Genomic DNA, 57,671 nt, shown 5'->3' on the forward strand with positions numbered 1-57,671 from the left:
TTCAGTACTTCTACGTCAATGGTCGCAGTATCCGCGATAAGCTGGTCACCCATGCGGTGCGTCAGGCCTATCGGGATGTGATGTACCAGGGACGCCACCCGGCGTTTGTCCTCTATCTGGAGGCGAATCCCGCAGAGATTGATGTCAATGTGCACCCCACCAAGCACGAGGTGCGTTTTCGCGACAGTCGGACAGTACACGATTTCCTGTTTCGCAGCCTGCACCGTGCGATCGCGGATATCCGGCCCGGTGATACCCCGGCTGCACAGGTTGCCATCACTGAGCAAACGCCCAGTGAGCCCCATTGGCGCACACCGGTTGAACAATCGGCAATGGGCTTTTCGGCACAGCAAACGTTCGGGACCAGCGAGGTGGCAGAGCCCATGACCGCCTACGCTCCCGGGACTGAGTGGCAGGACAAGCAGCTACATCCTGAATCCGAATCGGACGGCTCCTCCCCCCCTTTGGGTTACGCTATCGCCCAACTGAAGGGAATTTATATTCTGGCCGAGAATGCAGAGGGGCTGGTACTGGTCGATATGCATGCGGCCCATGAGCGAATTACCTATGAGCGCATGAAGCAGGCCTTTGACGCTCAGGCGCTTGTCTCCCAGCCCTTGTTGGTGCCGATTACCCTGGCGGTAAGCCAGTCAGAGGCGGACGGGGCAGATGAGCACTCGGCGCTGTTTGAAAATCTGGGTTTTTTACTGCAGAGAGCCGGTCCGGAAAGCCTGATTGTGCGGCGGGTGCCCGCCATGCTCCGCGATGCCGATGTCGAGCCGCTAGTGAGAGACGTGCTGTCTGATCTCCTGAAGCACGGTAGCAGTGATCGTATTCGGCAGCATCTGGATGAGATCATGTCGACGATGGCCTGCCATTCCTCGGTACGGGCCAACCGCAAACTGAGTATTACCGAAATGAATGCCCTGTTGCGCGATATGGAGGCCACAGAGCGCAGTGGTCAGTGTAACCATGGCCGACCCACCTGGACGCAGATGTCACTGGATGCGCTGGATCGACTTTTTTTAAGGGGGCGCTAGCCTATGATCCGGACAATCGGAAATATTCTGTGGTTTGTGCTCGGCGGTCTGGTGATGGGGCTTGCCTGGTGGTTGATCGGCCTGCTCGCCTTTATCACGATTATCGGGATTCCCTGGGGTAGATCCTGTCTGGTGATTGGCCAATTTACGATGTGGCCCTTTGGCCGTGAGGCGATCAGTCGCAGCGAACTCCGCCAGCGGGAAGATATTGGCACAGGTTTGCTGGGCCTGCTCGGCAATGTGATCTGGTTTCTGCTGGCGGGATTCTGGTTGGCGGTTGCCCATATCATGGTAGCGTTGGCGCTTTTTCTCACCATCATCGGTATTCCATTCGGGATTCAGCACCTGAAACTGGCCGGCATTGCCCTGGCTCCGGTCGGAAAAACGATTGTTTTCAGTGACGTCGCCAATGCGGCAAGATTGAGATAGTTCGAACGGTCCCCGGGATCTTTTTTACACCCGGTAATATGCCTTAGAGAGGCTACATGGATCACTTACATTTCAGTCACCCCGCCAGTAGGCGAGTGTTGCCTGGCTGTATTCGTTATCGTTGCCCGCCTTAAGCGAAACAGCCCGAATAGGTTTAGAGGGGATTGAGTTGTTCCCCCAATATCATCAGTTGCCGCTTGAGGCGAGCCTCACTGTGTTCACCCAAATGGTTAATTCGGTATACAGCGCTCCCTTCGGCCAGCGGCGAGAGATCGATATCATCCAGAGCTGCCTGTTCAAGATGGGCGTGTTCAGCCAGCAGAATTTCGCCCGTCGCGGCTTTATCCAGCAGGCTCCGCATCCCGGCAAGGCGCTTGCCGAGTTCGCGCTCGCTCAGCAGAATTGAGGGCGAGGTCTGTTGCCGGCCCGGAGAAACTGCGGCGCTCAGCTCAACCGCGATGCCCTGTTTGTCCAGCAATTGCGAACTGAGGCGGAGCAGTGCAGCAGCACAATGAATCGCCCGGGGCAGCTGGTCGTTTTCACCCTCGGCAAACTCCAGATAAATATGGTAGTCGCTTCCCGGCAAACGTGTTGCCCCGTAGAGGCGTTCTGCACCTTCGACCAGCTGATCCAGCTTCACCATGAGTGTTTTAAAATGTTCCTGGTTTAGCAGTGCTTCCAGGCGGGGGAGGTTGCGACAGGCGATCGCAACGGTTGTCACGGATTGTTCGAATAGCGGGTCGGATGCGGTACCGGGTTTGCGCAGAAGGGGGTCTATTCGGCATTCAAGCTGCGTCAGTTCATCCCCTTCGCGGGTTTCGCTGCCCGGTAGTTGTTCAATTAATATCGTTAATCTGGTTGAGAGGCTGCTGCCAAACCGGAAAGCGACAAAAACCAGGATGGCGGCCAGCAAAGCCCATAGCAACAGTAGTATTCGCGTGGCAGTGGTTGTCTGTGCTGCATAGTAATCGGGCTGCAGAATGACCGACACAAATCCGATTGTGCTGTTATCAACGCTGACGGGCGTGCGATAGCGGCTGATGTCCATCGAGCGTCGGACATTATCGCCGGCTCTGGCAATTAGCTGGTTTTCAATGTCGTAAACGGCGGCCTGTCTGACGCCGGTAATGGCAAGCATGTCGTCCAGTTCCACTTGCAGGCTCAGACTGTCCCGATGGATCAGGGGCTCCCGGATCACTTTTGCGAGTTGTCCGGCCAGTATATTGCCGAGGTGGCTTTTCTGTTGTGATGTCAGCGCGCTCATCTGCTGGCTATGGGTAAGTCCCAGTGCAAGACCGGTGAGCACTGAAAAAATGAGCGCAGCGAGGGGCAGAAATTTGGCAAAAGATCGTTTGGTGTGGCCCATGCTGGTGACATATCCCTGTGATTGGCTATTGCTCATTCTATCTCATTCGCTGCTCTCCTATAATACTCACGCCGATTAAGGTTGTGATGATCCCCACCAAAAATGGAAGCCACTGTGAGAGAAATTTTATTGATCAATGTTGCCGGAGAGGACAAGCCGGGTATTACCAGCGCTGTCTCCCGGGTACTCGACGAACACGGCGCGGACATTCTGGATATTGGTCAGGCGGTGATCCACGATAATCTCAATCTTGGCATTCTGGTCATGATTCCGGACGGCCAGCAGTCGGCTTTGGTGCAGAAGGAAGTTCTCTTCAGCCTTCATGCCATGGATATGCGGGTGCGCTTTCAGCCTATCTCCGAATCGAGTTACCAGCACTGGGTGGACCAGCAGGGCAAGCCACGCCATATTGTCACTCTGCTTGCCCGTCGGGTTGCCGCCCATCACATTGCGAGAGTGACAGCGGTGACCGTAGAGCAGGGTCTGAACATTGATAAAATCACCCGCCTGTCCGGGCGGGTGCCGCTGGAGCGTATTGAGGCCAATACCAAGGCCTGTGTGGAGTTTTCACTGCGGGGTGTTCCGGTGGATCTGACGGCGTTGCGTGCCTCCCTGCTGGAGTTATCTGCTGAGCTGGATATCGACGTCGCCTATCAGGAAGACAACATTTATCGCCGCAACCGCCGGTTGGTCGTCTTTGACATGGACTCGACGCTCATTGAGGCAGAGGTTATTGATGAGCTGGCCAAGGAGGCGGGAGTCGGCGATCAGGTGGCGGCCATAACCGATGCTGCGATGCGCGGTGAACTGGACTTCAAGGCGAGCTTCGCTGAGCGCATGTGGTTACTGCGGGGGCTGGATGAGTCAGTGCTGGCGGCGGTGGCTGCACGATTGAAGCTAACGGAAGGCGCTGAAAACCTGATGTCTACGCTACGTCTGTTAGGCTATAGAACGGCTATTTTGTCCGGGGGCTTCGATTATTTTGCACGGCATATTCAGGAGCAGCTTGGTATCGATTACATTTATGCCAATCATCTTGAGGTTGTGGATGGCCAGGTGACTGGCCGGGTGTGTGGTGAAGTGGTTGATGGTCAGCGCAAGGCACAACTGTTACGCGAAATTGCTGCCCGTGAAAATATCAGTCTGGAGCAGGTGATTGCCGTTGGCGATGGTGCCAATGATTTGCCGATGCTCAGTATCGCCGGGCTGGGGATCGCCTTTCGGGCGAAACCCCTGGTAAAAGCCACCGCCAAGCAGTCAATCTCGAAGCTGGGTCTGGATGGCATACTTTACCTGATGGGGCTGAGTGACCGGGATACGCTGCTCTGGCAACACGAGCAATTGCCCTTGGGCTAATTAACTGTCATCGTTGCTGAAATCGTAGTTCATACGTTGAGACGGCGGCTGCAGGAAGTGGCCTTGAATATAGTGAACCCCGCAGGTCCACAGTGTGGGTATCATGTCTGCCCGCTCGACAAAGGGGACAATAATTTGTTCATTTTCGATTTTCAGCGAACTGATCAGGCTCTTGAGCTCGGTCAGGCTTTCATCGTTCTGGTAAGCCTTTTCAATGATGACGCTATCAAACTTGATGTAATTGACTGACAGGTTTTGCAATAATTTCATTGGCTCAATGGCCAGTCCGAAGTGCGATAACGCCACATCGCCATTGATTTTGCTCAGTTCTTCAATCAGTTCTACAGAGCGGTGGTACTGGCGGGCGACGTCGATTTCACGCAACTGGAAGATAACGTTTTTGGGGTATAGCCCGGATGCTTTCAGCGCCACTTTCAGCCAGGGGATAAAGCTCTCGTCAGTCAGGGTATGGCTGCAAATGTTGATGAAAAGACGCGTGGTTGGTGCGCTCTTCAGTTTTTCTGAAAGTGCTTTGAATGATTCCAGAATTACCCAGTGGTCAATATCTCTGGCCGCATCGGTTTTAAAGACCTTGGCAATAAAGTTGTCCGGCAGGGCTTTTTCGTCGGCTTCCGGCTTGGTGTGGATAAAGACCTCGTAAAATTGTTCCTGTTTGCCCTGTAGCGGGATGACGGGTTGGTAGAGCAGCTCGAAGAGCTTGTCTTCCAGCATGGCTCTGGCGGTTTCCTCGACATCTTCCTCACAGTATTCGGGGCCGATTTCCGATTGATAAAGGTTGGCACCGTTGGCGAAGTCTCCATTGTTTTTTTGGTGCAGTTCGGTGAGTGCCGAGAGGGCTTTCTCGATACAGCCCTCTGCCGTGGCAACGGTTTCGCTGATAACGGATGCCCCGATACCCAGGGTCAAGGTAAAGGTCTGCTCATCCAGCTGAAAAATATGCTTGCCTACGGTTTCGCACAGTTGGTTGGCAAACATCAGTGCTGCATCGGTTCCTGTATTGGGCATAATCATCACCAGCGTATCTTCCTTGAAACGCATAAGGCTGACATTCTGGCTTGCTGTATCCCTGATCTTGTCCACCAGTTGTGAGACCAGCTCTTCGGTTTTTTGTATGCCGATTTCGGCCAGAATACTACTGTAGCGATCCAGCGTGATATAGAGCAGGACTGAAGAGCTATGCTTTTGCGCGGCGAGACGAATGGCGTTGTTGATCAGCTCGATGACCTTGTCGCGCTGAATATTCATTGCCCCGGAGGGCTCGGCGCCTTCATCGTCGTTAGCACTTCCTTGGCCATCCAGAAACTGTCTGCTGATGACCAGCTCCAAAGCCGGTTCGCCCTGATAATCCACTTTGGCTATTCTGGCCTCGATCGGAATCGGTATTTCGTCGTTGGTGATGCCGGTAAAGCGCAGGGTTTCCATCGGGATCTCTTCGTCCTTGTCGATGGGTCGGAGATACTCCTTCAGGCGTGCATGATCCTCTGGTGCAATCGTGTCAATCACCGGGAGGCAAAGCATACTGTCACTTTCCAGATGGCCAAACAGCTGGGCAAAACTGTCATTGGTGAATAGATAAGTGCCTTCCTGAATAATCGCGATGGCATCAACCGAGGAGCCCAGCAGTCTTTCGCAACGGTTTTCTGCATCGGCATAGCGACGCCTGAATTGGCGTAGCAGGCGTCGTTGTTCAAGGTTGAACAGTGTTCTTGCGACCACCAGCAGTAACTGCTGGTCTTCATCCATTGGCAATACATCGGCCGCGCCGAGGCGCAACCCCTCGACAATTTCTGCAGCGTTGTACTGCTCCGAAATCAGAATAACGGGGGTGTCCAGGTCAAAACGTCTGATGAGGGAAAAGATGGATTTAATGGGTGTGTTTTCGCCCTGATATTGACCAATAATCATATCCCAGGGCTTTTCCTGCAGCAGTTTTGATAGCACCTCTTCCTGATTGACATGCTTTGATTCAGCGCGGTAGTTGGCGTTGCGCAGCAAGCTGACGATACGGTTAGCCTCTTCAAAGCTGTCGTGGACCAGTAGAAGTTTCAGGGCGCTGTCTGGGATCATTTAGGCTGGGCTCCCGAATGGTGCAAAGTGTGTTTTTATTGAACTGCTGCATTATAGGGTAATGGAGGCCGAGGAACACACAACCAATCCCGGTCCGCCGTTTTTGTGTTGGGGCTAAAATGCGAGCCGTGCCACATTATGGGCAAAAAAGGGGAGTAAAGCGAAATAGTGACCAGTGCGACATCATGACTGCGGTACCTTATGTTAATGGTACCTTGCTCGGTGCATCGGGGATTTCCCTGACCAGTTTTGGCACAAGGTAGCCGGGAAGTCTGGCCAGCAAGTGACGGTGCAACTTGTGAGCCGTTTCATCAGAGACCTCAAAATGGGCTGCTCCGCTGATCTTGTCCAGCTGATGCAGGTAATAGGGCAGGGTGCCGAACTCAAACAGGCGCTCGGATAACTGTGTCAGCGTGTCGGGGTCATCATTAATTCCGGCCAACAGCACGGACTGATTCAGTACCGTGATACCGGCGGCTTTCAGTGCCAGCAAACTTGCCCCAACTGAATCATCCAGCTCATTGGGGTGGTTGCTGTGAATCACCATCGAAGTTCGTAGGCGCGTCCCCGTCAGCCATTGCAGACAGCTGTCGGTGATCCGGTCAGGAATGACCACCGGCAGGCGGGTGTGGATTCTCAATCGTTTGACATGACTGATGCCGGCGACCTGCTCGGTGAGCCATCGCAATTGGTTATCACTGGTCACAAGTGGGTCGCCGCCACTATAGATGACTTCGCTGATGGACTCGTCTCTGGCAATGTAGTCCAGCGCATTTTGCCATTCCGACCGCGCCGGCCTGTTTTCCTGGTAGGGAAAGTGGCGGCGGAAACAATAGCGGCAGTTGATTGCACAGTTTGGGCTGACGACCAGCAAAAGTCGGCCATGGTATTTGTGAATCAACCCCGGTACTGGGTTGGCCTGCTGTTCTGCCAGAGGGTCCTTGCTGTAACCGGGTACAGCCAGCAACTCCTCGCCAACCGGCAGAATTTGTCGAAGCAGGGGGTCATTTGGATCGCCTTTTCTGATTCGATTCAAATAGGCCTGGGGTGCCCGCACCTGAAAATCGCTGTGGGCGGCCAGCGCCTCTCGGAGGTGTGTCCCATCCAGTTCCAGAAAGTCAAAAAGCTCTTTGGGGTGGCGAATACTGGCTGTCAATTGTTCTTGCCAGCCAGGGCTATCCAAACTCGTCGCAGAACCGGGTATCATAGCGCTCTCTTTTTTCCGGGAAGTTTTACTGAGTGTTGAGGCAATAATGGCTACCTATTCTACCAACGAAATTCGCGCCGGTCTGAAAGTCATGCTGGATGGCGACCCCTGTTCCATTGTGGAGAACGAATTTGTCAAGCCGGGCAAGGGCCAGGCATTTAACCGGGTTCGTTTGCGGAACCTGAAAACGGGTCGGGTCTGGGAGCGGACTTTTCGCTCCAGTGATTCGCTGGAGGCCGCTGATGTGTCGGACCGCGACATGCAGTATCTCTACAATGATGGCGAGCACTATCATTTCATGGAGCCAGATACCTTTGAACAGTATCAGGCAGATGGCAAAACCCTCGGCGATGCCGTGCAGTGGCTGAGGGAGCAGGATACCGTGATGGTTACCCTGTTCAATGGTCAGCCCTTGGCAGTGACGCCGCCCAATCATGTGGAGCTGGAAATTGTCGAGACAGATCCTGGCCTCAAGGGGGATACTGCCCAGGGTGGTACCAAGCCTGCCAAGCTGGTAACCGGTGCTGTGGTCAAAGTGCCTTTATTCCTCAATATTGGCGATGTTGTGCGGGTGGATACCCGCACCGGGGAGTATCTCAGTAGAGCCTGATTGCCCGGTTTTCGGCGCGTCAGTGAATAGTAAAGGGGTGGCGTTGGCCACCCCTTCTGCTGTTGACGTTGTCGGCTTTGGCAAACATCGATAGACAGGGCGTACAGATGCTGAGGAGGTGGAATGGCTGACTGGCAACCGACGGCGACACTTGAAACGCTTCGCCGCCGTGCTGAGCTGATGGCGGCCATACGCCACTTCTTTGCACTTCGCAGTGTTTGGGAAGTGGATGTGCCGGTGTTGGCGAAAACCGGTGTCACAGATCTCAATATCGATTCGATTCCGGCAGAGCTGAATGGTCGACGCCACTACCTGCAAAGCTCCCCCGAATATCAAATGAAGCGCCTGCTCGCCGCCGACAGTGGCGGTATTTATTATTTGGGGAAGGCCTTCCGGGATGGCGAGTCTGGTCGGCGTCACAGCCCCGAGTTCACGCTCCTCGAGTGGTACCGGCCCGGTTGGGATGAGCACGACCTGATGGACGAGGTGTCCTCATTATTGAGTGAGCTGGGAGTAGTGACCGACCCCGTCAAGGTGTCCTACCGTGAGATTTTTCAGCAGAACATCGGGCTGGACCCTCATGCGGCACCCCTGGAGGCGCTGCAGCGGGAGGCAACAGCACTTTCGGGAAGCGACTTTACAGCGGTCAGTCGAAACAGCTGCCTCGACCTTCTGTTCAGTCTTGGCGTCGAGCCGACACTGCCCGATGGGCTGGTGTTTGTTTATGACTATCCCCTGTGTCAGGCCGCTTTGGCTTGTGGTGGCAAGGACGCCTCCGGTGTTCCCGTGGCGCGACGCTTTGAAGCTTTTCTGAACAGGATGGAGCTGGCCAACGGTTACTATGAGCTGACAGATGCTGTAGAGCAGCGCTCCCGTTTTGAGTCAGATCTGGCTTTGCGGGCAGCGGCCGGAAAGTCAGCCATGCCGATTGACCATCAACTTCTGGCTGCCATGAAAGCGGGTTTGCCTGCATGTGCAGGAGTTGCGCTCGGTGTCGATCGCCTGTTGATGCAGCTGCTCTCGCTGGCGGATATTCGTCAGGTCCTCCCATTTGGTATGCGGTGTGATGTAAATGATTGAAGCGCTACCGCCAGCGATTTTTCTGATGGGGCCAACGGCCACAGGTAAAACGGATCTGGCCATCGCCTTGCGAGAGCACCTGCCGGTGGAGTTAATCAGTGTGGACTCCGCGCTGGTCTACCGGGGTATGGATATTGGCTCTGCCAAACCTCCAGCAGATCAATTGGCGGCGGTGCCGCACTGCTTGATCGACATTAGAGATCCGTCTGAAGCGTATTCGGCGGCTGAGTTTGCACGGGATGCCCGTCAGGCTATGACAGAGATCAGTGCTGCGGGGCGAATTCCCTTGCTGGTGGGTGGCACCATGCTGTATTTCAAGGCGCTGCTCGACGGGTTGGGCAATATGCCGCCCGCAGCCCCCGCCATTCGTGCCGAGATTGAAGATGAGGCCGCTCGGCGAGGCTGGCCTTTTATGCACGAGTTGTTGGCAGCCGTAGATCCTGAAACAGCAAAACTGCTGCACCCCAATCATTCTCGCCGCATTCAGCGGGCACTTGAAGTTTATCGCACTACCGGTAAAACCCTCTCACAATTCAAGCGCGAGCAGGCCAGCACAGGCAGTGAGATTGATCCCATTACCCGGCAGTACCAGTTGATTCAGATTGGGCTCTTCCCCCATTGTCGGGCGCTGCTTCACCAGCGTATTGCCCAACGACTTGAGAAAATGCTGGCGCAGGGCTTTGAAGAGGAAGTCAGAGCGCTCTACCAGCGTGGTGACTTGCATCCCGATCTACCGTCAATGCGCGCCGTGGGTTACCGACAGATGTGGCAATACCTGTCGGGAGAGATCGATTATCCAACCATGGTAAAAATGGCCCAGGCGGCCACTCGTCAATTAGCCAAACGACAACTGACCTGGTTGCGCAGCTGGCCGGCATTGGAGCAGGTTTTTATTGATTCAGAAGCTGGGCAACCAGAAAAGATGCCGTATTTGCTTTCGGAGTGCTTGAAAATCCTTGAAACGAGACCCATATACAAAAAGCAAGGCCGATAGTATGATGAATCTGCTTTAGTATGGACGCTGGTTTCGCCGAGTGTATTTTGTTTTAAGTCTTTGTTTTTCGGCGTTTTTTTATTCCTTTGTTGAGGAGAATAACAATGTCAAAAGGGCATAATCTACAAGACCCTTTTTTGAATGTATTGCGCAAAGAGCGTATTCCTGTCTCTATCTTTTTGGTCAATGGCATCAAACTGCAGGGTCAGGTTGAATCATTTGATCAATTTGTCGTGTTGTTGAAAAATACAGTCAGCCAAATGGTCTACAAACACGCGATTTCCACGATTGTTCCCTCACGGCCGGTGCGCCTGCCGATGGCCGCAGATGACTCGATGGATACCCCTGAGTGAGTGGAGTGCTGATTGTTTTTTGATCGCCCTGAATCCGGTGAAACCGCTATTCTGGTGCATTTGATTCTTGGCACTGAAAATGAGCCTGAAGATCCCAGAGAGTTCGAAGAACTGGTGCTCTCCGCTGGTGGTGATCCAGTTGCCCTAGTGGCGGGGCAGCGCAATGCCCCCCATCCCAAGTACTTTGTGGGCACGGGGAAGCTGGATGAGTTGGCGGCGCTTGTCAATGAAACCTGCGCGGAGTTGGTTATTTTTAACCACAATCTTTCCCCCAGCCAGGAGCGCAATCTCGAGGCTGCACTGAAATGCAGAGTACTTGATCGCACCGGTCTGATTCTCGACATTTTTGCCCAGCGGGCGCGCACCCACGAAGGTAAGTTGCAGGTAGAGCTTGCGCAGTTGCAGCATATGTCTACCCGGCTGGTTCGCGGTTGGACTCACCTGGAGCGACAGAAAGGTGGTATTGGACTGAGGGGGCCGGGTGAAACCCAGCTGGAAACAGACCGTCGTTTGTTGCGCAATAGAATTACCTCCATTCTCGGTCGTCTGGACAAGGTTCGTCGACAGCGAGATCAGGGTCGCCGTTCGCGGTTGAGAGCAGAGATGCCGACCATATCGCTGGTGGGCTATACCAATGCGGGAAAGTCCACACTATTCAATCGGCTGGCGAATGCGGAAGTCTATGCTGCCAATCAGCTTTTTGCCACGCTTGATCCCACCATGCGCCGTCTTGATATCAATGGCTTTGGTCCGGTTGTGCTTGCGGACACAGTGGGTTTTATCAGTCATCTACCCCACAAACTGGTCGAAGCTTTTCGGGCGACCCTGGAAGAAGCAGCGAGTGCATCTTTGCTGTTGCACGTGGTCGATGCGTACAGCGATGAACGGTCGACCAACATCGCGCGAGTGAATGAAGTGCTGGACGAGATAGACGCTCTGGAACTGCCGACTTTAATGGTCTACAACAAAATTGATTTGTTGGAAAACTCCGCGCCGCGCCTGGAGCTTGATGAGACGGGCAAGCCGGTAGCCGTCTGGCTTTCGGCTCAAACCGGTCGGGGTTTTGATCTTTTGTCTCAAGCGATAGCAGCATTGCTGAGCAACGATATTGTCCACGAAACCTACCGGTTGACGCCCACTATGGGCCGTTTGCGTGCCATGTTGTACGAGCGCAAAGCGGTACTTGCAGAGTCCCAGTCGGAAAATGGCAGCATGCTGGTGGAAATCTGCATGCCAAGGCCCGATTTTTACCGCCTGCTACAGTCTGAGCAGCTGACGCCCGACGATTTGCAATGGCAGCCCTGTCAAAGTCCTTCCCCCGCCAGACCCCACTGACCGTATGTGATTTGTCGTGCCGGGCATTTTGTGCCCTTTTGCATCACAGCTAACGACTTGTTTTCGCCATATTGCTTGCCTTAAGCATGGTATTTAAATGGTGGCTTGATACAATCGTCGGTCGCGAATAACCCTTGAGTCTACGGAGAAACATATGGCCTGGAATGAGCCTGGCGGTGGTAAAGATCCCTGGGGCACCAATAACTCAGGCGACGGCCCACCCGATCTCGATGAGGCGCTCAATAAGCTGCGTGCCCGCTTCAGCAAGTTGTTCGGTGGCTCGGGCGATGGCGGCAATAACGGTTCCAGTGGTGGCCTGGTCGCAGTTGTCCTCGCCGTCCTGGTGATTGGCTGGGGACTGTTTGGTTTCTATCAGGTGGATGAGAAAGAAAAGGCCGTCGTGCTGCGACTGGGCAAATACCTGGACACAGTCGGATCCGGGCTGCACTGGAATCCGCCTCTGATTGACCGCGTCACTAAAGTGCGGGTCACGGAAGAGCGGCAGTACACGTCGGTAGGGCAAATGCTCACGCTGGATGAAAATATCGTCGAGCTGCCATTGGTTGTCCAGTATAACGTCAACGATGTCAAAGCCTTTGTGCTCAACGTCAAGGATCCCGAAGTCAGTTTGCGCCATGCATCGGACAGTGCTTTGCGCCATGTGGTTGGTAGCACCCGGCTGAATGATGTGGTCTCCAGTGGTCGTGAGAAAGTCGGTGATGATGTCAAAATCAGGTTGCAGCAGTACCTCGACAGTTATGATGCTGGCATTTTGGTGCGGAAAATCAATATTCAGGAGGCCAAGCCGCCTGCTGAAGTAAAGGCTGCCTACGATGATGTGATCAAGGCCCGTGAGGATCAGGAGCGGCTGGTTAATGAAGCGCAATCCTATGCCAACGGTATTATCCCTGAAGCCAGGGGCAAGGCGCAGCGAATGATCGAAGAGGCGTTGGCCTATCGTGAGCAAGTGGTGGCAGAGTCACAGGGTGAAACGCGGCGTTTTGAGGCCCTGTTGAAAGAATATCAAAAAGCGCCGGAAGTGACCCGGCAGCGGCTCTACCTGGATTCGGTTCAACAGGTCATGACGCGCAGTTCCAAAGTTCTGGTCGACGTGGAAGGCGGCAATAATATGCTGTATCTGCCGCTCGATAAAATTGTGGAGAAAGGGGCTGCCGCCAGTCAGCCAGCCACCTTGAGGAGCAGTGATTTGAACAGCATTGCCGATGAAGTCATGAATCGTATCAGGCAGGAAAACTCCTCTGCTCCCCGAAGGGAGGTGCGCTAATGACTAATCGTTCAACAGGTTTGCTGGTGCTTCTGGCAGCCGTGCTGCTATTGATGAGCAGTTCTCTTTATGTGGTTTCCGAGACTGAAAGGGCGGTTAAATTGAGATTTGGCCGCTTGATTGATGTCGATATCAAACCGGGCCTCCATGTGAAAATTCCCTTTGCCGAGAAAATCCGCAAGTTTGACGCGCGGGTGTTGACTCTCGATGCCGAGCCATCCAGCTTTTTTACCTCTGAGAGGAAACGCCTGATTGTGGATGCTTACACAAAATGGCGGATTGTTGATGTGGATACTTACTATAAATCCACCGGTGGCGATGAAGCCGTGGCGCATAACCGGCTGTCCAGCCGGGTAAACGACGGACTGCGCAACCAGTTTGGTGAGCGGACACTCCACGAGGTGGTGTCTGGAGAGCGCGATACTTTGATGGAAAATATCAAAATTGGCCTGAATACCACCGTGCGCCTGTCATTGGGTGTAGAAATAATTGATGTCAGAGTCAAGCGGGTTGATTTGCCTTCTGAAGTGAGAGGACAGGTGTTCAGTCGTATGAAGGCCGAGCGGGAAAAAGAGGCCCGCGAGCTTCGTTCGAGGGGTATTGAAGCGGCGGAAAAAATCCGCGCCGATGCTGACCGGCAGCGCACTATTCTGATGGCCAACGCCTACCGCGAAGCCGAGGAGTCGAGAGGTGAGGGTGATGCCGAGGCCACTGCGACTTATGCCTCGGCGTTTAGCAAGGACCCCGAGTTCTATGCGTTTCAGCGCAGTTTAAAGGCCTATACGGAGTCTTTTAACAGCAAGGGCGATGTGTTGTTGGTTGATCCGGATAGCGATTTCTTCCGCTACCTGAACAGTCAGCAGGGGAAATAATCTGCACTGGGGGTCGCTTGATGACCCCCAATGCAGTGTTGTTCGTTGTCAGATGGGTAAAAAGTGCAGCAGTGCGCCAGATGGAGTGATAAAATGCCACGACCGGGATCGCCCGGTTTTTTTGTGACTGGCAGGGCGATGGTATGTGGATAGATTTAGCCAAGGCGTTTTGTCTGATGTTGGTGCTGGAGGGTGTCATGCCTTTTCTGACACCGGGGCGATGGCGCAATATGGCGGCACTGCTGGCACAGGTTGATGACCGCAGCATGAGAATGATGGGCTTGTTCAGTATGTTGATTGGAGCCGGAACTTTGTATTTTATTAACGGGTAGTCATGATGACTGTTGCTGATCGCTGGTTGTTGCCTGATGGCATTGAAGAGATACTTCCCAATCAGGCGCTACAGATTGAGCGGTTGCGCCGTCAGGTGCTGGATTTGTATCACTGCTGGGGTTACGACCTGGTCATCCCGCCGTTGGTGGAGTTCACGGAATCGTTGCTCAGTGGAACCGGTTCTGACCTCGATCTGATGACGTTTAAGGTGACGGATCAGATCAGTGGTCGAATGATGGGTATTCGTGCCGATATGACACCCCAAACCAGTCGTATGGATGCTCACAGCCTTCGGCGCAATGGCCCCAGTCGCCTTTGTTATGCCGGAACAGTTCTCTATACCCGACCGAAACAGGCTCTTGAGAGTCGTTCTCCCATCCAGATTGGTGTGGAGCTTTATGGTGAGCCAGGCCTTGAGGCAGATATCGAGGTGATCAGTTTGATGGTGGAGACTTTGCGTCTCGCCGGGCTCGGCACGCCACAGCTCGATCTCGGTCATGTGGGCATCTATGCCAGCCTGCTTGAAGCGGCTGAACTGTCAGCTGATCGCGAAGCCGAGTTATTTGATCTGCTTCAGCGCAAAGCGGTTCCCGAGCTCGATGTCTGGCTCGGGAAGTACCTGGAAAATACGAATATTGCGTTGATGATTCGTGCGCTGGTCGGGCTTGCCGGCGATGCCTCCGTATTGGATCGCGCCCGTGAGTTATTTGCTGAGGCCCCGGCCGAAGTGGAGTTGGCACTGGATGAACTGCAGGCGGTTGTCAGCGCGCTCGGTGAAAGCTTCCCCGATCTGGAGCTCTATCTCGATTTGAGTGAGTTGCGCGGCTACCACTATCACACGGGTATCGTGTTTGCCGCCTATGATCAGGGGCTTGGTCAGGCCATTGGCAATGGCGGGCGCTACGACCATGTCGGCAAAGGCTTCGGTCGTTCCCGGCCGGCCACCGGCTTTAATATGAGTTTACAGTCGTTGGCCAGGGTCGCGTTGTCCGAGGCTGTGGCTGGTGGTATTTTTGCCCCTGTTAGTGACGAACCCGGTTGGCGAAAAGCCGTAGCAGCGTTACGCTCCAATGGTGAGCGGGTGGTCTGTGGCTTTCCGGGCCAGGAGCCGGATTATCAGGAATTACATTGTGATCGCCAGCTGGTTCGGTTGGATGGCATCTATAAAATAACTGCAGTTTGACCACCACTATCAGGGTTAGAGATACACATGGGAAAGAATGTCGTGGTGCTGGGCACCCAGTGGGGCGATGAAGGCAAAGGCAAGATCGTCGATCTGTTGACTGATCAAGCGGTTGTGGTAGCCCGTTTTCAGGGTGGCCACAATGCTGGCCATACCCTGGTCATCGAAGGTGAAAAAACGGTCCTTCACCTGATACCTTCAGGCATCCTCAGGAATAATGTGACCTGTCTGATTGGCAATGGCGTGGTGTTGTCTCCCGAGGCATTGTTGCACGAAATCTGTGAGCTGGAAGATAAAGGCGTACCTGTCCGGGACCGTCTTCGGTTGTCCCCTGCCTGCCCATTAATCTTGCCCATCCACATGGCGCTGGATCAGGCACGTGAACGCGCCAGAGGCGATGCCAAAATAGGTACCACCGGTCGTGGTATCGGCCCGGCCTATGAAGATAAAGTGGCGCGGAGGGGTATTCGTCTTGGCGAATTATTCAATCGTGAGCTGTTTGCGACCAAGTTAAAAAGCCTGATGGAATACCACAACTTCATGCTCACGGACTACTATCATGAACAGCCCGTCAGCTATGAAGAAACCCTGCGGCAATCGATAACCTGGATGGATGAGCTGGCGCCCATGCTGGCGGATGTTACCGGGTTGCTGCACGATGCTCGCGAAGCGGGTGACAATATCCTGTTCGAGGGGGCTCAGGGTTCGCTGCTGGACATTGATCACGGTACCTATCCCTATGTCACATCCTCGAATACCACCGCCGGTGGCACGGCCACAGGCAGTGGTTTTGGTCCGCTGTATCTCGATTATGTGCTGGGAATCACAAAGGCCTATACCACTCGGGTAGGATCGGGTCCATTCCCCACCGAGCTGTTTGATACAGTGGGCAAACACCTGGGTGAGAAAGGCCATGAGTTCGGTGCGACAACCGGTCGTGAGCGGCGCTGCGGCTGGTTCGACGCGGTGGCTTTGAAACAGGCCATTCGTATCAATTCTGTCTCCGGTATCTGTTTGACCAAACTCGATGTGCTTGATGGGGTTGAAACCATAAAAGTATGTGTCGCCTATCGGGATGCCGATGGCAATGAGGTGATCGCTCCGAGCCATGCGGATGATTACGAAAAGCTGGTTCCCGTTTATGAAGAGATGCCCGGCTGGCATGAATCGACCATTGGCGCAAAATCACTGGATGAGCTACCCGCCAATGCCCGCGCCTATATCGCTCGTATTGAAACGATTCTCCATACACCCGTGGATATTATTTCTACGGGTCCGGACCGGGTAGAAACAATTGTCCTGCGCCATCCGTTTGGTTGTTAATTGCTGGGTATTCCTCAATTTTTCACTGGGTGGTGAAGCGGCGAGCAGCATTTTTGTGTCGACAAAAGGTTTCCGGTTACCCGATTCTCTATTAAGCTAAAAACAGTAGTGGATAAAAGGCTTCTGTTTATGCTGAGCTCGGTTGAACTCAAAGATTACATGCTTCGCAATCCGGTTAAAGTCAATCAGCGGGATGATTTGTTCGTCGCCATTGATTTGATTGTCAGCAATAAAATTTCCGGGTTGTGTGTGGTGGATGACGACAATAACCTGGTGGGTGTGCTGTCCGAAACGGACTGTTTAAAGGCCAGCTTGAGTGCCAGATACAATCAGGAAGGCAGTGTTGGTCCAGTGCGTGATGTGATGACGCGCGATGTATTTACAGTCACGTCACAGGCCGACATTGTCGACGTGGCCCAACAGATGATGAAGCGGGGTTTTCGTCGTTGCCCGGTTGTCGACAAGGGTAAGTTGGTCGGCCAGATTACCTGCAGGCAGTTGCTCAACGGCGTTGGCAAATTCCCCGACAATCACACTTGACTACGGTTGTCCAAGCCTTGCCTGGTTGCCAAGTCATCAAGTATGACGTTCACCCCCGAGGAAAAACATGTTTCGGTTAAAGCCCGTTCTTTTGATTCTGTTTTCATTTTTCGCAAGTGGCGCTGTTGCGGCGGGAGAGGATCGCCCCGAACACTTCAAGGGCTTGCCTGCTGATACACTGGTGCAGGCGGTGGCCAATTTTTCCGAGTACAACAGCAAGCTGGAAGGCCTTATTCAGCAGGAGCATCTGTCGCCACAGGATATGCATGAGGTGCATATGCTCACCTACACGCTGGAAAATGCGTTGGCCAAAATCCATGCCGAGCTCGCTGCCTTAGCCGAACCCCTGGAAGCGGTGCACCTCGCTTCAGAGCGTGCTGAACCCGAAACCGTTAAAACTCAAGGTCAGAGTTATCTGGATAGTGCACGCCAGATCGTCAAGTGACTCGCATCCTCTCATTTCGCTATTTGGATTACAGGGAGCGCCATGTATAAGCTGGTTTTCTATGTACCCGCCGAGCATCTGGAGCCAGTGAAGCAGGCTGTTTTTGCCACTGGAGCGGGAAAAATTGGCGAGTATGACAGTTGCTGCTGGCAGGTGTTGGGTGTCGGCCAGTTCCGTCCACTTGCCGGCAGCACTCCCTATCTGGGCAGGGTGGGCAGCCTAGCTGAGGTGGAAGAGTATCGCGTTGAATTGGTTTGTGATGATGCCAAAATAAAGCACGCGATCTGTGCGCTGATCAGTGCCCACCCCTACGAAGAGCCGGCCTACGACGTATGGCGGTTGGCGGAGTTCGACCTCTAGTCTGCAGCGTTGTTGAGGGAGCGAAGCCTCGATGTGATGACGCCGGTGTGTATGGTCGGCAGGCCCTGTTTTAAATCTGAAAAATGATGCTTCAACGCAGTGGTAATCACAGGGAAAGCCAGTTCCTCCCAGGGAATATCTGCCTCGCTGAACAACCTGACGTCCAGCGACTCGTCCCCGGCGCCGTAACTCCCGTTGTGCAGCACGCCCCGATAAAGGATATAGACCTGGTTGATATGGGGGATATCGTAGATACCACTCAGTATTGGCTCGTTCAGTTTTGCCAGCGCTTCTTCCCAGCATTCCCGCAGTGCACCCTGAAGTACCGTTTCCCCATTTTCAAGAAATCCGGCTGGCAGGGTCCACAAGCCGTAGCGGGGCTCAATGGCTCGTCTGCACAGCAACACCCTGTCACCAACAACCGGAATGCAGCCCGATATCACTCGGGGATTCTGATAGTGAATGGTGTCGCAATGTCCACAGACATGGCGCTTTCGGTTATCTCCGGTGGGAACCTTGAGGTTGACCGGTTTGCCACACTGACCGCAAAAATTCATAGACACTTTTACTTTGCATTGGAAAATAACTGTTTCGGTAACAGGTACCGACAATAGTAGGATAACAGGGTTATGTTAAAACGAATTACCGAACGTTTACATGCTATGCCGGTTGACCGAATCAGACCCTTCGGAGTAGAAGGGCTTGAAGCGGCGATTCTGATTGCCCTGACCCGCGAGCCGGAAAATCCAAAAATTATTTTTACCAAACGGGCAGAACACCTGAACTCCCACCGGGGAGAAGTGGCGTTTCCCGGTGGCAAGTGGGAGCCGGGGGATGAGGATCTGCTGGTTACCGCTTTGCGGGAGACGCGGGAGGAAATTGATTTGCCCCCGGACCAAATACAGGTGATCGCCGGGTTGCCGGTCAATCGAACACGCCAGTTGATGCGGGTAAAGCCCTATGTGGGCCTTATCGAAGCCGGCCTGCCGCTAATCGCCAATCCCGAGGAGCTGGATGCGGTTTTTGAAGTGCCGGTGTCTTACTTTCTCGATCCAGCAAACCTGACAGTCGATTATTTTGTCGGTCCGGACTATGCGCTCAACATGCCCTGTTTTATCTATGATGATTACCGTATCTGGGGCTTTTCGCTGATGGTCCTGACAGATTTTCTCAATGTTACTGTCGATGCCGGGATTCGTCTGGTGTATCCGGACTGTGCTGATCTGAGACCGGCACCCCGATAGCTTGCAATTTCACGCCTGTCGGCTCGATAATTGCCGGACTAGAGAGGCAAACATTTTAGGCACGCCCAATGATAGCGACGATTTCTTCCCCCTGTGTTTCTATCTGCAGCCTGGATCACGAAGACGTGTGTATCGGCTGTCACCGCACAGCCAGTGAGATTCGTGACTGGTTGTTGATGGACGATGATGAGCGACTGGAGGTAATTACAAAAGCTGCTGAGCGGGGTTGTAAAAATAATCCGTTTGCTTAATCGGGAATATTTCGTCGATTGAGTCTAATCTTCGTCATCGTCGTCTGACTCGCCGTTCCCCGGAAGAAACGTCATGCGCTGTTTAACCCGCACCTTTACCACCATTTTTTCGCTCAGTTCCAGCGTTTCAAATCGATAGCGACCAATGGTAAAACTCACGTTGCCGTCGGGGATGCTTTCCAGGTGTTCCAGAATCAGCCCGTTAATGGTCTTTGGGCCATCCGTCGGCAGATCCCATGAATTTGCTTTGTTGATATCCCGTATGGTGGCTGACCCGTCAATGTCAAACATGCTCTTGTCCAGGGCGACGATATCTTCCTGTTCGTCCTCTGCCCTGTTTGTGGTGAAATCGCCGACAATCTCCTCCAGTATATCCTCCATGGTGACCAGTCCTTCAATTTCGCCGTATTCATCCACCACCAAACCGATTCGGCGTTTGGCCTGTTGAAAGTTCACCAATTGTTTGTTGAGTGGTGTGTTTTCAGGGACAAAGTAGGGTTCCCGGGTAAATCGTTTGATGGCCTCTTTGGTCAGGCTATCGCTGCCTGAACGCAGCAGCCTGGCGATGGTTTTCACATGAATAATGCCCAGCACATTATTCATGTTGCCCACATAGACAGGCAGGCGGGTGTAGCCGGAATTAATGATTGTGGTTAATAGTTGATCAACCTCCAGCTCAAGATCCAGGCCTATAATTTCATTGCGTGGCACCATAATGTCATTCACGGAGACCGTTTCCAGATCCAGAATGTTGATCAGCATATCCTGATGGTCGGGGATGTTTTCACTGGAGATGTCCACGACGGTGCGAATTTCCTCTTTGCTGAGGCTCACATCAAGAGACTTGGTGGTATTCACGCCCAGCAATCTGAGTAGGCCGTTGGAGAGGTGGTTCACCAGCCAGACCAGCGGGTAAAAGACAAATAACAGCGGCCTGAGGATGTGGCTGGCGGTAAAGGCGATTCCTTCCGGGTGCAGTGCCGCCATTGTTTTTGGCGTGACTTCGGAAAAAATCAATATTGCCAGTGTGAGTAATAGCGTGGCGATGGCGATACCGGCATCGCCATAGAGGCGCAGAGCAATAACCGTGGCGATCGCTGACGCGAGGATATTCACCATGTTGTTGCCGATCAGGATAATACCGATCAGGCGATCCGGGCGTTTCAGCAGCTTATAGGCCTTGCGGGCACCGAGATGTCGTTTCCTCAGATGTTTCAACCTGTAGCGGTTCAGCGACATCATGGCCGTTTCAGAGCCGGAGAAGAAAGCGGATAAGAGAAGAAGACCAGCTAGTACGCTAAATAGTAGCCAGAGGGGGGTATCGTCCAACGGGGGAAAAACCTCGTATTCACCTGAGGCTGGGTATGTTGAAGAAGTTTGCTGCGCTTGGCAACCACATCTTGGCGCCACTTTCCGTGAGTGGCCGAGCCTGGCTGATGGTCTGATTCAGGCAGGCCATCAGCTCAGAGAGGGTCTGCCTTTCAGCGCAGAATTACCTCAAGGACAAACTTGCTGCCCCAATAGCCCAGCACCATGGCGCTGAAGCCCACCAGGGTCCAGCGGATGGCTGTATTGCCGCGCCACCCCTTGATGTGTCGTCCCCACAGTAGAATGCCATAAAACAGCCAGGCGAAAAGCGAGAAAACCGTTTTGTGAATCAAGTGCTGGGCAAAGAAATCCTCAAAAAACAGAAACCCGGTAACCAGTGACAGGGTCAATAAACCAAAGCCGGCCCACAGCACCTCAAACAGCAATGCTTCCATGGTTTGCAAAGGAGGGACTATCTGTAGCCAGCTACCGAGGTGTCTGTGGCGCAGCCGCCAGTTTTGCAAGGCGATAAAGATCGCCTGAAACGCAGCGATGGTCAGCAGGCTGTAGGCCACAATGGAAAAGAAAATATGTGCCCCGATGGGTACAGACACGGTCTCCCTCAGGGCGCCGCTGCTACCGATCAGGAGGGTCAATGCCAGGATCAATGCTGCCAGGGGGAAGAGCATCAGAAAAAGACTGTGAACCGGTTTCCGAAGACTGCTGAGCAGAACAATCAGGTTGATGGTGAAAACAATGGCGCTACTCATGGGGAGCAGCCCGAAATCTAGACCGGCATCACTAAAGATCCAGTGCGCACTGGTGTATCCGTGAAGGGCAACCGCAGGAATGGCAATCAGCTGCAGAGAAGATAGCCGCAAATTGGGATGCCTGCGAAGCTGAAGCGCCTGGAACAGGGTCGCGCAGATATACAGGGCGATGGCGGCAGAAGCTGTGAGCATAATGAGATGACTATTTAAACAGGTGGCAAAGTGTGTCACAGATAGCGGATAGCGAAAAGAGGCCGTCCCAAAACTCGGGTGCTTTCAGTTATACTGCTACGCCTGTAAATAAGGTGAAGACGAAATAAATCCCATGGCAATGTTTGAAAATCTCAGTGATCGTTTATCGGTTTCCCTGAAAAAAATCTCGGGGAAGGCCAGCCTGACCGAAGACAACATTCAGGAAACCCTGCGTGAAGTGCGCATGGCACTGCTGGAAGCGGATGTGGCGCTACCGGTTGTCAAAACCTTTGTGGAAGGTGTCAAGGAGAGGGCGCTGGGTCAGCAGGTTGGCAGCAGCCTCAATCCCGGTCAGCAGTTCCTGAAAATCGTTCAGTCCGAGCTTGAGCATGTGATGGGTGACAGTAACGAGTCACTCAATCTGGCTGCACAGCCGCCGGCTGTGGTGTTGATGGCGGGTCTACAGGGTGCCGGTAAAACCACCTCCGTGGCCAAGCTGGCCCGCTATCTCAAGGAGCGGGAAAAGAAAAAAGTCATGGTGGTGAGTGCCGATATCTACCGGCCGGCCGCCATTAAGCAGCTGGAAACCCTCGCGTCGGAAGTGGGGGTTGAGTTTTTTGCCAGCCATGCCGATCAGAAACCCGTCGATATTGCACGCAATGCGGTTCAGGCGGCGAAAGTAAAATTTATCGATGTATTGCTGGTGGACACGGCCGGCCGCCTGCATATTGATGATGCGCTGATGACTGAAATCCGGCAGCTACACAAAGCGCTGTCGCCGATAGAAACCCTGTTTGTCATTGATGCAATGATTGGTCAGGATGCCGTCACCACCGCCAAGGCATTTAATGAAGCACTGCCCCTGACGGGGGTCATTTTGACCAAAGTGGACGGCGATGCCCGGGGTGGGGCGGCACTCTCTGTTCGCCAGGTAACCGGCAAGCCGATCAAGTTCCTCGGCGTTGGTGAAAAAACCGATGCCCTGGAGCCGTTCCACCCCGACCGGATTGCTTCGCGGATTCTCGGTATGGGCGACATGATGTCGCTGATCGAAGACGTCGAACAGAAAGTTGATCGCAAAAAAGCGGAACAGCTGGCTAAAAAAGTCGCCAAGGGCAAACGATTTGATTTGAACGACTTGCGCGATCAACTCCAGCAAATGAAGAATCTGGGTGGTTTTGCCGGCCTGATGGATAAACTGCCCGGCATGGGCAACATGAGCCAGATGGTTGAGCAAGCCAATATGGGGAAGCAGTTTTCACGTATGGAGGCCATCATCAACTCCATGACGCCTGCGGAAAGGCGAAACCCCGACTTGCTGAATGGCTCGCGCAAGCGGCGTATAACGGGGGGATCCGGTACCAACCTTCAGGATCTGAATCGCCTGCTCAAACAGCACAAGCAGATGGGCAAGATGATGAAAAAAATGAAAGGCAAAGGCATGCAGCAGATGATGCGTGGAATGGCGGGCAACATGCCATCTGGAGGTGGCATGGGGGGTGGTATGCCGCCGGGCGGTGGAAAATTTCCCTTTTAGCCGGGACCGCTCAAGGCTGTCGCCCCCGCTGAATCCCGTCTCCGGATAAAGCTGTTTTCAGCTATACTTTCCAGCTATACACGGTGGCGTGTTTTCGCTATAATCCCGCGCCTTTCACAGGTGCCTGTTCTAGAGACCGGGCGTGGTCTTGTTCCTGAGTAATAGGGGATCGACCGGCTGTAATTTGAAACTAAATACAGAAGAGAGTTTTCATGGTAACAATTCGTCTGGCTCGCGGAGGCTCAAAAAAGCGTCCGTTCTATCATATTCATGTCACTGACAGCCGCAGGGCCCGTGATAGCCGTTATATCGAACGCATCGGCTTTTTTAACCCGGTTGCCCGTGGTCTCGAAGAGCGTCTCCGGGTGGATGTGGATCGGGTGCAACACTGGGTAGGCGAGGGCGCCATGTTGTCCGATCGCGTTTCCCAGTTGGTGAAAGAAGCAGCCAAGCAAGCCTGATAAGACTACGGCCATGAACGCCAAGCAAAGCGTGGGCCCGATTGATCCAGTGGTTGTCGGGCGCGTAACGGCTGTGCATGGTGTGAAGGGATGGGTGAAAATTCACTCCTTCACCGAGCCGGGCGGTAACATTTTTGATTACCAGCCCTGGTGGCTGAAGATTGCTGGTAATTGGCAGAAACTGAAGGTCACTGAACAGCGTTCCACTGCCAAGGGGCTGATGGTTCACCTGGCAGAGATTGACGACAGAGATCAGGCCAGGGTTTATTGCCAGCGGGACATCTACGTTGCAAAAGCGCAACTGCCGATTCTCGCTGATGGTCAGTATTATTGGCACCAGCTTGAGGGGATGCTCGTTGTGACCTCTCAGGGCGTCAGACTTGGTATCGTCGACTCCCTGATGGAAACCGGTGCCAATGATGTGCTGGTTGTGAAGGGCGATGACCAGAGCCTGGATCAGGAAGAGCGGCTGATTCCCTATATAGATCAATTTGTATTAAACGTTGATCTCGGCGCCGGCAAGATCGAGGTGGACTGGGATCCGGCTTTTTAATAATCGGGAGGCTATAGCCCAAAGGTTAACCGGCCATGAAAGTAGCTCTGGTTACACTGTTCCCCGAGATGTTTACTGCCCTCACCGACCACGGTATCAGTAGTCGGGCAATCAGACAGGGCTTGCTGGAAGTGGCATTTTTCAACCCGAGAGCCCACACCAGCGACCGGCACCAGACAGTAGATAGCCGCCCTTACGGTGGTGGTCCTGGAATGGTGATGATGATCGAGCCTTTGCGCAAAGCCATCGACGTCGCACGGACATGGATAGAGGGCCCGGCCACAGTGGTGTACCTCTCTCCCCAGGGTCGTGTACTGGATCAGGCCGGCGTTAATGCGTTGGCAGCACAGGGTGATCTGATACTGGTTGCCGGACGCTACGAAGGCGTTGATGAGCGACTGATACAACTGGAAGTGGATCAGGAGTGGTCCATCGGGGACTACGTCCTCAGTGGCGGTGAACTGCCCGCCATGGTGATGCTCGATGCATTGATTCGACAACTGCCCGGCGCATTGGGACATGAGGACTCGGCAGACCAGGATTCCTTTGCCGATGGTCTGCTGGATTGTCCCCATTACACGCGCCCGGAGCAGTATCAGGATTTTAAAGTGCCCGAGGTGTTACTGTCGGGCAACCATGAAAAAATAAGGCAGTGGCGGTTAAAGCAGTCGTTGTACAGAACCTGGCAGCGACGCCCGGAACTGCTGGAAAAGCTGGTGCTCAGTGACGAGCAACAACAGTTAATGGACAGGATTGTCAAAGAGTCGGCAGATGAAAGTGACTGAGTCGTTTTCCTCTCTGTGCGACGCTACTCAAAAAGGTGGCATGCCACCAACCAACAAAAGCTGAGGAGCAAACCGTGAGTAACAAAAATTCGATTATTACTGCGATTGAAACAGAACAAATGAGCAAACAACTGCCGCCGTTTGCCCCGGGCGATACAGTCGTGGTTCAGGTCAAGGTTAAAGAGGGCACCCGCGAGCGTCTGCAGGCGTTTGAAGGTGTGGTTATTGGCAAGCGCAATCGCGGATTGAATTCTGCGTTCACTGTTCGGAAAATTTCCAATGGTGTTGGCGTTGAGCGGACTTTCCAGACTTTCAGCCCGCTGGTTGAGAGTGTGCAGGTCAAGCGCCGTGGCGATGTGCGCCAAGCCAAACTCTACTACTTGCGCGAACTGTCGGGCAAGGCTGCACGTATCAAGGAAAAGCTCAGCTGAGTTTGTTCCCCAACAGAACAAAGGCACCACAGGTTGGTGCCTTTTTTTATGGCTGAAAGCGGTTTTCAGGGTTGCCTGCAATTTTTGATGATTGTCCCGTGCTCACGGCCCGGTTAGAGTAACCCATGGCCCTGACATCCACTGACCAACACCTGATAGACAATTATCTCGATGCTCTCTGGATGGAAAAGGGCCTGAGCCGCAATACTCTGGACGCCTATCGACGCGATCTCGAGGCGCTGGCCATTTGGGCAGCGCTGGAGAGTGTGTCCCTGATTGGGCTGGGGGCTGCCGATGTACAGCGCTATCTGGCCCGCCGTTTTGAACAGGGCGTGTCGACACGTTCGGCCGCCAGACAGTTATCCTGTATGCGGGGGCTCTACCGCTATTTACTTCGGGAAAACCGGGTTGCCGAAGACCCCATTGCTATGGTGGAAAACCCCAAGTTGGGTCGTCCGCTTCCAAAAAGCCTTACGGAAATGGATGTGGAGGCGCTGTTGAACCAGCCGGATACCGATTCGTTGCTGGGTCTGCGTGATCGCACCATGCTGGAAGTGCTCTACGCCACGGGTCTGAGGGTCTCGGAGCTGGTGGGGTTAACCCTTTATCAGGCCAATCTTCGCCAGGGGGTGGTGAGAGTGACGGGTAAGGGTGGCAAGGAGCGGATGGTGCCCATGGGTGAGGAGGCGATGAGTTGGCTGGAGCGTTTCATGCGGGAAGCCCGGCCCCTGATGTTGGGAGCGGTACAAAGTGATGTGCTGTTCCCGAGTCGCCGTGCCCGGCAGATGACCCGGCAAACCTTCTGGTATCGAATCAAACGCTACGCCAGCCAGGCCGGCATTGAAAAACCCCTATCGCCACACACACTCCGCCACGCCTTTGCCACCCACCTGCTGAATCACGGAGCCGATCTCAGGGTGGTACAATTGCTGCTCGGGCACAGTGATCTTTCCACCACGCAGATCTACACCCACATAGCCAGTACCCGCATCAAGGCGCTACATGCAGAACACCACCCGAGAGGGTGAGTGAACCCTTGTGGTCATTAAGACTCAATACCTGATTAGCCATACTGAACCTGACAAGAGAAACCCGTGATGATCAAAAAAATGCTGGGCACAATCATTGTCCTGATATTATTACCCGCCGCTTTTGCTGCCGAAGTGTCAGAAGAGACACGCAAGACCATCATAGACAAGCTGCAGCAGGCGCGCCCTGACCTTAAATACGGTGCAGTGGAAACCTCCCCCATCGACGGACTCTACCGCGTACGAATCAACGGTACCCAATTCTTTTATGCCAATAAAACCGGTGATTACATTATCACGGGTGATATGTATCAGGCCCGTCCGGGAATGTTTACGCCGGTCAAGGATCTGGCTGCGGCCAAATTGCGCAAGGACATGCTGAGCGCGGTGGCAACAAAAGACATGATTGTTTTTCCCGCCGCAGATGTGCGCCGCTACACTCTTCATGTGTTCACGGATGTGGATTGTGGTTATTGCCGAAAACTTCACCTTGAAACCGTTCCTGAACTGAATGTGGCCGGCGTGGAGGTTCGCTATCTGGCCTTTCCCAGGGCCGGACTGGATTCCGCCTCCTATCGCAAGATAGCTTCAGCATGGTGTGCCAAAGACAAGCTGGCTGCACTCACTGCACTGAAAAACCGCCAGCCGATAAAAGAAAACGTCTGCAAGGATAACCCCGTAGCCAGCCACTTCCTGCTCGGTCAGAAAATAGGCATCACTGGTACCCCGGCCCTGATCCTGGAAGACGGTGCTTTGTTGCCCGGCTACAGCCCGGCGGCTGAATTGCTGACGATCATGGGGCTTGATGACAATAGTGATGGTTAGAACGGTAACCGCCGTGGCCAAATTGTGGCTGGCAGATTGACAGTCCCTGTGCTGCCAATTAAGGTTGCGAACCTTCATCAGTCTGCTGGCTTGAATGCTGCACTTGCGCAGTGAGCGGGGTGACTGTTTTAGTAATAAGGCGGCATAAACGTGCCTGTCACCGGTTACAAAACAGTATTACCCCAGCTGGCACTGGATTAAACCGGTTAACACCGAGGCAAATCGATTGAACTCAGTAAAAGTTGGCCTGTGTGGCCTCGGAACAGTAGGTAGCGGCACATTTAATGTGTTGCAGCGCAATGGTGACGTGATCAATGCCAGGGCGGGGTGCCGTATTGAGATTATCCAGGTGGCGAGCAGACGGCCGAATCCCGCCTGCCAGCTCGGCGATACCCCGGTTACCGAAGATGTTTTTGCGGTTGCCCGCAATCCCGATGTCGATATTCTGGTGGAGCTGATTGGTGGCATCACGGTCGCGCGTGAGCTAATTCTTGATGCCATTGAACGTGGCAAGCACGTGGTTACGGCGAACAAGGCACTGATTGCCGAGCATGGCAACGAAATTTTTAATGCCGCGAGGGTTAAAGGTGTCACCGTTGCCTTCGAAGCCTCTGTCGCAGGCGGTATTCCTATTATCAAGGCGATCAGGGAAGGGCTTTCGGCCAACCGCATTGAATGGTTGGCTGGGATAGTCAACGGCACCGGCAATTTTATATTGACAGAAATGCGGGACAAAGGCCGCGCCTTTGAGGATGTGTTGGTGGAGGCCCAGCAGCGTGGTTACGCCGAGGCTGACCCGACTTTTGATGTGGAGGGGATCGATGCGGCCCATAAGCTGGTTATTCTGGCCTCCCTCGCCTTTGGTATCCCGTTGCAATTCGAAAAAGTTTTTACCGAGGGTATCAGCAACCTGGACACCCAGGATGTGGCCTACGCCCGGCAACTCGGCTATCAGATCAAGCATCTGGGCATCGCCCGTCGCAACAACGGCGGCATTGAACTGCGCGTTCACCCCACCCTGATTCCTCGCAAACGACTGCTCGCCAACGTCGATGGTGTCATGAATGCCGTGGTGGTCAAGGGTGATGCCGTGGGCCCTACACTGTATTACGGTCCCGGCGCCGGGGCAGAGCCTACGGCCTCTGCGGTGATTGCGGATATTGTCGACCTGGCCCGCACCCTGACGGCTGATCCGGAGCACCGGGTACCCCACCTGGGTTTTCAGCCAGATCAGTTGAGCGATATTCAGGTACTGTCCATCGATCAGGTTGAAACCGCCTACTATCTGCGTATTACGGCACGCGATGTGCCAGGGGTGTTGTCAAAAATTACCCAGATTCTCAGCGATGCCAAAATCAGTATTGAGGCCGTTATCCAGAAAGAGGCAGATGATGGCGAGGACTATGTGCCGCTGATTATTCTCACCGATCGCGCCGTGGTGAAAAAGCTCGACGAAGCGGTAGACAAGATTCAACAGCTGCCCACGACCGAGGGTGATATTGTCAGGATTCGTGTGGAATCACTGGGCTAGCGTTTTCCGTTTCAAGAACAGAACAGGTATCAAGCGTGAACTATATCAGCACCCGCGGGCAGGCCCCGGTATTGAGTTTTGAAGATGCAGTACTGGCCGGTTTGGCCACCGATGGCGGTCTTTACGTGCCGGAAACCCTGCCGCAGTTTTCCCGGGAAGAAATTGCCAGCTGGTCTGGCCTGTCCTATCAGGAGCTGGCCTTCAAGGTGATGTCACCGTTCATGGCGGGTGAGGTTCCGGATGACACGCTGCGGGAACTGATCGACAAGGCCTATAGCACCTTTCGCCATGATGCCATCGCGCCTCTCATACAAAGCGGTCACAACGAATTTATTCTCGAATTGTTCCAGGGCCCGACGCTGGCCTTCAAGGACTTTGCCCTGCAGTTCCTCGGCCACCTGCTGGACTATGTGCTGAAGAAGCGCAACCAGCGTGTCGCCATCATGGGCGCGACCTCCGGTGACACCGGCTCGGCTGCGATTGAAGGCTGTCGCCACAGTGACAACGTGGATATCTTTATTCTTCACCCCTATCAACGGGTATCCGAAGTGCAGCGCCGCCAGATGACCACGGTGTTGGAAGATAATGTCTTTAACATCGCCCTGGAGGGCAACTTCGACGATTGCCAGAACATGGTCAAAGCCAGCTTCGGCGACCAGTCATTCCTGCCGGAAGGGCGCCAGCTGGTGGCGGTCAACTCGATCAACTGGGCGCGCATCATGGCCCAGATCGTCTACTATTTTTATGCAGGCCTGGCGCTGGGTGCTCCCCATCGCCCGGTGGCGTTCTCCGTGCCCACTGGCAACTTTGGCGACATTTTTGCCGGTTATCTGGCCAGCCGCATGGGTCTGCCGATTGACCAGTTGGTGATTGGTACCAATGCCAATGACATTCTGCATCGCTGTATCAGTGCCAATGACCACAGCCTGCATCAGTTGGTACACAGTCTGTCGCCATCCATGGATATTATGGTATCCAGTAATTTCGAGCGGATGCTGTTCGACCTTTATGACCGGGATGGGGCCGCCCTTGCTGCGCTGATGGCCGACTTCAAAAAAACCGGCAACCTGCATCTCAGCGAGACCGCACTGGCCAGTGCGCGGAAGCTGTTTACCAGCTACCGACTGGATGACGAGGCCATGATGGCGGTCATTCATGATATGTGGCAGAAAAACGGCTATCTGCTCGACCCTCACAGCGCCATTGGGGTCGCTGCGGCGCGTCATACACGCCGCCGTCAGGATATCCCCATGGTCTGTCTGGCCACGGCCCATCCGGCGAAATTTCCCGAGGCGGTACGCAAGGCCGGCTACCAGCAGGACCCACCCCTGCCGCATCACATGGCCGATCTGTTTGAGCGCGAGGAGCGGTATTCCGTACAACCCAACGAGATCGCCTCAGTGCAGCAATACATGGCTGAACATATTCGCCGTTAAAGGGCTGGAGGGGGCAGAGACGACTATTTCAGTTTTTTAAGATAGTCGTAAATGGCCATTTGTGAGCGCACTTTTTTCTTGTTGCCCCGTTTCACGTAGCTGTTGCTCTGCTGCTCATCAATGACGCGGGCTTTGCTGCGGTCGCTGAACTGGATTTCCAGAATATCAATCACCCGTTTTTTCAGTGTGGCATCCAGAATGGGTACGCCCACTTCAAGCCGGTAATCGAGATTGCGGGTCATCCAGTCCGCCGATGACAGATAGACCTCGGGGTCGCCGCCATTGTGGAAGACCAGGCAGCGGGGATGTTCCAGAAACCGGTCCACGATACTGATGATCGAAATATTGTCTGACAACCCCTTGATGCCGGGTTTAAGCGCGCACATTCCCCGGACAATCATGCGGATTTTGACGCCGGCCTGACTTGCCGCATAGAGTTGCCTTATGATGCTGTCGTCCACCAGGTTGTTGAGCTTCAGGCTGATAAGGGCTTTCCGCCCAGATTTTGCAGCATGAATCTCACGGTTAATAAGCGCGCGGATTTTGCGTCGATTGTTGAAGGGCGAGACCTGCAGGTATTTGAAGTCGTAGTGCTTGAAGCTGTATTCAATAAAGTTGAAGACATTGCGCACTTCTTCGCAAATATTCTGGTGGCAGGTAAAAAGGGAAAAATCCGTGTAAATTTCAGCGGTCTTCTCGTTGAAGTTGCCCGTGCCAATATGGGCGTAGAACTGCTCTCCATCCTGGGTTGCTCTGGCAATCAGACACAACTTTGAATGTACCTTGAGGCCGGGTACGCCCAGCATGACCGTGATGCCAGCTTCGGCGAGCTTTTCCGAGAGTTCCAGGTTCTGTTTTTCATCAAAGCGGGCTTTCAGTTCCACATTCACTGTGACCTGCTTGCCATTGCGCGCCGCGTCCATCAGGCATTCCACGACCCTGGAGTCTTTCGCCACCCGGTAGATATTAATTTTTATGGAGATAACGTTGGGGTCAAATGCCGCCTGGCGTAAAAACTCCACAAAATAATTGAATTTTTGATAGGGGTAGTAGAGCAGGATGTCGCCCTGGTCGATCGCATCAAAGGTGTTTTTGGCGCGGTCAAATTGACTGACAGACAGGGCGGCAATTGGCTGGCTGGCGAGGTATTTTTCGCCGGGATTGGCAAAGCCGATAAAGTCGCGAAAGTTACGGTAGCGGCCCCCCGGAATAATGCTGTCGCCTTTGGCAAAGCCAAACTTGCTTTTCAGCATGTCGATCATCTCGGTGGGCATTTCCCGGTCGAAGGTCAGCCTGACGGGGTTGGCCTGAAGGCGCTGCTTCAGGCCGATCGACATTTTTTCCACCAGGCTTCGGTCAATTTCATCGTCGAGTGTGTACTCGGCGTCCCGGGAAAATTTCATCGACCAGGCATTGAGGCTGTGATAGCGGAAAAAATCCACCAGCACCATATCCAGGCAGTACCGAATGGCCTCATCGATAATCATGAAATGTCGACGGCGATTTCTTTGGTCATTTGGCAGTCTCAAAAAACGACTGCTGGTGTCCGGCACTTCCAGTAGGGCATAACCGACCCCATCTTTCTTGCCAATTTCCACTACCAGGTAGTTGGCGCCATCCCGCAGCACTTTCGACAGATCGATTTCGGGGGTGACCAGAATAGGCACAATGCGGGGTAGCACCTGTGCACGAAAATGTTCGCGAACCCATTCACCCTGGCTGGCTGAGAGGTCCTCGGACATTAAAAAATAGATGCGTCGTTTCTGTAACTCCGCCAGTACGGATCGAAATGCCCGGTCAAACCGCACCGACAGCCTGGCAATACCCTTGTTGATATCGCGCAGCAGCTGTTTGCTGTCCTTAGCCGAACCGGCGATCTGTTCAATCAGTACCTTGCGCCTGACATCAGCCACTCGAACCTTGAAAAATTCATCCTGATTGTCAGAAAAAATACCGAGAAAATGCACCCGGTCAATAACAGGATTTTCTGCATCTTCAGCTTCCTGAATAACACGCTCATTGAAGGCAAGCCAGCTCAGTTCTTTTGGGTAAATTGGGTATTTTTTCATGCGCGACCTGATGCAACCTGTAATGATTTATAACGTTTTGCCAAACCAGCATAGCGTGTTCTGTCGGTCTTTGTATGACATTAAAGTGACAGGCGAATGACAGTGTGCTGTGGAATTTCACTGACTGCCTCATGCTCTGTGTGAGCCAGAAAGTCATCCTACCTCCCGCTTAAGGCCCAGCTGTCACACCATGCATGCCTGTTCAATGGGCCATTCTCACATGGACAAGGCCGTTGTTTTCACCATAATACTCAGCGCTCCAATGGGTGTGTATTTGTTGATGAAAGGCTGGCTTATGAAACGATTTTTAACAGTGTGTTTGGTACTATTCATATTTTCTACATTGGCGTTTTATTTACATAAACCGGTTCTGAATGCCTGGCACGCGGGGGTGCTTTCCTGGCACGCTTCTCGTTTAAGTAACACAGCGTTGCCTGAGGGTGCAATGGATCTGTCGCGCTACCGGGTAACCATTGACGGCAAGGCAATTCCGGCGCTTGAGGACGATCTCTCAGCACTGACTTATAACCTTGAGAAAAATACCCTCTGGGCACTGTTGAACAGTGATCCGGTGGTGGTGGAGCTTTCCCTCGAAGGTGAATTGTTGCGCTCAATCCGTATCGAGGGAGTCAGGGATATGGAAGGTCTTACACACGTCAATGGTGATCGCTATGTGATTGCCGAAGAGCGAACCCACCGCTTGCTGGTCGTCGACATTCCTGATGGCGTGGATAGAGTCCATACCGAGGGGGTGCCAACCCTGGTGGTCGGGATCGGTAGTGATACCAACAAGGGTTTTGAAGGTCTCTCATGGGATGATGACGGGCAACGCTTGCTGGTGGTCAAGGAGCGCAATCCGATGCGGGTGATTGAAATCACCGGGTTTGTCAGTTTCGTTGTGGGTGAACCAATAAATGTCGGTATCCGCGAGATCAAATCACCGGACTCACCGGAGCTTTTTATGCGGGATCTGTCATCGGTCACCCATGTCAGGGGTGTGGGGCATAAGTTATTTCTCAGCGATGAATCCCATATGTTGGTGGAATACAATGATGAAAGACAATCCATCAGTTTGCTGGATTTGCGAGCGGGCAAAAGTGGTCTGGAGGGCACCGTCCCCCAGGCGGAGGGTGTAGCTGTAGACACTGAACTGAATATCTACATCGTCAGTGAGCCAAATCTGTTCTACCGATTTTCCCCACAGTAGCTACCTCTTGGGGCGAATCTGCAGTTAATCATAGCGATTGAGCCGGTGATTATGTCGGTGCAGTAGTCCCTGCTCGCCAGCAGTCCTTCCAGGGTCACATAATCTGCGAGGGAGTGCGGATCTATGCTGCCCCTCAGCAGTGAATCTGATACTCTTGCGTACCAGAATAATAGATAACAATGCATGGCAGGCCATAAGGGTTTTGCCGTTTCCGGCAAATCAAAACATCGCTTCATCTGCTGTCAGGAGGGCCAGTTGCCATTCAATCCACCAGTCTCAATTGATCTGAGTCTCCCCGGTGATGCAATGACGAGTGGGGCATGTATCAATTCCCGTCCATCCAGCGTGCCAGGGTTAGCTGTTTTTATCCCGGAAGGTTCGCGGTGACATCATGAACATCAAATTCATACTGGACGCTGTACCCTATACCCTGTCGGGAAGAATGCGGGTATCGGAAGGGCACCTGCCCATTGCCGGACATACTGTCCCGACAGATTTTGTCGGTGTCGGTGTCACCACCGCCGATAACCCGCTGGTAGATGACTATGTGCTGGAGCGCCTTGCCGAACTGGGCATCAGGCAGGTACGCGTCGATTTCACCTATGGGGATATGGCGGGGCCGGTCGCCCGGCTGCTGGACCGCCTGCTGGTCACCGACATCCAGGTTCTGTTGCATCTGGTACAACCGTTTGATGAAGTGAAGCGAATTGCCAGTCCCGAAGGGCAGGCGGCCTGGCGTGAATTTGTCAGCACCACCGCCGCCCGTTACGGCGAAAAACTGTGGGCGATAGAGGTTGGCTCAACCATCAATCGCCGTCGTTGGTCCGGCTATGACACCGAGAGCTTTTTTGCCAGTTGGTGCATTGCCTATGACGAAATAAAATCCCGCAATATCAGACTGGCCGGCCCAAACATCAGCGATTTTGAACCGCTCTGGAATATCGCCGTACTGACCCGTTTAAAGCAGGATGACAAACTGCCCGATATCCACACCAATAACCTTTTCAGTGAGCGGGTAGTGGAGCCGGAGCGGTTTGATCACCGGTTGATGGGTAGCTGGATCGGGCAGCTTGTGAAAGTAAATCTGGTCAAAAAGTGCCGGATTCTCAAGAAAATCACCAGTGACTTTGGTATCGATGAGCTGGTGTCTCCCTCGGCTTTCTGGACATTGCCCCGTATCAAACGCGTGTTGGTCAACAGCGAACAGAAGATGGCGGATTACCTGACCAGATATATGGTGCTGTGCGCGGCTTCCGGGTCGATGCGTCAGATCTATTGGGGGCCGATGTTGTGCAATCGCGAGGGCCTGATTGACGATGATACCGGTACCTACCCGTTGCTGGAGAGGGTGACGCACTATCATCGTGTGCTGGGAGATGAAGCCAGCTACCGTATTCGCCCGGCCTTCCGGGCCATGAAAACCTTTATCGCCGAAATCTCCGGTAGTCGCTATGAAGGTGCGCTGGCTACCACCGGTGGGTTGCAGATACATGCATTCCGCAACGACCGTCACCTGATTCATGTGGCTTGGGCCGAAAATGGCAAAGCACTGCCGCTGCGTGCCTGTTATCACGAAGCCGATATCGCTGCCAGCGAGTTACTCGATCGCGACGGGGATCATCTGACCGGCAAGTTGCAACTGATTTCAGAGGCACCCCTGTTTCTGACCTGGTCCGCCACCGCAGATGTGCAGCTGACCGAGCCCGATCTCACGCAGCTAGAGCACATTTACCGGCACATTCCCGACCAGGAATACTACTTGTACGACGATGACCAGTGGCACGGCATGCTGGTGGCCAAGAGCCCCGCTGAAGCGGAACTGCGTTTCAACGCCCTGCATCCCGATTACCTGCCCGGCCCCACCAAAGAAAACCTTTTGCGTCGCGCCCGCAATGCTGTCTGGACAGTCGACGGTTCGCTGGCAACGGCGGTTGTGGCAAAAAAACCGTTGAAGATTCATCCCCACAAGCGCTTTCTCGAAAGACACCGGCCTTCAAAAGCCCGCCGCAGCTGGATTGCCGCCGCAGAGTTATTGCGCAGGGGTATCCCCACAGCGATGCCGCTGGCCTATTTCGAAAAAGTCGGTGATCGGAGTCTGCTGGAAAATTACTTTATCTGTGACCGGGTCGATGCAGATTTTACGGCCAGGGAAATACTGTCAGCATTTCGTGATGGTGCCAGCCACTTTCAGGATATTCCCGCTGAACAGGCCTACCGGGAGCTGGGGCGTTTCCTGTTTGAGATGCACTGCCGTGGAGTCTATTTCCGGGATCTTTCCGGTGGCAATATCCTTATTAAAAAATTACCCACGGGCGAACTTCAGTTCACTCTGATCGACATTAACCGGGCGCGTTTCTTCAATCGCGGCGCCACCATGATGGAGCGACTTTCCGATCTATCCCGTGTCTGCAACAAACTTCATTGGGACGGTCGAGAGCAGTTGATCGGCCAGTATCTGCAACGGCCTGAGAGCGGAGGCGCTATTCCATGGCATTACCGCATACCGTTTTATCTGTATGACTTTAAAGCTGCCTTCAAACGCCGCTACGGCCGCAAGGCCATCAAGCGATTGCTTAACAGGGCTGCCCGCTCAAACGGAAGCGCTAAGTAACCGAGCAAAAGTGGTCAAAGTAACCGGCGCGCGTGAGAGGCCATCGGCAAAACAATAGCGGCTCCCGCTGCAGTTATCTCTCCAGAATAGCCGCCACTCCCATACCGCCAGCGGTGCAGATCGAAATCAGGCCGCGACCCTGTCCCGCCAACTGCAGTTGCCTTGCCAGCGTGCCGGCTATCCGTGCGCCGGTGGCGGCAAAGGGATGACCGACGGCCAGACTGCTACCGGTCATATTGAGCCTGTCGCGATCAATGCTGCCGAGCGCCTTGTCCAGCCCCAACCTGTCTCTGCAGTATTCCTCCGACTCCCAGGCTTTAAGGGTGCAGAGTACCTGTGCTGCAAAGGCCTCGTGAATTTCATAATGGCTAAAATCCTGCAGGCTGAGTTCGGCACGGCACAGCATATTGGCTACGGCCACGGTAGGTGCCATCAGCAGGCCCTCACCACCCACATGGTCGACAGCGGCCGTTTCCATGTGGGTGAGACGTGCTAGCACGGGTAGATTATTGGCGGCGGCCCATTCCTCGCTGGCCAGCAGCAGGGTGGCGGCCCCATCGGTCAGCGGTGTGCTGTTACCGGCCGTCAGGGTGCCTTTCGCGCTGCGATCGAAAGACGGCTTTAGCTTTTCCAACTGTGCCAGTGTCAGGTCGTGGCGCAGATTGTTATCCCGCAACATGCCCGCACAGGGACTCAGCAGGTCATCAAAAAAACAGTTGCTGTAGGCGGACTCGGCGCGGTGGTGGCTGGCCAGCGCCAGCTCATCCTGTGCTTCGCGGCTGATCTGCCACTGCTTTGCCATTAGCTCGCAGTGCTCGCCCATGCTCAGTTCCGTGCGAGATTCAGTGATGGCGGGGGCCACAGGGGCGAGTTCCGAAGGGCGAAAGCCTTTCAGGGCAGCCAGTTTCTGGCGGGTGGTTTTTGCCTTGGATAACGCCACCAACCGTTGGGAAAACCGCCTGGAAAACAGCACAGGCACATCGCTGGCACTGTCGGTACCGGCGGCAATGCCGCACTCAATTTGCCCGCAGGCGATTTTCGAGGCGATGCCAAAGGCCGCTTGCAGGCTGGTGCCGCAGGCCTGCTGGAGTGTGATGCCGGGGGTCAACGGCGACAGACTGGTGCTCAACAGCGCTTCGCGGGCAAGATTGAAATCCTTCGGAAAGGTCATCACAGCGCCCGCCACCAGCTCATCCATCTGTTGCCCATGGAGATTGTAACGATCAACCAGCCCTTGCAGGGCGCTGACCAGCATGTCGAGGTTGGTCAGATCGGCATAGCCGGTACCGGCCCGGCAAAAAGGAATACGGTTCGCTCCGACAATAGCTACCGGGCGAATGGTCTTGGATTGACTCATGGTTTCACCTCCAACTGCTGGTGTTCCAGGTAATGCATTGGGCCGCCGAGAAAGGGGGCAAAGCCGGTGCCGAAAATGACCCCGGCGTCCAGCAGGTCGACACTGTCGACAATGCCATCATCCAGGCAGCGTTGACACTCGGCCAGCAGTGGTTTAATCAGGCGGTCACCGAGAATATCCATGGCCACCATATCACTGGCCTTGCCTATGTCAGGCTTGCCTTTCTTCCAGCGATAAAAGCCCTCGCCGGACTTCTTGCCGAGCTTGCCCGCGTCAATCAACGCCGCCAGTTTCGCAATGGCCTCCTGCCGGTCCGGTGCGAGTTTTTTGACCACGCTGAGCGCGACATCGAGCCCGACAGTATCCACCAGTTCAACCGGTCCCATAGGCATACCGAAGTGTTTGGCTGCCTCATCCACGGTGGCCATGCTGTGTCCTTCCTCCAGCAGATTGATAGCCTCCAGCATGTAGGGGGCCAGCACGCGATTGACTAGGAAGCCGGGAGCGCTGTTGACCGGCAGGGGAAATTTACCGATGCGGTTGCTGAACAGGCAGCCTTTTTGAATATCCGTGGGATTGGACTGTTCACCCCGCACCACTTCCACCAACGGCATCTTGGCTACCGGATTAAAGAAGTGCAGCCCGATCAGGCGTTGTGGCTGCTGCAAGCCCAGTGCAATCTCATGCAGTGGAATGGCAGAGGTGTTGGTTGCCAGTACGGTGTCAGGCCGGGCTTTTTCCTCCAGATCCTTAAAGAGTTGCTGCTTGGCCTCCAGATTTTCAAAAATCGCCTCGATTATCACATCGGCGCGGGCAATGCCGTCCCCGTCCACATCGGCGATCAGACGACTATTCGCCGCCGAGACCTGTGCAGTGCTGCGCAATTTTCGCTTGAACAGCTTTTCGGCCCGTTTCAGGGCGGGTTCGATGTATTTGGCCTCCCGATCCTGCAGGGTGACTTCCATTCCTCGCAGAGCGCACCAGGCGGCAATATCGCCGCCCATGACGCCCGCGCCGACCACATGCACACGGCGGGGCTGCCAGTTGGCGGTGGTCTCATCCGACTTGCCCAGGGTCTTTAACTGTTCCTGTAGACGGAAAACCCGCCGCAGGTGTCGGGAGGTGTCACCCATCAGTAATTCGCTGACCCTGTCTGCTTCGCCTTTCAGCAAAGCCTCAAAGTCACTGCCCACCTGACGCCAGAGATCAATAAGGGTATAGGGTGCCGGGTAGTGTTCCGGACGGGCCCGTTTGGCCACCTCGCGGGTCATGACTTTGGCCAGGATCTGGCGCATGCCCGGGCGGCTGGTCAGTTGCTCGAGCCGGCTAGCCCGGTGTCCTTTGCGCTGCTTGACGATGGCTTTGCGCGCTGCCCAGTGCAGACTGCCGTGTTCTGATACCACCTTGTCCATCAGGCCCAGGGCGCGGGCAGCACGGGCCCTGAGAGAGCGGGCGCTGAGGATCAACTCCAGTGCCTTGCGGCCACCCAGCAGGCGTATGCTGCGTGCGGTGCCACCAAAGCCGGGGAAAATCCCCAACTGGATTTCCGGGAAACCGATTCGGGTGCTATCGGCATCCAGCGCCACCCGGTAATTGCAGGCCAGTGCCAGCTCCAGGCCACCGCCGAGGCAAAAGCCATGAATGGCGGCAACCGTATAGCAGGGCAGCGCCTCCAGCCGGGCAAAGACCCGGTGGGCCATTTCAATACCGGCTTTTGCTGCATCGCGGTCAGTCTGTTGTTCAAATTCGCGAATATCCGCACCGGCGATAAAACCGCTGGCTTTCGGCGAGTAAATCACCAGCCCGGCGGGCAGGGCTGTTTCCAGCGCCGACAGGATGGTATCCAGTTCCTGCATCACGTCACTGTTCAGCGTGTTGACGCTCTCATCGCAACGGTCGATGGCCAGCCAGGCAATATTTTCGTTATCCCGCTCCAGCTGCCAGTGCTTGTACGAAGGGTTATCGGTCATCGGTAAAACATCTCCTTTCCCGCCACTGGCCAGTGTGCTTCCTGATACCAGCCTGCCTTACAATGTCGGTCTGTTGTTATCATCAATTCATCATAGCGGATTGGCAACGGATTGAAATGCTCCCCGCATAAAATGGATCTGGAATACTTTGCCATGACGAAACCCCATATCACCCGACGTATTGCTGACCTGACCCGGTGCGAATTCAGCCCGTCGGTTCCACCGTTATTGCAGCGCATTTATGCGGCCCGGGGGGCCGAAAACGACCGGGCGCTGGCGCGAACGCTCCAGGGGCTGCCGGGCCCGGATGGCCTGCTCGGGATCGACGAGGCAGTCGTGCTGCTCGAACAGGCCATCAATGAACAGCAATCTGTGCTCATTATCGGCGACTTTGATGCCGACGGTGCCACCAGCACGGCGCTGACCCTGCTGGCGCTGAGGGCCATGGGATTTTCCCGGGTGAGCTATATCGTGCCCAACCGCTTCGAATACGGCTATGGCCTCACCCCGGAAATTGTCGAACTGGCCAAACAGCAAACACCGGATCTGATTATTACGGTGGATAACGGTATTTCCAGTGTCAGCGGTGTCGAGGCCGCAAAAGCCGCCGGCATCAAAGTGCTGATCACCGATCACCACCTGCCCGGCGCACAACTGCCCGAGGCGGATGCCATCGTCAATCCCAACCAGCACGGCTGCGAATTTCCCGGCAAAAACCTCGCCGGGGTGGGAGTGGTGTTCTATCTGATGAGTGCCCTCCGCAAGCGACTCCGTGAGCGCGGCTGGTTTGCAGATCAGCAACGGGTGGAACCGAATATGGCCGAATGGCTCGATTTGGTGGCGCTGGGCACCGTGGCCGATGTGGTCACTCTAGATACGATCAATCGCATTCTGGTCTACCAGGGATTACAGCGTATCCGGGCGGGCAAATCCCGGCCGGGCATCCAGGCGCTGCTCGACCTCGCGGGTCGCGATTGCAGTCGCCTGGTGGCATCTGATCTCGGCTTTGCCATCGGACCCCGGCTCAATGCAGCCGGCCGGCTGGATGACATGTCCATCGGCATCCAGTGTCTGCTTGAAACCGACCCCTATCTGGCCCGGGAATACGCCCTGCAACTGGATGAACTGAACCGCGACCGCCGGGTGATCGAAGCCGACATGCAGCGGGAGGCGCTGGTGGCGCTGGAGCAATTGCACCTGGACGAACAGCAGTTACCCTGGGGGCTGTGCCTGTTCGATGCCAACTGGCATCAGGGGGTGGTGGGTCTGCTGGCCTCGCGCATCAAGGACAGGGTGCATCGTCCGGTCATCGTCTTTGCCGATGCCGACAACGGCGAATACAAAGGGTCTGCCCGCTCCATCAAGGGCCTGCATATCCGTGATGCCCTGGACGCAGTCGCCAGCCGCCACCCGGGCCTGATCAGTAAATTCGGCGGCCACGCCATGGCGGCAGGGCTGAGTCTCCCAAAAGATCACTACCTGAAATTTGTCGATGCGTTTGATGCAGAGGTACGTCGATTGCTCACCCCGGCGGATCTGGAAGCAGAAATCCTCACCGACGGCGTGCTCAATCCCGACCAGCTCAGTATCGATACCGCCCAGCTGCTGCGGGAGGCTGGCCCCTGGGGGCAGCACTTCCCCGAACCGCTGTTCGAGGGCGAATTTCATATCGTGCAACAGCGCATCGTCGGCGAAAAACACCTCAAACTGGTACTGGCAACCGACGCATCAAAAAGTCAGCTCATCGACGCCATCGCGTTCAATGTGGATACCGACCGCTGGCCCAACCCGGCGGCCGATCAGGTCCAACTGATTTATAAACTGGATATCAACCTGTGGCGGGGCAGGGAGTCGATGCAGTTGCTGGTGGAGCATCTCGATTAAAGCCGGCAGGTTGCACTTTTTTCGCAAAGACCATTAAATCCAGAGAAGGGTCAATTTCAGGGATGAGTACACGTGGACAAATTCGACCGCATTCAGCACCTCCACCGAATTTTTAAAAACCGCCGCTTGCCGGTGCCCGTTCGGGTGTTGGCGGAAGAACTAGAGTGCTCCGAGCGCAACGTCAAACGCCTGCTGGAGACCATGCAGCTGGTGGATGCCCCACTGGTATATGACGAGTCGGGCCGCGGCTGGCGCTATGAAAAAAATGAGGGCGACCTCTTTGAACTGCCCGGCCTGTGGCTGACCGGTGATGAGCTGCAATCACTGAGCCTGCTGCTCAGCTTGCTGGAGCAACTGGGCAACGGCATCCTCAACGACGAAATCGTCGTGATCGAAAAAGAGGTTACCAAACTGCTCAATGCTCGGGGTATCGACCCCAGCGCCTTCGCCGATCGCGTTCGCGTCCTGCCCATCGCCCACCGCCAACTGCCGGGAACCCTTTTCAACAAAGTCAGCGAAGCGCTGCTCAGAAGCAAGCGTATCCGCATTGGTTACCTCAGCTATCGGGGCGAAAAAACCAGCCGCGACATCAGCCCACAAACCTTGGTCCATTACCGGGAGAACTGGTACATCGACGCCTGGTGCCACCTCAGGAATGAATTGCGCACCTTTTCCATTGCCCGCGTCAGCAGCGCCGAAATCCTCAAGACCAACAGCAAGGTCATTGCCAAAGAGACCCTGCGCGAACACTTCGCCAGCAGCTTTGGCATCTTTTCGGGCAAACCAAAACACACCGCAAGGCTACGTTTTTCAAGGGAAATCGCCCGCGAAATCGCCTTGCAGGAATGGCACCCGCAACAGCAGGGCGAGTGGGATGGCAGGGAATACCTGCTCACCATTCCTTATTCAGACGACCGCGAACTGATCCAGGATTTACTCCGCCATACGCCCCATGTGTATGTGGAGGCCCCGGTAAAGCTGCGTAAAAAGCTGCAAAACAAACTGCAACAGGGATTAGAAAGGCAGCTCGGCAAAGGGCTGGGGTGGCTGTAGCAATACTGGATAAATGTCCAAGACATGTTTTGTCACCACAAGGCGATATAGTCGCAAGCAGTAGCAAGTAAACGTCAGGGAGGCATTCGGCATGACCATCGACAGCGAAGCGGCGAACAACCTCAGACCGGTTACAAGTGCGGCATGTCTGTTCTCCGTGCCGGGAACGCTGTATCTCGCCATGGCGGATAAAAGCCTGATGGTGCTTTTGGCCCTACCGATATTCTTTGCCGCCGCTTTTGTGTATTGCCTGGTGTTTTTCTTGCTGGCTTTGAGCGCGCGGGAGGTTATCTCGTCAATAGGGATATTAATAGAGTCCCTAATGGAAAGGGCGGAGAAGGGATGAAAAGCGGTGATCTTGTTTTTCAAAAAAACCTTTGGTCGAAGTCATATTCACAAATTGAGCGCAATAGCCGGTGCCATCTGCGCCATGTCGCTGTAGAAGCTCCAGCCGAGTGCGTAAGGCGCTAGTGATGTACCAAGAAATAGAACGCGAGCAACAGCTGGTGCTGTATATATCACCAGGACGAGTTTTGTCTGTGCCTTTTTGTATATTTCGTTTTCACTCGGATTAAGAATTTAAAAAATTGAGTAAATAGGTTTTTGAACATGGTAGTTATATTAAAAAAGTTGGGTAAAGGATATGGAACAACTGACTGATCTAAAGGCTATTCTGCATTCCAAGCGTGCGAATATTTATTACCTTGAAAAATGCCGGGTGATGCAGAAGGACGGTCGCGTGCTCTACCTGACGGAAGCTAAAAATGAAAATCAGTATTGGAATATTCCCATTGCCAATACCACATGCCTGTTACTGGGAACCGGGACTTCGGTTACACAGGCAGCAATGCGAATGCTGGCCTCGGCAGGTGTGCTTGTCGGATTTTGTGGCGGCGGCGGGACGCCCTTGTTGATGGCCAATGAAATTGAATGGCTCAATCCACAAAGTGAATATCGGCCGACTGAATATATACAAGGGTGGATGCAGTTCTGGTTTGATGATGACCGACGACTTCAAGCTGCAAAACAATTTCAGCAAGAAAGGATAAAGTATCTGCAAAAAGTATGGGGCAAGGACCGAGACCTACAGACAGAAGGATTCAATATAGCTGACCCAATTTTACAAAAGTCTCTCGACAACAATCTGCAAAAAGTGTCAGTGGCCGGGAAAGTTGGCGCGTTGCTACAAGGTGAAGCAGAACTTACCAAACAGCTCTACAAGTTTGCTGCTCATGCCAGCAGCTACGGTAACTTTACCCGTGAGCGTGAAGCCATAGATACCGCCAATACCTTTCTCAATCATGGTAATTATCTGGCCTACGGATTAGCAGCAACAACGCTCTGGGTTCTGGGCATTCCTCACGGCTTTGCTGTGATGCACGGTAAGACTCGTCGTGGGGCGTTGGTGTTTGACGTTGCTGATTTGGTGAAAGACGCATTGATCCTGCCATGGGCGTTCATCTGTGCAAAAGAAAAAAGTACAGAACAAGAATTTCGCCAGCAATGTTTACAGGCATTTACTAACCATAACGCATTGGAATTTATGTTTGATCAGGTCAAAGATATCGCCCTTAAGACCGATTGGGAGACAGTAATAGCATGATGGTCACGTTTGTCTCTCAATGCGAGAAAAAAGCCCTCGCCCGTTCCCGGCGGGTGCTGGATGCTTTTGCCGACCGCATAGGTGATAACACCTGGCAGACGGTGATTACACAGGAAGGTTTACTGGCCGTAAAAAAGCTGCTGCGGAAGACTGCCAGTAAAAATACAGCTGTGAGTTGCCATTGGATACGGAGCCGGTCGCGGACGGAGTTAGTTTGGGTGGTGGGGAATAAAAATAAATTTAATAACCAAGGTGCTGTACCGGTCAATAGTACATCCACCAATCGGTTTTATCGTGACGATTTGCAGGATTGGCAGTTTCTCCCAACTATCAGATCGCTGACGTGTTTAGCCGCATTACTGCACGACTGGGGCAAAGCCAGCGCCCGCTTCCAGCAAAAACTTGCCAAAAACTATAAAGGCCACGGGGCAGACAGATTACGTCACGAGTGGGTTTCGTGCTTATTGCTCAAAGCGCTGATTTCCAACACGGGCAACCCGAATGTGGACGAGGGTTGGTTAACAACGTTAAAAGATGGAAAGATTGATGAAGATGCCCTCAGGACATCCCTATGCAAAAGTAGTGAAAAGCCATTAGCCGATTTGCCGAGTGTCGCAAAATTAGTGGCCTGGTTGATTGTTACCCACCATCGGCTTCCCTTACCAGACGATACAAAATCGGGTAGTTCGTGTACCAGCCTTGAAGGCATGCTTGGCATGATCGACAAAAGCTGGGGGTATGAAAATAAGGTAGACGATCTTGCATCCTGTTTGGAATTCCCCGAGGGGCTGTTAACCAACTCCAGCAAATGGCTGTCGCAAATCAAACGTTGGTCAGCCAAGTTACTGGATTCACAAGACGTTATTGCTCAGGCCATCGACAACGGCAGCTACCGCGTATTGCTGCACCATGCCCGCTTGTCTTTGATGCTGGGCGATCACTACTTTTCATCCCTTGATATTGACCAGACCCGCAATTGGCCCAATGCCACTGGCTTGCTTGCCAACACCCAAAAAAACAAATCACCCAAGCAGGCTCTGGATCAGCACTTGGTCGGTGTTTACGAAAGTGCCAAAAATATCGTCGGCAAATTGCCCGTTATCGAGAACGGCCTGGAACCTAGCTTTAATACTGTGGAATTAAAGCGTAAAAGCCCAACTTCCTACGCTTGGCAAGATACAGCCACCAAAAAAGTACGTGACTGGCGTAAAGCATGCAACGATACGCGCAAAGGCTTTTTCGCGGTCAATATGGCCAGCACTGGCTGCGGTAAAACCTTTGCCAATGCGAAAGCCATGATGGCCCTCTCTGAAGACGGCGATAGCCTGCGTTATATCCTAGCTTTGGGGCTGCGCACCCTTACATTGCAGACCGGCGACGAATACCGCGAGCGAATCTTCAAAAAAAGTGATGGCTGCGACCTGGCGGTATTGATTGGTTCTAAAGCGATTGCGGATTTGCACTATCAAAACAAACAGGAACAAACGCAAGAGCAAGTGAACCATGGCTCGGAATCTGTCGAAACATTGTTGGCCGATTCCGACGAAGTTGTCTACCAAGGTGAGCTGCCCGAAGAAGGTTTAACCACGGTTTTACAGAGTTATAAAGACAGGCAGTTACTCTACGCCCCGGTTTTGGCCTGCACTATTGACCATATCATTGCCGCAACAGAAACCACTCGCGGTGGGCGTTACATTCTGCCTGCGTTGCGTTTGCTGTCGTCGGATTTGGTCATTGATGAGGTGGATGACTTCACCGGCGGTGACCTAATTGCCATTGGCCGCCTGATTCATCTGGCAGGCATGCTGGGGCGTAAAGTGATGATTTCCTCGGCGACCATTCCACCGGCAATGGCGGAAGGCTATTTCAATGCCTACCAGCAAGGCTGGTTACTCTATTGTAAAACCCGTAACGCCGGCCCTCTGGTGGGTTGCGCCTGGATCGACGAGTTTTCTACGCAGGTCGAAGATATCGGTAATCAAGACCAGGCAGCTCAGGACTATCGGAAAATTCATGACCGATATATTGAGAAGCGAGTAGAGCAGTTAGGCAAGCAAGCGGCGAAGCGCAAAGCCATTGTGATTGATTGCTCGCCAGCTATGTGGGGTAATGATGAGCACGATCAGTCAGGCATCGCCAATAAAAAAGGAGTCTGGTTCAACCGAATAGCCGCCACCACTCTTGATAGGCACGAGCAACACCATACGATAGATAGTCAAACCGACTTAAAGGTTTCTTTTGGGGTGGTACGGATTGCCAATATCCAACCCTGTGTGCAGCTTACCCGCTTTTTGTTGGGTTATGACTGGCCTGAAAATACCGAGGTGCGAGTGATGGCTTACCACAGCAGACAAGTACTGCTGCTGCGCCACGAACAGGAAAAGCATCTTGATGGCGTGTTAAAACGTAAAGAAAAACAGGGCGAGCAACCACAAGCCTTTAATAACGAGCTGATTCGCAATCACCTAGATAGCATTGCCAATCAGCAACCCAAAGTGAAAAACCTGTTGTTTATCCTGGTCGCCACCCCTGTTGAAGAAGTGGGTCGGGATCATGACTTCGATTGGGCCGTTATCGAACCCTCATCGTACCGCTCCATTATTCAATTGGCAGGACGGGTCAAACGGCACCGTGACGGTGAGGTAGAACATCCTAATATCGGTATTCTGCAATACAACTGGCGAACCCTGAAAGATGGTGACAAACCAAGAGAACCGCGGTTTTGCAGACCGGGGTATGAAGTGGCTGGTAAGTTACCGAAAGTAAAAGCAGATGGGACAAAAAACTATGGCGCTATGCAAAGCCACGATCTTTTTAAGGTGGTGGATGAGACGCTGATACATACCCGACTGGATGCCACGCCAAGGATTCAGGAAAGGCAAAAAAGCAGTCAAACACAGATGGCCTTGCTGGAGCATGCAGCCATAGATAGCCAACTGACCTATTACGAGGGCAAAGGCCCGGAAACCCTGCAAGGCTATATTCAGTGGTACTGGTATCTCACTGCTTTACCGCAAATCCTCAACCGCTTTCGCCAAAGTACAAAAAGCGTTCAGCTTTACCGTGTGACTAATGGTAGCGGTGACGCTTGGTTTACCGAGCGCGATGTCAAAGGGGAATTTAGTTACCTCAACACCGGTGAGTTTGCTCGCCATGACATTGTCTATCAAATCGCCACCACAGAGTTTACAAAGGTTCAGTCAGCACGGCTTTGGCTACAGCGCGATTATCTGCAGTTGCTACAGGCACAAAGTGAGTTACGCGAAATATCATTGAATAAGGCTGCAATCCTCTACGGAGAAATCAGCCTGGATGTTTATCCAAATGCCATCAACAAAGCGTATGAATACAACGATCAGTTAGGTCTGTATGAAAAGGAAGAATGATATGGCAGAGGAAAAGAATGAGATCATCAAATTCTTAGATAAGATGAAACGATCTATAAAAAAGAGCACAGACGATAAAAGGCTTGAGGACGAGCACTGCAGGAGTGATTGTTACGAGTTTATTTTTGGAAATTCATCAAAGGCTGTTGAATACAAAGATATTATTTTGTTTTTGCTTGGTGGAACGAAAAATATCCGGTTCCCAAGAAATGAACGTGATTATTATTTGTTGCTGCTTCTCGGTATCGAAATAAAGCCAAAGCTCACATTTAAGGATGCTTGTGATATATCCCACCCAATTGTTTTTGATGTTTTAAATGGATTGGATATAGATTCAATCCAATCTCTAGAAATCATTAAAATGGTAAAGCTTCATAATCGTGATTGTCTTAGTTATTTCCAGCTTTTCGAAAGTGCTATTGATTTAAACGAATTTTCTATGACTGGCATAGTTGAGTTGGCAGAAAAAATAGTCGGAGATAGTAAATATGGGACGGTAATTACCCATTCATCTAAAATGACCAATCCAGCGTGTAAATATCCTAGGATATATTTTGACAGTGGTGAAAGATTAACGGACGGTTTAATTCGATCTGGTAACGTTATTACTGATTTCGATTTGCACATCGATGCATCCAAGCTGAAAGTCTTTAAATTCCTTGCACTCCCTGTCGAGAAAGACACTCTATTTGATCGTCTAAAGAGAGGTGATTTCGAGCCTTTGCAGGCAATATTTGGTGTTGATGATCAAACGGCAGAGGCCTGGTACGATCAGCTAAAACCTTGCATAACATCTCAAGACCATCGCACGCATGACCTTATTAAGCAGGTTTTGTTTCCTGTTGAAAATAGTTACCACCAGCTATCTTTGTTACAACCATCTGGTCTGGTTTTTAAGCTAAAAGAGCGAGTTGATCAAATAAATTCACGTTCAGTGGATGCTTATTTGGGAAGAAAGTCCCAAAAAGATGATAAGTACTATGCTAATGGATTTAAAACAGTTCCAAACATTACTGTTACCAGGCACGGAGGCGAACACCCTAAAAATATAAGCGGTTTAAATAATAAGTATCAAAGCTGCTATTTGCTTGACTCACGTCCACCGTTTATAGAAAAAAGGGATGTGAAACTCCCCACCAAAGATTTTTTTATCCAAAGCCTGCGTTTCTACGATTGTAGAGACATTCTGGAGCGGCTCGATAAGGTCTTCAAAATCGAGCGTGACGGCCAAATTCCACTGGATAATATTCGTAAGGGCAGAGATCGCTGCCTTGGCGACATCTTGGATGTGATCCTGCAGAAAATGATGGCGTTGAGAGACGTCTCAACTCAACAGTATTGGCCGGAAACCAGCAAGTTACCGGCTTGGCAAACGTTCTGGCTATGTGACCAATATAAAGATCAGCGACTCCAGGAGGATGACTGGCTGTACAGCCTCTGTGACCAGATTGCCCGATGGGTAGCCAACGCTTACAAAGACACTATCAAACACCCTGTCATGCTAGGCGAGGCCGAGCGCCAGTACATTAAAGAATTTATAGAAGACAACAAGGAGGTGTTGAGATGACCGAAAACCTGATTCTTCTGCCTCATATAAAGGTGCAAAACGCCAACGCCTTATCCAGCCCTTTCACCATTGGTTTTCCGGCTATGACGGCCTGGCTGGGGGCTGTGCATGCATTGCAGCGTAAATTGAATATGCAGGATTCCCCCGTTGATTTTTCTGCCGTTGGTGTCGTGGTGCATCACTTCGATTTGCAAACCTATAAAGGCCCAGGTGATTTTGTGCATTCCATTATTGGCACGGGCAACCCACTGGAACCCAAGTCCGAAAAAGATAAGCCAAAAGGTAATGCTGTTCGCTCTTCCTTTATCGAAGAGGCTCGCTGTCATTTGGAGGCGAGTTTGGTTATCGAATACAGCGGCATTGAGGCCCAGGATGAATCGCAAATGTTGGAGCGATTACATCAATTAATGCTCGGCAATATGAAGCTGGCAGGTGGCGATATTTTGGGCTGTGGTGTACCTGAAATCGTACGTGATTTTCGGGTAACTAAACGCAAGTTAATGCCTGGCTATGCCTTGGTCGAGCGCCGCGATTTAATGCAGGAGGCCATGGTGAAGGGGCAAGACGCCATGGACGCAATGCTTGATTATCTAGCCATACATCACACCTCCAGTAAAGGCGAGAAGGACGGAGAGGAGCGTGTCCACTGGCAAAGTCAACGCAAAGCCACCGGGCCAGATGGTCAGAGAGGCTGGATTGTACCTATTGCCACCGGCTTTCATGGTGTTGGTGATCTGGACAGTGCACTTAACCAACGCGACCCGGATACGCCACATCGCTTTGCCGAAAGTGTAGTGACCCTGGGTGAATTCAAAATGCCTTACCGCTTGGATTCACCCGAAGACTTACTCTGGCGCTACCAGGTAGAGCCAGAAAACAACCTTTATCTCTGCGTTCAACAAGCATTTGAACCTGAAACCACCCACAGCGATTACTAATTTATTCAAGGAGAAGCACCATGGCTAAGAAAGAAAATACCGCATCTGTATTGGCGTTTGAGAAAAAATTGGTTCCCTCTGATGGCTATATCTACGGCTGCCAATGGGAGAACAAAGACGATGCAACTCCGCTCTCATTAAATGAGAAATCAGTGCGGGGGACGATTTCAAACCGTTTTGGGAAAAAAGATAAGGTTTTGGCTGACGATCCAATGGCTCTTGGTAAAAAGGTTGAGAGTCCTAACCTACAAACTGTCGATGCCTGCTCATTAGGGCCCCAGCAGGACACCCTGAAACTGCATTTCACGCTCAAGGTGCTGGGCGGATTGAAGCAGCCTTCAGCCTGTAATAACGCCGCGTTTAAACAAGGTTATCAGCAAGCTGTAAGCAATTACCTTGACACTGAGGGCATGAGAGAGCTTGCCAAGCGTTATGCGCTGAATATCGCTAATGCTCGGTTTTTATGGCGTAACCGCTTTGGTGCAGAAACTATTATGGTGCAAGTTAAAGCCTTGAATAAAGGCGCTGAACAAAGCTGGGAATTTGATGCACTGGAGTTGAACCCCCGGGATATGGAGACCACAACGGCCGATATCGATAGTCTTGCAGGACGTATTGCTGCTGCATTAACCAGTGACCACGACTTTTTGATGCTTGATATCAGCTGTTATGCCAAAGTGGGTAAAGCTCAGGATGTTTACCCCAGCGAAGAGCTGGTGCTGGATAAGGGCAAAGGCAATAAAAGTAAAATCCTATATGCGGTTGATGGGATTGCAGCTATGCATTCCCAAAAAATCGGTAATGCCCTCAGAACAGTTGATACTTGGTACCCTGAACACGGCGACTCGGTAGCATCTGCTGGACCCATTGCGATTGAACCCTATGGTGCAGTCACCAATTTGGGGAAAGCCTTTAGAACACCTGCCGACAAACAAGACTTCTATACCTTTTTTGATAACTGGGCACGTGGTGGCGAGTTATCACGAGTTGAGGATGAACATTACGTGATGGCTGTGTTGGTGCGTGGTGGTGTATTTGGCGAAAGTGATAAATAACAGGTGATGACATGAACTATTACCTCGATATTCACATTTTGCCGGACCCAGAGTTTAAAGAAACGGTATTAATGAATGCTCTACACACCAAACTCCACAAAGCACTGTGCGACTTGGAGTCCACCACTATCGGAGTCAGCTTCCCCAATAATGAGCGTACGCTCGGTGACCGTTTGCGATTGCATGGCTCAGCCGAGGTGTTAGACAAGCTTCAGTGCCAAAGCTGGATCGGCGGCATGAGTGGCTACTGCCTGCAAAGCGATATTCAGCCCGTGCCGTCAGATTCAAAGTTCCGTAACATCTCGCGCCAACAACCGACGATGAGTCCGGCAAAGCTTAAACGGCTATTTAAGCGTGGTTCTATAACAGACGATGAGGTTAAGCAGTACAAAGTTAAAATGTTTGCCAAAGGATTGGATAACCCATATTTGGAAATAGTGAGCGGTTCAAACGGTCAAAGACATAGGCGCTATATTAAATTTGGTCCCCTGTTGGATAACCCTATTAAAGGTGCTTTTGACCAGTTCGGTCTTTCCAAAATCGCTACCATTCCCTGGTTTTAAATCCGTCGATTTTGCCGGGTTGGACCAGTAAATAAGGATGAGTACCTGGCGATTGGCCAGAAACACGGGTTGGATAATCATATGATCGGCACTATAATTCTGGCTAGTCTGTCTAGAATAGGAGAGAAAGATGACCGCATGGCAATTACAGGATGCTAAAAACCGCTTCAGTGCTCTGGTAAAAGCGGCAGAGAGCGAAGGGCCGCAGGTAGTTACCGTTCATGGTAAGGACAAGGCGGTATTACTTTCGGTCGAGGCTTACCAGCAATTGATACAGCGCAAAGGTAGTTTGCTGGACTTTTTTCAGAGTTCTCCGTGGGCCAAAACCGATATTGAAATTTCCCGCTCTCGGGATACAGGACGGGAAATCGAGCTGTGAACTATCTACTCGATACCTGCCTTCTGTCTGAGTTGCGCAAACCGGAACCGGATACAGGTGTGGTGGCATGGATTGCCGACATTGATGAGGCTAGGTTGTTTATCAGCGTTCTGAGCTTGGGCGAAATCCAGAAAGGCGTCGCAAAACTGGAAAATGGTCGACGTAGGAACGCCTTGCAACACTGGCTCGAACAGGACTTGCTGTGCCGGTTTGCACAGAGGGTTTTACCCTTTGATCTCGATATGGCGCTGGAATGGGGGTTGGCCAGCGCGGAGAGCGAAAGCCGGGGCAGACCGGCTCCGGTTATCGATGCGTTGCTAGCAGTAACGGCGATAGCTCACAATCTCACCTTGGTGACACGCAATGACAAGGATTTTTCGGATTTTCCCGTAAAGGTGTTGAACCCGTGGGGCCAAAATTAAATTGGATCTGGCAGGGCATCCGGGAAATCAGGATGTAATCCTGCACATATTGTGGCACTGAATATTTCCAGCAATGACCTCTCACAAAACTTCAACTTTTCCACTCCAAAGGGGTGGCTCTATATCAGGTAGTTTACGTTACCCACCTTGCCCTCCAGACCCAATGTTTTTCGTTCTTTAAAAATCAATATAAAAATTAAATAGTTACAAGACCACTAAAAATCATTGGGTAACACGATGGTTTTAAGCTAACTAATTGTTGTAGCTATTTTTTTGTGCTTTATACTTCAGTTCACTGCCGCACAGGCAGCTTAGAAAAAGCGCAGAGAGTATGCCCAAGGCATCATTGAGTTCACTGCCGCACAGGCAGCTTAGAAACGCGTGTTCGGGGTAAGACTGGGCCTGACTGCGTTCACTGCCGCACAGGCAGCTTAGAAATGTCTCTGCCGGGTGTCCTAAAAGGGGCCAGCGTTCACTGCCGCACAGGCAGCTTAGAAATTCGATCAGTCCGTATATCTCAAGGTCAAAACGTTCACTGCCGCACAGGCAGCTTAGAAAGATCCAATACCTGGCGATACGTCAGCCTGTGCGTTCACTGCCGCACAGGCAGCTTAGAAATGTGTTCACGGAGCGGCCAGAAAATACCAAGTGTTCACTGCCGCACAGGCAGCTTAGAAAATAAAGTTCAAGGCTGATGGCAGCATCGACCAGTTCACTGCCGCACAGGCAGCTTAGAAATGCAGCCGCTCAGTATAGGCAGCCTTTGATATGTTCACTGCCGCACAGGCAGCTTAGAAAAAAACGCAGTTGGATTGTATGAGTCAGCTGATGTTCACTGCCGCACAGGCAGCTTAGAAATATGGGTCGCGGAGCCAGTGGTCTGTAGTCATGTTCACTGCCGCACAGGCAGCTTAGAAAATCACACTGAAGCGGCGGCGGCCCTGGGATACGTTCACTGCCGCACAGGCAGCTTAGAAACGGCTGCGGATTTGGCTGACGGAAAAATACGGGTTCACTGCCGCACAGGCAGCTTAGAAATGCACAGATAGGGCCCCGCTATCCGCATCAGAGTTCACTGCCGCACAGGCAGCTTAGAAATGAATAAATACGGCGGTGGGCCATGGTTTGATGTTCACTGCCGCACAGGCAGCTTAGAAAACCAAAACTGACGGTGGTGGCGCTGCCGGTGGGTTCACTGCCGCACAGGCAGCTTAGAAACCCATGGTGCGCGGCTGGTGCGGGTGGAAACGTTCACTGCCGCACAGGCAGCTTAGAAATGTTTATGCTGCAAGCAAAGTGAGGGTTAAAAGTTCACTGCCGCACAGGCAGCTTAGAAAATTCTGTTTGATTACCCTGGACATTACTTTAAGTTCACTGCCGCACAGGCAGCTTAGAAATGCCTGAATGGGCACTACCTAAACCAAGGGATGTTCACTGCCGCACAGGCAGCTTAGAAATCAGGTCAGCGCCCCTCAGGTTAGCGCCCCTCGTTCACTGCCGCACAGGCAGCTTAGAAAAGCGTCTACGACAACTTTGCCTTCCACATGGAGTTCACTGCCGCACAGGCAGCTTAGAAAAGATTAAGAAGTCTGTCCGCCTCATTCTTTGCGTTCACTGCCGCACAGGCAGCTTAGAAAACTTAGCGAAGTCGATAGAGTCAAGGCAGCTAGTTCACTGCCGCACAGGCAGCTTAGAAATTCGCAAGGGACTTGAGAGGCTGGTAGTTAACGTTCACTGCCGCACAGGCAGCTTAGAAAATCGAGAACAACCGCGTTCTATCCAGCCCGCCGTTCACTGCCGCACAGGCAGCTTAGAAAATCCAAGTTGTAGCTCGTCGTAGCCCTTGGAAGTTCACTGCCGCACAGGCAGCTTAGAAAACGACATTGAACAAACCAGCCGCAAATGATTTGTTCACTGCCGCACAGGCAGCTTAGAAATGCTCAAGCCCGGCCAGCGCCTCGGTGCTGATGTTCACTGCCGCACAGGCAGCTTAGAAATGCCCAGCGGCGGCGCGGTGACCAATATCACCGTTCACTGCCGCACAGGCAGCTTAGAAAAACACTGATGGTGCTCCGGCGTTTGCTGCTGCGTTCACTGCCGCACAGGCAGCTTAGAAATGAAAAGGGAGTAGCCGCGATACTGGGCAGCGGTTCACTGCCGCACAGGCAGCTTAGAAAAAACAGGAAGCCCAGCACCAGGAAGTTGATAAGTTCACTGCCGCACAGGCAGCTTAGAAAACCATCTCCTTGACCGCCTCAATAAAAGCGGTGTTCACTGCCGCACAGGCAGCTTAGAAAAACAGAATGTAAAAATGCTGATCTTTCATGCTGTTCACTGCCGCACAGGCAGCTTAGAAAAGTGACATCAACGCGGGAAACCTTCCATAAAGGTTCACTGCCGCACAGGCAGCTTAGAAAGCTGGCGCATCTGGCTCCTGCGCTCTGCCTCCGTTCACTGCCGCACAGGCAGCTTAGAAAACGATGGCAATCAACGTGATGAGGCCGGTAACGTTCACTGCCGCACAGGCAGCTTAGAAAACGCTGACCTTTACCTGTGAATAATCAATTGCGTTCACTGCCGCACAGGCAGCTTAGAAAATTTTTTGCCCTTCTCAGTTGATAAAGTACGGGTTCACTGCCGCACAGGCAGCTTAGAAATGAACTTCCTATATCCGTGCATTCAAGGCCCGGTTCACTGCCGCACAGGCAGCTTAGAAAACCAGCGCCGCCGCCGGTAGTTTTGCCACCATGTTCACTGCCGCACAGGCAGCTTAGAAAAAGCAACCTGCTAGATCAGCTTATCGGCTGGCGTTCACTGCCGCACAGGCAGCTTAGAAATCCAATCCGTATAACAATTCATGGCAGCGGATGTTCACTGCCGCACAGGCAGCTTAGAAAAAGGACACAAGAGCGGCATCCGTTGCCGTAGTGTTCACTGCCGCACAGGCAGCTTAGAAAATGCCCCTCCCTAGGGCGATTTTGAGGTATTCGTTCACTGCCGCACAGGCAGCTTAGAAAAGCAGGCGAATCTCTTTGCCCACGAACTGAACGTTCACTGCCGCACAGGCAGCTTAGAAATATAACAGCCAGCGCCTGGCTTTTAAACTCATGTTCACTGCCGCACAGGCAGCTTAGAAAGCACAGTTCGTCACGCTGGCGAGTACGGCAATGTTCACTGCCGCACAGGCAGCTTAGAAACGCTGCGCACCTGTTCACCGGTAACGGTATTGGTTCACTGCCGCACAGGCAGCTTAGAAATGGTACATCGGTTAATCTTGCGTCTGTGGTCAGTTCACTGCCGCACAGGCAGCTTAGAAAATGAAAACAGGGCAAGAGAACGATTACAGTGTGTTCACTGCCGCACAGGCAGCTTAGAAATCTGAGCTGTCTATTACCATAACGAATGCTGAGTTCACTGCCGCACAGGCAGCTTAGAAAAGACCACAGCAGCACGGCCAAAACCTTTGTGGGTTCACTGCCGCACAGGCAGCTTAGAAACAAAAAGGACGAGCCAGAGCCGCCCGCCTCAGGTTCACTGCCGCACAGGCAGCTTAGAAATTTCTCAAGTCCCTCGACCCACGCAGACCTCAGTTCACTGCCGCACAGGCAGCGTAGAAAAGTCTGCAAATGCACTTTGTGGCGGGGCAAGGAGTCGATGCCGTTGCTGGTAGAGCACCTCGGCTAACGTGGTATACCAGATAGCGTTGAGAAGTTGATAGGTCCCATAATGGTGTTGTAGTCGTCGGAGGGTAGTACTATTGTCGTCAGCAAGAAGGTGTGTCAGGTAGAATTCCCCGCCTTCTGTTTGATAGCTCTGTAATGTTTATCTCCTCAAAGGATCGCAAATGAAGTGTTCTGCAGGGTCTGCCTCCAACCCGGCCAGAGTGTTGCTGCTACCCGTTGCGCTATTGCTGGCCGGTTTGTTGTTGCTCTCATCACCCGCGAAATCCCAGCCAGAGCGGACGCTGTTCGACCGGCTCGGTGGCGTGTATCCGATTGCTCTGACGGTGAATGATCTGGTGGATCGCCTGTACCTGAACAAGACGCTGAACGCGAACCCCAGGATAAAAAAAGTTCATGAAAGTATCGGCTCAAGAGAAAGTGCCAAAGTGGCGTTGACGGCCTGGGCGGTACAGTATACCGGCGGTCCGGTGCTGTTCCCTGTTCAGATCGGTGAAGTGGATGACGCACTGAAAATCACCGATGGGGAGTTTGATGTAATTCTCGACGAATGCGTGGTGTCGTTCAATAACGCGAAATTCCCGCAGCGTGAAGTGGGCGAGTTATTGAAATTGGTTGAAGGCTTCCGCTCTCAGGTGGTGATTCAAGGCTGAATAGCCCCGTAAGTGATTGACCTCAGTCCCGCTGCCAATTAATGGAGGCGGGGCGTTTTCGGTCGCGTCTGTAAGTGCTGCCCCTGAGCGTGCTCAGGCCGCCAGGGGTTGATGGCTACCGGGTGTGGAAAACAGCTCGATCACGTACAGCGCCGTGGTTTTATCCAGTGATGTGGCAACGGTTTCTACCATGCCGGTGGGCAATATGCACACCACGTCGTAGCTGTGTTCGCCCATTCGCAGGCAGTAGTAGGCGCTATTATTGCTGCTCTTGTAGTTCATCAGGCACAGAATTTCATCCAGATAAACGTTGTAGGTGTGATCATCGTGGTCCTTGATATAGGCATGATCCTGGTCGCAGTAGCACACCTGGCCCAGAAATGTGGCTGGGTGCGCGGACTTGGGATGTTTGGGGTCGGTGACCTCAACGGTCATGCCCCTGGTTAACAGGTGATTAAAATGCTTTGTCATGGTCATTCCTCGCAGTGAAGTTGTGAATGCCTGAACTCGCTATATCGACTGACTGGTCCTCCGCAGAGCGCCGGGCGCCCGGTTATTAAAAAAGTCGTTAAAGCAGGTTTCTGCCGAAGGCTTTTGCCTTGGCATTGAGTCGATCATGGTGAGAATTTTTAGAAAGGGCTATCTAAAAGCCATGCTTGAAAGCATGACTTTTGGTCATGGTTGTTATAATAATTTCAGATGATTGCATCGGCAAAAATGCTT

51 protein-coding genes and 1 CRISPR repeat array (1 of these 52 running past the window's edge) are annotated in these 57,671 nt (G+C 52.9%); of the genes, 41 read left to right on the forward strand and 10 right to left on the reverse strand.

Features of this window, described 5'->3' with window-relative positions; genetic code table 11:
* A protein-coding gene (gene mutL / locus QZ516_RS05985) for a DNA mismatch repair endonuclease MutL (protein WP_297187543.1) crosses the window boundary here: on the forward strand, nucleotides 1-1,040 show its 3' portion. It extends 757 nt beyond the left edge of the window; only the last 1,040 of its 1,797 coding nucleotides appear in the window; its start codon lies off the left edge, out of view; the stop codon is at nucleotides 1,038-1,040.
* 3 nt (nucleotides 1,041-1,043) lie between these two features.
* Nucleotides 1,044-1,469 (forward strand): YccF domain-containing protein, encoded by a 426-nt coding sequence (locus QZ516_RS05990; RefSeq protein WP_297187545.1) that lies wholly within the window; start codon nucleotides 1,044-1,046, stop codon nucleotides 1,467-1,469.
* A gap of 154 nt (nucleotides 1,470-1,623) precedes the next feature.
* Here the strand turns inward: QZ516_RS05990 and QZ516_RS05995 are convergent, their stop codons facing one another.
* Nucleotides 1,624-2,871, reverse strand: a complete 1,248-nt coding sequence (locus QZ516_RS05995) for a hypothetical protein (RefSeq protein WP_297187547.1) — start codon at nucleotides 2,869-2,871, stop codon at nucleotides 1,624-1,626.
* A gap of 78 nt (nucleotides 2,872-2,949) precedes the next feature.
* Here QZ516_RS05995 and serB point away from each other — a divergent pair, with 78 nt between their 5' ends.
* Nucleotides 2,950-4,191: a phosphoserine phosphatase SerB gene (serB, locus tag QZ516_RS06000; protein WP_297187549.1), complete on the forward strand. Its 1,242-nt coding sequence runs from the start codon at nucleotides 2,950-2,952 to the stop codon at nucleotides 4,189-4,191.
* Here the strand turns inward: serB and QZ516_RS06005 are convergent, their stop codons facing one another.
* Together QZ516_RS06005 and epmB are read right to left on the reverse strand one after the other, a co-directional pair.
* Nucleotides 4,192-6,279: an EAL domain-containing protein gene (locus QZ516_RS06005; RefSeq protein ID WP_297187550.1), complete on the reverse strand. Its 2,088-nt coding sequence runs from the start codon at nucleotides 6,277-6,279 to the stop codon at nucleotides 4,192-4,194. It lies immediately after the preceding gene.
* 199 nt (nucleotides 6,280-6,478) lie between these two features.
* Nucleotides 6,479-7,486, reverse strand: coding sequence for an EF-P beta-lysylation protein EpmB (gene epmB, locus QZ516_RS06010; RefSeq protein WP_297187551.1), 1,008 nt, complete (start codon nucleotides 7,484-7,486; stop codon nucleotides 6,479-6,481).
* A gap of 46 nt (nucleotides 7,487-7,532) precedes the next feature.
* Here epmB and efp point away from each other — a divergent pair, with 46 nt between their 5' ends.
* From efp to QZ516_RS06075, 13 genes are all read left to right on the forward strand, one after another.
* On the forward strand, nucleotides 7,533-8,096 hold the full coding sequence (efp, locus tag QZ516_RS06015) for an elongation factor P (protein WP_036858418.1): 564 nt from the start codon (nucleotides 7,533-7,535) through the stop codon (nucleotides 8,094-8,096).
* A gap of 123 nt (nucleotides 8,097-8,219) precedes the next feature.
* Nucleotides 8,220-9,176, forward strand: a complete 957-nt coding sequence (gene epmA, locus QZ516_RS06020) for an EF-P lysine aminoacylase EpmA (RefSeq protein ID WP_297187553.1) — start codon at nucleotides 8,220-8,222, stop codon at nucleotides 9,174-9,176.
* The gene (miaA, locus tag QZ516_RS06025) at nucleotides 9,169-10,170 is read left to right on the forward strand and encodes a tRNA (adenosine(37)-N6)-dimethylallyltransferase MiaA (RefSeq protein ID WP_297187555.1); all 1,002 of its coding nucleotides are present in this window, start codon (nucleotides 9,169-9,171) and stop codon (nucleotides 10,168-10,170) included. Before epmA ends, miaA begins: the two co-directional genes overlap by 8 nt.
* A 104-nt stretch (nucleotides 10,171-10,274) precedes the next feature.
* Nucleotides 10,275-10,523 (forward strand): RNA chaperone Hfq, encoded by a 249-nt coding sequence (hfq, locus tag QZ516_RS06030; RefSeq protein ID WP_297187557.1) that lies wholly within the window; start codon nucleotides 10,275-10,277, stop codon nucleotides 10,521-10,523.
* Nucleotides 10,524-10,535: 12 nt separating this feature from the next.
* Nucleotides 10,536-11,858, forward strand: coding sequence for a ribosome rescue GTPase HflX (gene hflX, locus QZ516_RS06035; protein WP_297187559.1), 1,323 nt, complete (start codon nucleotides 10,536-10,538; stop codon nucleotides 11,856-11,858).
* A 154-nt stretch (nucleotides 11,859-12,012) separates the two neighbouring features.
* Nucleotides 12,013-13,143, forward strand: coding sequence for an FtsH protease activity modulator HflK (hflK, locus tag QZ516_RS06040; RefSeq protein WP_297187560.1), 1,131 nt, complete (start codon nucleotides 12,013-12,015; stop codon nucleotides 13,141-13,143).
* Entirely contained in the window at nucleotides 13,143-14,015 is an 873-nt protein-coding gene (gene hflC, locus QZ516_RS06045; RefSeq protein ID WP_297187562.1) for a protease modulator HflC, read from the forward strand. The genes hflK and hflC overlap by 1 nt, the downstream gene beginning before the upstream one ends.
* A 143-nt stretch (nucleotides 14,016-14,158) precedes the next feature.
* A complete protein-coding gene (locus tag QZ516_RS06050; protein WP_297187564.1) occupies nucleotides 14,159-14,347 on the forward strand; it encodes a DUF2065 domain-containing protein in 189 nt (62 codons plus the stop codon).
* A 5-nt stretch (nucleotides 14,348-14,352) separates the two neighbouring features.
* Entirely contained in the window at nucleotides 14,353-15,531 is a 1,179-nt protein-coding gene (locus tag QZ516_RS06055) for an ATP phosphoribosyltransferase regulatory subunit (RefSeq protein ID WP_297187566.1), read from the forward strand.
* Nucleotides 15,532-15,558: 27 nt separating this feature from the next.
* Nucleotides 15,559-16,854, forward strand: a complete 1,296-nt coding sequence (locus QZ516_RS06060; RefSeq protein ID WP_297187569.1) for an adenylosuccinate synthase — start codon at nucleotides 15,559-15,561, stop codon at nucleotides 16,852-16,854.
* Nucleotides 16,855-16,983: 129 nt separating this feature from the next.
* Entirely contained in the window at nucleotides 16,984-17,394 is a 411-nt protein-coding gene (locus QZ516_RS06065) for a CBS domain-containing protein (RefSeq protein ID WP_297187570.1), read from the forward strand.
* Between the two features lie 67 nt (nucleotides 17,395-17,461).
* Complete coding sequence (locus QZ516_RS06070; protein WP_297187572.1) at nucleotides 17,462-17,839, forward strand: DUF6746 family protein; 378 nt, start codon at nucleotides 17,462-17,464, stop codon at nucleotides 17,837-17,839.
* 42 nt (nucleotides 17,840-17,881) lie between these two features.
* Nucleotides 17,882-18,199, forward strand: coding sequence for an NGG1p interacting factor NIF3 (locus tag QZ516_RS06075; RefSeq protein ID WP_297187574.1), 318 nt, complete (start codon nucleotides 17,882-17,884; stop codon nucleotides 18,197-18,199).
* Here QZ516_RS06075 and QZ516_RS06080 read toward each other — a convergent pair.
* Nucleotides 18,196-18,756: an NUDIX hydrolase gene (locus QZ516_RS06080; RefSeq protein WP_297187878.1), complete on the reverse strand. Its 561-nt coding sequence runs from the start codon at nucleotides 18,754-18,756 to the stop codon at nucleotides 18,196-18,198. The genes QZ516_RS06075 and QZ516_RS06080 overlap by 4 nt on opposite strands.
* 72 nt (nucleotides 18,757-18,828) lie before the next feature.
* Between QZ516_RS06080 and QZ516_RS06085 the strand changes: the two genes are divergently transcribed.
* Together QZ516_RS06085 and QZ516_RS06090 are read left to right on the forward strand one after the other, a co-directional pair.
* Nucleotides 18,829-19,443, forward strand: a complete 615-nt coding sequence (locus tag QZ516_RS06085) for a CoA pyrophosphatase (RefSeq protein WP_297187576.1) — start codon at nucleotides 18,829-18,831, stop codon at nucleotides 19,441-19,443.
* Between the two features lie 68 nt (nucleotides 19,444-19,511).
* Nucleotides 19,512-19,694 (forward strand): DUF1289 domain-containing protein, encoded by a 183-nt coding sequence (locus QZ516_RS06090; protein ID WP_297187578.1) that lies wholly within the window; start codon nucleotides 19,512-19,514, stop codon nucleotides 19,692-19,694.
* Nucleotides 19,695-19,718: 24 nt separating this feature from the next.
* Here the strand turns inward: QZ516_RS06090 and QZ516_RS06095 are convergent, their stop codons facing one another.
* Entirely contained in the window at nucleotides 19,719-21,023 is a 1,305-nt protein-coding gene (locus QZ516_RS06095; RefSeq protein ID WP_297187579.1) for an HlyC/CorC family transporter, read from the reverse strand.
* Nucleotides 21,024-21,175: 152 nt separating this feature from the next.
* Nucleotides 21,176-21,964 (reverse strand): cytochrome c biogenesis protein CcsA, encoded by a 789-nt coding sequence (ccsA, locus tag QZ516_RS06100; RefSeq protein ID WP_297187581.1) that lies wholly within the window; start codon nucleotides 21,962-21,964, stop codon nucleotides 21,176-21,178.
* Between the two features lie 139 nt (nucleotides 21,965-22,103).
* On the opposite strand from ccsA, the gene ffh reads away from it, so the two are divergent.
* From ffh to thrC, 9 genes are all read left to right on the forward strand, one after another.
* Nucleotides 22,104-23,501, forward strand: a complete 1,398-nt coding sequence (ffh, locus tag QZ516_RS06105; RefSeq protein WP_297187880.1) for a signal recognition particle protein — start codon at nucleotides 22,104-22,106, stop codon at nucleotides 23,499-23,501.
* A gap of 212 nt (nucleotides 23,502-23,713) precedes the next feature.
* Nucleotides 23,714-23,962, forward strand: a complete 249-nt coding sequence (gene rpsP / locus QZ516_RS06110; protein ID WP_297187583.1) for a 30S ribosomal protein S16 — start codon at nucleotides 23,714-23,716, stop codon at nucleotides 23,960-23,962.
* Nucleotides 23,963-23,975: 13 nt separating this feature from the next.
* The gene (gene rimM, locus QZ516_RS06115) at nucleotides 23,976-24,515 is read left to right on the forward strand and encodes a ribosome maturation factor RimM (protein WP_297187585.1); all 540 of its coding nucleotides are present in this window, start codon (nucleotides 23,976-23,978) and stop codon (nucleotides 24,513-24,515) included.
* A gap of 35 nt (nucleotides 24,516-24,550) precedes the next feature.
* Complete coding sequence (trmD, locus tag QZ516_RS06120) at nucleotides 24,551-25,300, forward strand: tRNA (guanosine(37)-N1)-methyltransferase TrmD (RefSeq protein WP_297187587.1); 750 nt, start codon at nucleotides 24,551-24,553, stop codon at nucleotides 25,298-25,300.
* A gap of 92 nt (nucleotides 25,301-25,392) precedes the next feature.
* Nucleotides 25,393-25,731 carry a 50S ribosomal protein L19 gene (rplS, locus tag QZ516_RS06125; protein ID WP_365333168.1) on the forward strand — a complete coding sequence of 113 codons (339 nt, stop codon included), beginning with the start codon at nucleotides 25,393-25,395 and terminating at the stop codon, nucleotides 25,729-25,731.
* A gap of 125 nt (nucleotides 25,732-25,856) precedes the next feature.
* Nucleotides 25,857-26,759 carry a site-specific tyrosine recombinase XerD gene (xerD, locus tag QZ516_RS06130; RefSeq protein ID WP_297187591.1) on the forward strand — a complete coding sequence of 301 codons (903 nt, stop codon included), beginning with the start codon at nucleotides 25,857-25,859 and terminating at the stop codon, nucleotides 26,757-26,759.
* 69 nt (nucleotides 26,760-26,828) lie between these two features.
* Nucleotides 26,829-27,584, forward strand: coding sequence for a DsbC family protein (locus QZ516_RS06135; protein ID WP_297187882.1), 756 nt, complete (start codon nucleotides 26,829-26,831; stop codon nucleotides 27,582-27,584).
* A gap of 226 nt (nucleotides 27,585-27,810) precedes the next feature.
* Nucleotides 27,811-29,115 carry a homoserine dehydrogenase gene (locus tag QZ516_RS06140; protein WP_297187593.1) on the forward strand — a complete coding sequence of 435 codons (1,305 nt, stop codon included), beginning with the start codon at nucleotides 27,811-27,813 and terminating at the stop codon, nucleotides 29,113-29,115.
* Nucleotides 29,116-29,150: 35 nt separating this feature from the next.
* Nucleotides 29,151-30,551: a threonine synthase gene (thrC, locus tag QZ516_RS06145; RefSeq protein ID WP_297187595.1), complete on the forward strand. Its 1,401-nt coding sequence runs from the start codon at nucleotides 29,151-29,153 to the stop codon at nucleotides 30,549-30,551.
* Nucleotides 30,552-30,574: 23 nt separating this feature from the next.
* Here thrC and ppk1 read toward each other — a convergent pair whose 3' ends face one another.
* Nucleotides 30,575-32,620 (reverse strand): polyphosphate kinase 1, encoded by a 2,046-nt coding sequence (gene ppk1, locus QZ516_RS06150; RefSeq protein WP_297187597.1) that lies wholly within the window; start codon nucleotides 32,618-32,620, stop codon nucleotides 30,575-30,577.
* A gap of 430 nt (nucleotides 32,621-33,050) precedes the next feature.
* Between ppk1 and QZ516_RS06155 the strand changes: the two genes are divergently transcribed.
* Nucleotides 33,051-33,827 carry an SdiA-regulated domain-containing protein gene (locus QZ516_RS06155; RefSeq protein ID WP_297187599.1) on the forward strand — a complete coding sequence of 259 codons (777 nt, stop codon included), beginning with the start codon at nucleotides 33,051-33,053 and terminating at the stop codon, nucleotides 33,825-33,827.
* 391 nt (nucleotides 33,828-34,218) lie between these two features.
* Nucleotides 34,219-36,438 (forward strand): lipopolysaccharide kinase InaA family protein, encoded by a 2,220-nt coding sequence (locus QZ516_RS06160; RefSeq protein WP_297187601.1) that lies wholly within the window; start codon nucleotides 34,219-34,221, stop codon nucleotides 36,436-36,438.
* Between the two features lie 73 nt (nucleotides 36,439-36,511).
* On the opposite strand, the gene QZ516_RS06165 is transcribed toward QZ516_RS06160, so the two are convergent.
* Both QZ516_RS06165 and QZ516_RS06170 read right to left on the reverse strand, forming a co-directional pair.
* Nucleotides 36,512-37,795: an acetyl-CoA C-acetyltransferase gene (locus tag QZ516_RS06165; RefSeq protein WP_297187603.1), complete on the reverse strand. Its 1,284-nt coding sequence runs from the start codon at nucleotides 37,793-37,795 to the stop codon at nucleotides 36,512-36,514.
* Entirely contained in the window at nucleotides 37,792-39,765 is a 1,974-nt protein-coding gene (locus QZ516_RS06170; RefSeq protein WP_297187604.1) for a 3-hydroxyacyl-CoA dehydrogenase NAD-binding domain-containing protein, read from the reverse strand. Before QZ516_RS06170 ends, QZ516_RS06165 begins: the two co-directional genes overlap by 4 nt.
* A 153-nt stretch (nucleotides 39,766-39,918) precedes the next feature.
* On the opposite strand from QZ516_RS06170, the gene recJ reads away from it, so the two are divergent.
* The 12 genes from recJ (at nucleotide 39,919) to QZ516_RS06230 (ending at nucleotide 56,948) form a co-directional block, all read left to right on the forward strand.
* Complete coding sequence (gene recJ / locus QZ516_RS06175) at nucleotides 39,919-41,649, forward strand: single-stranded-DNA-specific exonuclease RecJ (protein ID WP_297187606.1); 1,731 nt, start codon at nucleotides 39,919-39,921, stop codon at nucleotides 41,647-41,649.
* 72 nt (nucleotides 41,650-41,721) lie between these two features.
* The gene (locus QZ516_RS06180; protein ID WP_297187608.1) at nucleotides 41,722-42,702 is read left to right on the forward strand and encodes a WYL domain-containing protein; all 981 of its coding nucleotides are present in this window, start codon (nucleotides 41,722-41,724) and stop codon (nucleotides 42,700-42,702) included.
* 91 nt (nucleotides 42,703-42,793) lie between these two features.
* On the forward strand, nucleotides 42,794-43,048 hold the full coding sequence (locus tag QZ516_RS06185; protein ID WP_297187609.1) for a hypothetical protein: 255 nt from the start codon (nucleotides 42,794-42,796) through the stop codon (nucleotides 43,046-43,048).
* Between the two features lie 297 nt (nucleotides 43,049-43,345).
* Nucleotides 43,346-44,305, forward strand: a complete 960-nt coding sequence (gene cas1f, locus QZ516_RS06190; RefSeq protein ID WP_297187611.1) for a type I-F CRISPR-associated endonuclease Cas1f — start codon at nucleotides 43,346-43,348, stop codon at nucleotides 44,303-44,305.
* Nucleotides 44,302-47,691, forward strand: coding sequence for a type I-F CRISPR-associated helicase Cas3f (gene cas3f, locus QZ516_RS06195; RefSeq protein ID WP_297187613.1), 3,390 nt, complete (start codon nucleotides 44,302-44,304; stop codon nucleotides 47,689-47,691). The genes cas1f and cas3f overlap by 4 nt, the downstream gene beginning before the upstream one ends.
* Nucleotide 47,692: 1 nt before the next feature.
* Entirely contained in the window at nucleotides 47,693-49,258 is a 1,566-nt protein-coding gene (locus QZ516_RS06200) for a type I-F CRISPR-associated protein Csy1 (protein ID WP_297187615.1), read from the forward strand.
* Nucleotides 49,255-50,196, forward strand: a complete 942-nt coding sequence (gene csy2 / locus QZ516_RS06205) for a type I-F CRISPR-associated protein Csy2 (protein ID WP_297187616.1) — start codon at nucleotides 49,255-49,257, stop codon at nucleotides 50,194-50,196. The genes QZ516_RS06200 and csy2 overlap by 4 nt, the downstream gene beginning before the upstream one ends.
* A gap of 20 nt (nucleotides 50,197-50,216) precedes the next feature.
* The gene (csy3, locus tag QZ516_RS06210; RefSeq protein ID WP_297187618.1) at nucleotides 50,217-51,251 is read left to right on the forward strand and encodes a type I-F CRISPR-associated protein Csy3; all 1,035 of its coding nucleotides are present in this window, start codon (nucleotides 50,217-50,219) and stop codon (nucleotides 51,249-51,251) included.
* An 11-nt stretch (nucleotides 51,252-51,262) separates the two neighbouring features.
* Nucleotides 51,263-51,814 carry a type I-F CRISPR-associated endoribonuclease Cas6/Csy4 gene (cas6f, locus tag QZ516_RS06215; RefSeq protein ID WP_297187620.1) on the forward strand — a complete coding sequence of 184 codons (552 nt, stop codon included), beginning with the start codon at nucleotides 51,263-51,265 and terminating at the stop codon, nucleotides 51,812-51,814.
* Between the two features lie 130 nt (nucleotides 51,815-51,944).
* Nucleotides 51,945-52,193 carry a type II toxin-antitoxin system Phd/YefM family antitoxin gene (locus QZ516_RS06220; protein ID WP_297187622.1) on the forward strand — a complete coding sequence of 83 codons (249 nt, stop codon included), beginning with the start codon at nucleotides 51,945-51,947 and terminating at the stop codon, nucleotides 52,191-52,193.
* Nucleotides 52,190-52,615, forward strand: coding sequence for a type II toxin-antitoxin system VapC family toxin (locus tag QZ516_RS06225; RefSeq protein WP_297187623.1), 426 nt, complete (start codon nucleotides 52,190-52,192; stop codon nucleotides 52,613-52,615). Before QZ516_RS06220 ends, QZ516_RS06225 begins: the two co-directional genes overlap by 4 nt.
* A gap of 290 nt (nucleotides 52,616-52,905) precedes the next feature.
* Nucleotides 52,906-56,232: a CRISPR direct-repeat array (repeat unit 28 nt; unit sequence GTTCACTGCCGCACAGGCAGCTTAGAAA).
* 227 nt (nucleotides 56,233-56,459) lie between these two features.
* Nucleotides 56,460-56,948, forward strand: a complete 489-nt coding sequence (locus tag QZ516_RS06230; protein ID WP_297187625.1) for a hypothetical protein — start codon at nucleotides 56,460-56,462, stop codon at nucleotides 56,946-56,948.
* Between the two features lie 93 nt (nucleotides 56,949-57,041).
* On the opposite strand, the gene QZ516_RS06235 is transcribed toward QZ516_RS06230, so the two are convergent.
* A complete protein-coding gene (locus tag QZ516_RS06235; RefSeq protein ID WP_297187627.1) occupies nucleotides 57,042-57,419 on the reverse strand; it encodes a hypothetical protein in 378 nt (125 codons plus the stop codon).
* Between the last annotated feature and the right edge of the window lie 252 nt (nucleotides 57,420-57,671).

It is taken from the genome of uncultured Porticoccus sp. (genome assembly GCF_913061305.1).
Classification (GTDB): domain Bacteria; phylum Pseudomonadota; class Gammaproteobacteria; order Pseudomonadales; family Porticoccaceae; genus Porticoccus.

Bases quoted from the DNA above. Each gene is read 5' to 3' on its own strand.
- epmB (WP_297187551.1), bottom strand. From the start codon at position 7,486: ATGATACCCGGTTCTGCGACGAGTTTGGATAGCCCTGGCTGGCAAGAA.
- miaA (WP_297187555.1), top strand. From the start codon at position 9,169: ATGATTGAAGCGCTACCGCCAGCGATTTTTCTGATGGGGCCAACGGCC.
- QZ516_RS06075 (WP_297187574.1), top strand. From the start codon at position 17,882: ATGTATAAGCTGGTTTTCTATGTACCCGCCGAGCATCTGGAGCCAGTG.
- QZ516_RS06080 (WP_297187878.1), bottom strand. From the start codon at position 18,756: ATGAATTTTTGCGGTCAGTGTGGCAAACCGGTCAACCTCAAGGTTCCC.
- QZ516_RS06230 (WP_297187625.1), top strand. From the start codon at position 56,460: ATGAAGTGTTCTGCAGGGTCTGCCTCCAACCCGGCCAGAGTGTTGCTG.
- QZ516_RS06005 (WP_297187550.1), bottom strand. From the start codon at position 6,279: ATGATCCCAGACAGCGCCCTGAAACTTCTACTGGTCCACGACAGCTTT.
- QZ516_RS06165 (WP_297187603.1), bottom strand. From the start codon at position 37,795: ATGAGTCAATCCAAGACCATTCGCCCGGTAGCTATTGTCGGAGCGAAC.
- epmA (WP_297187553.1), top strand. From the start codon at position 8,220: ATGGCTGACTGGCAACCGACGGCGACACTTGAAACGCTTCGCCGCCGT.
- cas1f (WP_297187611.1), top strand. From the start codon at position 43,346: ATGGAACAACTGACTGATCTAAAGGCTATTCTGCATTCCAAGCGTGCG.
- csy3 (WP_297187618.1), top strand. From the start codon at position 50,217: ATGGCTAAGAAAGAAAATACCGCATCTGTATTGGCGTTTGAGAAAAAA.
- QZ516_RS06220 (WP_297187622.1), top strand. From the start codon at position 51,945: ATGACCGCATGGCAATTACAGGATGCTAAAAACCGCTTCAGTGCTCTG.
- QZ516_RS06235 (WP_297187627.1), bottom strand. From the start codon at position 57,419: ATGACAAAGCATTTTAATCACCTGTTAACCAGGGGCATGACCGTTGAG.
- QZ516_RS06070 (WP_297187572.1), top strand. From the start codon at position 17,462: ATGTTTCGGTTAAAGCCCGTTCTTTTGATTCTGTTTTCATTTTTCGCA.
- csy2 (WP_297187616.1), top strand. From the start codon at position 49,255: ATGACCGAAAACCTGATTCTTCTGCCTCATATAAAGGTGCAAAACGCC.
- rimM (WP_297187585.1), top strand. From the start codon at position 23,976: ATGAACGCCAAGCAAAGCGTGGGCCCGATTGATCCAGTGGTTGTCGGG.
- QZ516_RS06050 (WP_297187564.1), top strand. From the start codon at position 14,159: ATGTGGATAGATTTAGCCAAGGCGTTTTGTCTGATGTTGGTGCTGGAG.
- QZ516_RS06200 (WP_297187615.1), top strand. From the start codon at position 47,693: ATGGCAGAGGAAAAGAATGAGATCATCAAATTCTTAGATAAGATGAAA.
- ppk1 (WP_297187597.1), bottom strand. From the start codon at position 32,620: ATGAAAAAATACCCAATTTACCCAAAAGAACTGAGCTGGCTTGCCTTC.
- trmD (WP_297187587.1), top strand. From the start codon at position 24,551: ATGAAAGTAGCTCTGGTTACACTGTTCCCCGAGATGTTTACTGCCCTC.
- QZ516_RS06060 (WP_297187569.1), top strand. From the start codon at position 15,559: ATGGGAAAGAATGTCGTGGTGCTGGGCACCCAGTGGGGCGATGAAGGC.
- QZ516_RS06170 (WP_297187604.1), bottom strand. From the start codon at position 39,765: ATGACCGATAACCCTTCGTACAAGCACTGGCAGCTGGAGCGGGATAAC.
- QZ516_RS06135 (WP_297187882.1), top strand. From the start codon at position 26,829: ATGATCAAAAAAATGCTGGGCACAATCATTGTCCTGATATTATTACCC.
- xerD (WP_297187591.1), top strand. From the start codon at position 25,857: ATGGCCCTGACATCCACTGACCAACACCTGATAGACAATTATCTCGAT.
- hflK (WP_297187560.1), top strand. From the start codon at position 12,013: ATGGCCTGGAATGAGCCTGGCGGTGGTAAAGATCCCTGGGGCACCAAT.
- QZ516_RS06185 (WP_297187609.1), top strand. From the start codon at position 42,794: ATGACCATCGACAGCGAAGCGGCGAACAACCTCAGACCGGTTACAAGT.
- ccsA (WP_297187581.1), bottom strand. From the start codon at position 21,964: ATGCTCACAGCTTCTGCCGCCATCGCCCTGTATATCTGCGCGACCCTG.
- QZ516_RS05995 (WP_297187547.1), bottom strand. From the start codon at position 2,871: ATGAGCAATAGCCAATCACAGGGATATGTCACCAGCATGGGCCACACC.
- QZ516_RS06065 (WP_297187570.1), top strand. From the start codon at position 16,984: ATGCTGAGCTCGGTTGAACTCAAAGATTACATGCTTCGCAATCCGGTT.
- QZ516_RS06055 (WP_297187566.1), top strand. From the start codon at position 14,353: ATGACTGTTGCTGATCGCTGGTTGTTGCCTGATGGCATTGAAGAGATA.
- recJ (WP_297187606.1), top strand. From the start codon at position 39,919: ATGACGAAACCCCATATCACCCGACGTATTGCTGACCTGACCCGGTGC.
- QZ516_RS06090 (WP_297187578.1), top strand. From the start codon at position 19,512: ATGATAGCGACGATTTCTTCCCCCTGTGTTTCTATCTGCAGCCTGGAT.
- QZ516_RS06085 (WP_297187576.1), top strand. From the start codon at position 18,829: ATGTTAAAACGAATTACCGAACGTTTACATGCTATGCCGGTTGACCGA.
- ffh (WP_297187880.1), top strand. From the start codon at position 22,104: ATGTTTGAAAATCTCAGTGATCGTTTATCGGTTTCCCTGAAAAAAATC.
- rpsP (WP_297187583.1), top strand. From the start codon at position 23,714: ATGGTAACAATTCGTCTGGCTCGCGGAGGCTCAAAAAAGCGTCCGTTC.
- cas6f (WP_297187620.1), top strand. From the start codon at position 51,263: ATGAACTATTACCTCGATATTCACATTTTGCCGGACCCAGAGTTTAAA.
- QZ516_RS05990 (WP_297187545.1), top strand. From the start codon at position 1,044: ATGATCCGGACAATCGGAAATATTCTGTGGTTTGTGCTCGGCGGTCTG.
- hflC (WP_297187562.1), top strand. From the start codon at position 13,143: ATGACTAATCGTTCAACAGGTTTGCTGGTGCTTCTGGCAGCCGTGCTG.
- cas3f (WP_297187613.1), top strand. From the start codon at position 44,302: ATGATGGTCACGTTTGTCTCTCAATGCGAGAAAAAAGCCCTCGCCCGT.
- QZ516_RS06160 (WP_297187601.1), top strand. From the start codon at position 34,219: ATGAACATCAAATTCATACTGGACGCTGTACCCTATACCCTGTCGGGA.
- hfq (WP_297187557.1), top strand. From the start codon at position 10,275: ATGTCAAAAGGGCATAATCTACAAGACCCTTTTTTGAATGTATTGCGC.
- efp (WP_036858418.1), top strand. From the start codon at position 7,533: ATGGCTACCTATTCTACCAACGAAATTCGCGCCGGTCTGAAAGTCATG.